We start from the raw sequence: 56,460 nt of genomic DNA, 5'->3' as shown, positions 1-56,460 counted from the left end.
CCTTCCCACAAAGGTCGAAGCGTCGGGACCGAAGTCCCTGCCACAAAACCGAAAGCGGCGGGGCTGAAGGCCCTCCCACGGTGGAGGGGGTGCAGCGCGAGCGCTGCCGTGGGAGGGCCTTCAGGCCCGACGCCTCCGGTTCCGCGACCGCGCCGCCGCGGCCGCGCTCACTGCGCCGGCCCGGCGCGCACCACCCGTGCGCCCTTGGCCGCGAACGCGCGCGCCTGCGCGGCGTCGCCGTCGTGCTCGATCACCAGCGCCGCCACCGCGTCGGCGGCGAGCACGGTGTACGGCGCGGCGGTGCCGAACTTGTCGTCGGTAACCAGCACCGCCACCGCGCGCGCGGCGTGGGCGGCGGCCTGCTTGAACTGCGCGTCCTCGTAGTCGCGCGCGCTGATGCCGGCCTCGTGGTCGGCGCCGCACACGCCGAGGAAGTACCAATCGCTGCGGATCGCCTCGACCTCGCGCAACGCACCGGCACCGAGCGCGGCGCCGATGCGCGGCTCGATCCGGCCGCCGATCGCGATCAGTTGCAGGTCCTCGCGCGGCGCCAGCAGCGCGGCGATCGCCGGGGCGTTGGTGGCCACGGTCAGGCCGTAGTCGGCCGGCAGCGCCTGGGCGATGGCGATGTTTGTCGAACCGGCATCGAGGAACAGCACCTGGCCGCGCTCGATCAGCCCGATCGCGGCGCGCGCCAGCGCCGCCTTGCGCCCCGGCGCCTGGGCCTGGCGCTGGACCAGGGTGCCGCGGTCCGGCGCCAGCGGCAGCGCGCCGCCGTAGACCCGCCGGCACTGCCCCGCCGCGGCCATCTCGCGCAGGTCGCGGCGGATGGTGTCGTGCGACACCTCCAGCTCGCGCGCCAGGTCGACCGCGATCACCCGGCCCTGGGCCAGCAGGCGCTCCAGGATCAGGCGGTGGCGTTGCTGCGGCAGCAGTTCCTCGACGGACATCGGGGCTCCGGATCGTTCACGATTGAAGCTAATCGTGCACAAACGTGCAAATACGTGCAAGCCCGGGTCGCACGGAATCCGTCATCGGGCCGATCCGGCACAGTCGCCGCCGACGCCCGCGAGGGCCGACGACGCCGGCCGCCCCCGCCCGCACGACCGCCCCTGTCGCAGCCGGCGGGCCGCCCACCCACGCCCGGCCCGCGTGGCGAATCCGCGCACTTTCGCGCCGCCATCGGTTCGGTCCCGCCGCCGCCGCGAGCCCGCGAGCCCGCCACGACGGCCTCGCCGCGCCGCCGGACGCATCCGAGCCGTAGCTCCACCCGCATCGGAGTAAACTGGTCGGTCATCCGACCGGCCCTGCCGGCGCTGCTAGAGCCTCGACATGAGCGCCGACACCCCCACCGACGCGCCCTCCTCCCCCAAGTTCACCGACCTCGCCCTGTCCGAGCCGCTGCTGCGCGCGCTCGCCGACGTCGGCTACGAATCGCCCTCGCCGATCCAGGCCGCCACCATCCCGCCGCTGCTGGAAGGCCGCGACGTGCTCGGCCAGGCCCAGACCGGCACCGGCAAGACCGCCGCGTTCGCGCTGCCGATCCTGGCCAGCATCGATCCGGCCCAGGCCAAGCCGCAGGCGCTGGTGCTGGCGCCGACGCGCGAACTGGCGATCCAGGTCGCCGAAGCGTTCCAGAAGTACGCCACCCACCTGCCCGGCTTCCACGTGCTGCCGATCTACGGCGGCCAGAGCTACTACCCGCAGCTGCAGGCGCTCAAGCGCGGCGTGCAGGTCGTGGTCGGCACGCCCGGCCGCGTCATCGACCATCTCGAACGCGGCTCGCTGGACCTGTCGCAGCTGCGCTGCCTGGTGCTCGACGAAGCCGACGAAATGCTGCGCATGGGCTTCATCGACGACGTCGAGAACGTCCTCAAGAAGACCCCGGAATCGCGCCAGGTGGCGCTGTTCTCGGCGACCATGCCGGCGCAGATCAAGCGCATCGCCCAGACCTACCTGAAGAACCCGGTCGAGATCGCGATCAAGTCGACCACCACCACCTCGGCCAACATCCGCCAGCGTTACTGGTCGGTCAGCGGCGTGCACAAGCTCGACGCGCTGACCCGGATCCTGGAAGCCGAGACCTTCGACGCGATGATCGTGTTCTCGCGCACCAAGCTCGGCACCGAGGAACTGGCCGAGAAGCTGCTGGCGCGCGGCATTTCGGCCGCGGCGATCAACGGCGACGTGCAGCAGGCGCAGCGCGAGAAGACCATCGCGAACCTCAAGGACGGCAAGATCGACGTGCTGGTCGCCACCGACGTGGCCGCGCGCGGCCTCGACGTGGACCGCATCAGCCACGTGCTGAACTACGACATTCCCTACGACACCGAGAGCTACGTCCACCGCATCGGCCGCACCGGCCGCGCCGGGCGCAAGGGCGAAGCGATCTTGTTCGTGACCCCGCGCGAGCGCGGCATGCTGCGCGCGATCGAGCGCGCCACCCGCCAGCCGATCGAGCCGATGGAGCTGCCGAGCGTGGAGACGGTCAACGAGCAGCGCGTCTCGCGCTTCCTCGGCCGCATCACCGAGGCGCTGGAAGGCGACGAGCTGGGCATGTTCCGCGACCTGGTCGAGCGCTACGAGCGCGAGAAGAACGTGCCGGCGGTGGAGATCGCCGCGGCGCTGGCCAAGCTGGTGCAGGGCGACAACCCGCTGCTGCTGACCCCGCCGCCGGCGGCGCCCAAGTACGCACGCGAGGAGCGCGACGGCCCGCGCGAGCATCGCGGCCAAGCCACGCGCAAGTTCATCGAGCGCGACAACGCCTCCAACTCGGGCGCGCACCGGCGCGAGTTCCGCGACGACAACCGTCGCGACGAAGCCCGCCGCGACCCGCGACCGCCGCGCGAAGAGCGTCCCGCGCACCGCCACGAGGACCGCCAGTACACCCCGCCGGGCGCCGCGCGCCCGCCGGCCAACCGCGCCGAGGCGTTCTTCGACGACGACGCGCCCGCGCCGCGTCCGCCGCGCGCCGAGCGCGCTGAGCGCCCCGAGCGCGCGCCGCGCGAGAGCGAGGTCGGCATGGAGACCTTCCGCATCGAGGTCGGCCACAGCCACGGCGTGCAGCCGGGCAACATCGTCGGCGCCATCGCCAACGAGGCCGATCTGGAAAGCCGCTACATCGGCCGCATCGACATCCGCGACGACTACACCCTGGTCGACCTGCCCGAAGGCATGCCGCGCGAGTTGATGGAACACCTGAAGAAGGTGCGCGTGGCCGGGCAGCCGCTGCGCATCCAGCGCGCCGGGCCGGGCGACGCCGAAGGCGGCCGCAGCGGTCGCGGCGCCGGCCGTCCGGGCGGCCCGGGTCCGCGCGGGCCGAAGCCGCACGGCGGCGGTCCGCGCAAGCCGCCGTTCAAGCCGCGCGGGCCGCGCTGAGGCAGGACGCGCAGCGGGCGCGGCGCAAGCCAGCGCCCGCGGCGCATCCATCGGAAACGCCATCCCCGCGAACGCGGGGATCCGAAGACCTCGGGCGTTCTCGCACGAAAAGCCCTGGATCCCCGCGTTCGCGGGGATGGCGGTGGGAAGCGGCGCGGGCAAACCGCGCTAGCGCCCGACGCAAAAAACCAGAATTCATAAGCCGCGACGCCCCACAACCGCGCGCGCTTTGGCATAGTCGCAAGCGTAAGCCGACGCCACGCCGCTCATGTCCCGCATCCTGGTCTTCCAACACGTCGCCGCCGAACCGCTCGGCACGCTCGATCCGCTGATCCGCCGCCGCGGCCACCGCATCCGTTTCGTCAACTTCGACCGCGACCCCGGCGCCGCGCCCAATCTGGAGCGCTATCGCGGGCTGATCGTGCTCGGCGGCCCGATGAACGTCGAGGACCGCGCCGCGCGCCCGCACCTGACCACCGAGCTGCGCGCGATCGAGGCCATGCTCGAACAGGGCAAGCCGGTGCTCGGCATCTGCCTCGGCGCGCAATTGCTCGCGCACGTGCTCGGCGCGCCGGTGCGCAAGCATCACGTGCCCGAGATCGGTTGGTACCCGCTGCACAGCACCGACGCCGGCCGCACCGACCCGGTGCTGGCGCCGCTGGCCGGCAGCGCGCCGGTGTTCCAGTGGCATCGCTACAGCTTCGAAATCCCGCACGGCGCCCACCACCTGGCCCGCACCCAGACTTGCGAACAACAGGCCTTCCGCTGGGGCGACAACGCCTACGGCTTCCAGTTCCACCTGGAGATGGACGTGCCGCTGATCGAGCGCTGGCTGGCCAATCCGGCCTATCGCGCGGAGCTGGCCGAACTCGGCCACGACACCAGCGAAACGGCGATCCGCGCGCTGACCGCGCAGCACATCGCCGGCATGCAGCAACGCGCCGACGCGGTGTTCAACAATTTCCTCGACCTGATCGGCCGGCCGCAAAGGCGCTATACCCTGCCCTCGCGCGAATGGGTGTGAGGGCCGCGGCGGCGACGGAACTTTCGACGCCAGCGGACGCTTCGCGGTCGCGACTTGCGTCGCTCCTACAAGGGCTCCCGGCAGGTTCCGCAGGGCCACTGTAGGAGCGGCGCAAGCCGCGACCGCGAACCCGCAACCACTTCGAACCCGGCAACACGCCGGCGAACGGCCCCAACCGCTCCTACAACGCCAGCCCGCTCTCGAACCAGCGTTCGCGTCCGTCCAGCGGATCGACGAAGCGCAGCGACTGCGCCAGCAGTTTGAGCGGCTGCGAAAAGTCCTCGTCGTCCGCCTCGCTGCGCGCCTGCAACAGATAAAAACGGTCGCCGAGGATCGGCGCGCCGAGCGCGGCCATGTGCACGCGCAGTTGATGCTTGCGGCCGGTGACGGGATGCAGGGCGTAGGTCCAGGCCCGCGGCCCGCGGGAAACCACCTCGACCGTGGTTTCGCTGTTGGCCTCGCCCGCCGCCTCGCGCATCAGGAAGAACGGCTCGCCCGGCTCGATCCGCGAGCGCCGCAGCAGCGGGAACGCCAGCGCCGGCAACGGCGGCGCCAGCGCAAGGTAACGCTTGTCGATGCGGCGTTCGCGGAACGGCGCCTGGTAAGCGCCGCGGCTGGCGCGCTCGCGCGAGAACAGCACCAGCCCGGCGGTGGCCGCGTCGAGCCGGTGCAGCGGCGCCAGATCCGGCTCGCGGTAGCGGCGCTGCAGCCGCGCCAGCAGGGTTTCGGCGACGAAGCGGCCGGCCGGCGCGACCGGCAGGAAATGCGGCTTGTCGACCACCAACAGACGCTCGTCGGCATGGACGATGCGTTCTTCGAACGGAATCCGCGGTTCGCGCTCGACTTCGCGGAAATACAGGATTTCCAGGCCGACCTTGTAAGGCTCCGCCGCGTCCAGCGCCCGCCCGTCGCGCGCATCGAGCACGCGGCCGCGGGCGAAACGCTCGCGCCAGCGTTCTCGGCCGATCGCCGGGAAGCGCGCGCACACGCCGTCGAGCAGGTTCGTCCACGGGCCCGGCGGCAGTTGCAGGCGGCTGGGCGCAAGCGCGTGCGGCGCGGATGCGTCCGGCGCGGACGCCTGCGGCAAGCCTAGGTCGAATGGCGCATCCGGCGGCGGAATCGGCATGCGACCATCATCGCTTACTTCGCCCGCAGGCGCCGGGGCGGAACCGCTCCCGCCAGCGACGAAGACGACGACGATGCAGATGCCGATCGCCAACGCCCCAACCGCGGACCTCCCCGCCGAACAGCGCCTGGACGTGATCGACGCCCTGCGCGGCTTCGCCCTGGCCGGCGTGCTGCTGTCGAACCTGCGCGACTTCAGCCTCTACACCCTGATCGAGGAGAGCACGCAAGCCCGCGGCGAACGCTGGCTGCAGATGCTCCTGGCCGCGCTGCTCGACGCCAAGGCGATGACCGTGTTCGCGTTGTTGTTCGGGGTCGGCTTCGCCCTGCAATTGGAACGCGCCGACCGCGGCAGCGCCGCCGACCGCGCCCAGGCGCGCCGCCGCTACGCCTGGCGGCTGTGCCTGCTGCTCGGCTTCGGCCTGCTGCACGCGGCGTTCTGGTACGGCGACATCCTGCGCTACTACGCCGTGCTCGGCCTGTTGCTGCTGCCGCTGGCGCGCTGGCGGCCGGCGACGCTGGCGATGCTCGGCGTGCTGGTGGCGGTGTTCGCCACCGCGCTGCTGCAGCCGTTCATGCGGCCGTGGAGCGCGCAGTTCGCGCCCGCCGCGCAAGCCGCCGCGGCCGCACGCGCCGCGTTCGAATCGCCGCAGTGGGCGAGCATGCTGGCCGGCAACCGCGACTACGACCTGTGGCTGCACGCCACCGCCTGGAGCCTGCCGTTCTTCACCCTCGGCCGGCTGCTGCTGGGCATGGCGATCGGCCGCGCCGGCTGGCTGCAACGGCCGCAGCAGCACCTGCGCGCGTGGCGCCGCCTGCTCGCCTGGAGCCTGCCGACCGGCCTGATCCTGGCGGTGTATTTCCTGTTCCGCGATTTCGGCGGCCTCGGCCCGGAGCTGCCGGGCATCCGCGGCGACGCCGCGCGCGCGCTGAGCCGGCTGCTGCGCAATCTCGCCTACCTCTCGCTCGGCCTGGGCTACGTGGCCGGCTTCGTGCTGCTGTTCCAGCACCCGCGCGCGCGCCGCTGGCTGGGCTGGCTGGCGCCGGTCGGACGCATGGCGCTGAGCAACTACCTGGCCCAGACCGCGTTCGGCCTGGCGCTGTTCTACGGCATCGGCGCGGGACTGGGACCGCGCTACGGGCTGGCCGGCGTGCTGGTCGCGTTCGCCGCCGTGTTCGCCGCGCAGGCCGCGCTCAGCCACTGGTGGCTGCGGCGCTTCCGCTACGGCCCGCTGGAATGGGTCTGGCGCTGCCTGACCTACCGCCGCGCCTTGCCGCTGCGGCGCGCGGCAGCGGCCGCCGCCGCGCCGGAGCCGGCGCGCGGGTAGAATGCGCGCTGTTTTCCCGCAGGCCCCGCCCATGGCGCTCAACGCCACCATCGTCAAGATCGAACTGCAAATCAGCGACATGGACCGGCACTACTACGCCGCCCACGCCCTGACCCTGGCCCAGCATCCGTCCGAAACCCAGCAGCGGCTGATGGTGCGCACGCTGGCGTTCGCCCTGAACGCGCACGAACGCCTGGAATTCGGCCCCGGCCTCAGCGCCGAAGGCGAGGAACCGGAGATCGCGCTGCGCGACTACACCGGCGACATCGAGCTGTGGATCGACGTCGGCCAGCCCGACGAATCGCGCATCCGCAAGGCCTGCGGGCGCTCGCGCCAGGTGGTGGTGGTCAACTACGGCGGCAACGCCGCCGACATCTGGTGGGACAAGAACGCCAACGCGCTGCAGCGGCTGAAGAACCTCAGCGTGATCGACATCGACAGCACCTCGGTCGAGGCCATGGCGGCGATGGTCGAGCGCAGCTTCCGCCTGGATTGCCAGATCCAGGACGGCGAAGTGACGCTGACCACCGACAAGGCCAGCCTGAGCCTGGTCCCGCGCCGGCGCCTGGATGCGGGCGTGCGGGTGGCCTGAAGTGGCCGAGCGTTTCGACGCGCTGGTCGTCGGCGCCGGCGCCGCCGGGCTGATGTGCGCGCTGACCGCCGGCCGCCGCGGCCGCCGCGTGCTGGTGATCGAGCACGCCAACAAGATCGGCAAGAAGATCCTGATGTCCGGCGGCGGGCGCTGCAATTTCACCAACACCGGCACCGCGCCGGCGAATTACCTGTCGGCCAACCCGCACTTCTGCAAGTCGGCGCTGGCGCGCTACACGCCGTGGGACTTCATCGCGATGGTCGAGCGCCACCGCATCGCCTACCACGAGAAAGAACTCGGCCAGCTGTTCTGCGACGTGTCGTCCAAGCTGATCGTGAAGATGCTGGTCGACGAATGCCTGGCCGCGGGCGTGCGCATCGAGACCGACTGTTCGATCGAGCGTATCGCCCACGAAGACGGCGGCGACTTCCGCGCGCACACCGCGCGCGGCGCGTTCGCCGCGCCGGCGCTGGCGGTCGCCAGCGGCGGCCTGTCGATCCCGAGCATGGGCGCGAGCGGCTTCGGCTACGAAATCGCGCGGCGCTTCGGCCACGACGTGCTGCCGACCCGCGCGGGCCTGGTGCCGCTGACCCTCAGCGGCAAGCACCAGGAGCGCCTGGCCGATCTCAGCGGCCTGTCGCTGCCGGTCACCGCCAGTTGCAACGGCCGCGACTTCAGCAACCAGATGCTGATCACCCACCGCGGCGTCAGCGGCCCGTCGATCCTGCAGATTTCCTCGTACTGGCAACCCGGCGACGACCTGCGCCTGGACCTGCTGCCCGGCCGCGACGCGCTGGAGTGGCTGCAGCGGCAGCAGCGCGAGCGCGCGGCGGCCGAACTCAAGACCGTGCTCGGCGACACCCTGCCCAAGCGCTTCGCCCAGCGCCTGTGCGAGCACTGGCTGGCCAACAAGCCGCTCAAGCAATACAACTTGCCCGAGCTGAAGCAACTGGCGGCGACCCTGTCGGCGTGGCCGCTGGTGGCGAGCGGCACCGAGGGCTACCGCACCGCCGAGGTGACCCTGGGCGGGGTCGATACCGACGGCGTGTCGTCGAGCACGATGCAGTCCAAGCGCGTGCCGGGGCTGTACTTCATCGGCGAAGTGCTGGACGTGACCGGATGGCTGGGCGGCTACAACTTCCAGTGGGCCTGGGCGTCGGGCAATGCGGCCGGGTTGGCGATATAGGCGGCGATATAGGCGGCGATTTAGGCAGCGATATAGGCGGCGATTTAGGCGCTGGCCGGAACGCGTCGGGCCTGAAGGCCTTCCCACAAAAGAAGACCCGCCGATAAAAGAAGGCCCTCCCACAAAAGCGGCGAGCATCGAAACCCGCAGCGCTTCTTGTGGGAGGGCCTTCAGGCCCGACGCTCTTCGCTCCGCCCTTGCGCGCCCGCCGGCGACAATCGCCGCTCAGTCGTTCTCGACCGCCTCGCCGAACAGGTCGTGCTCGTCGCTGCCCATGATCTCGACATCGACGAACTGGCCCACGCGCAAGCCTGCGCTTTCGCCGTTCTGGATCTGCACCAGCCCGTCGATCTCCGGCGCGTCGGCCATCGAGCGCGCGATCGCCAATTCGCCGTCGATCGCATCGACCAGGCAACGCTGCACGCTTCCGACCTTGGCTTCGAGCTTGGCCGCGGAAATCTCCGCCTGCCGCTCCATGAACCGCGCCAGCCGCTCCTGCTTGAGTTCTTCCGGCACCGGGTCGGGCAGGTCGTTGGCCTTGGCGCCGTCGACCGGCGAATAGGCGAACGCGCCGACGCGGTCGAGCTGGGCTTCGTCGAGGAAGTCCAGCAGTTCCTCGAACTCGGCGTCGGTCTCGCCGGGGAAACCGACGATGAAGGTGCTGCGGATCGCGATGTCCGGCGCGATCGAGCGCCAGCGCTGGATCCGCTCCAGGGTCTTGTCGACCGCGCCCGGGCGCTTCATCAGCTTGAGCACGCGCGGACTGGCGTGCTGGAACGGGATGTCCAGGTACGGCAGCAGCTTGGGCATGCCGTTGGCGCCGTTCTCCGCCATCAGCGCAATGATTTCGTCGACGTGCGGATACGGATACACATAGTGCAGACGCGTCCAGATGCCGAGTTCGCTGAGCCCCTCGCACAGCGCCTTCATCCGGGTCTGGTAGCTCTTGCCGCGCCACTGGCGCTCGGCGTACTTCACGTCCACGCCGTAGGCCGAGGTGTCCTGCGAGATCACCAGCAGTTCCTTGACCCCGCCCATGGCCAGTTTTTCGGCCTCGCGCAGCACGTCGTCGACCGGGCGCGAGACCAAGTCGCCGCGCATCGACGGGATGATGCAGAAGCTGCAGCGGTGATTGCAGCCTTCGGAAATCTTCAGGTACGCGTAGTGCTTCGGGGTGAGCTTGACCCCGATGTCGTTGTCGGCGACGCGGCGCGGGACCAGATCGACGAACGGATCGTGCCTGGGCGGCAGCGCCGAATGCACCGCGCTCATCACGCTGCCGTAGTCCTGCGGGCCGCTGATCGACAACACGTCCGGGTGCGCTTCGCGGATCAGTTCCGAACGCTTGCCCAGGCAGCCGGTGACGATGACCTTGCCGTTCTCGGCGATCGCCTCGCCGATCGCGTCCAGCGATTCGGTCACGGCCGAGTCGATGAAGCCGCAGGTGTTGACCACCACCACGTCGGCGTCGTCGTAGCTCTGGACGATGTCGTAGCCCTCGACCCGCAGTTGGGTGAGGATGCGTTCGGAGTCGACCAGGGCCTTGGGACAGCCCAGGCTGACGAAACCGACTTTGGGATTGGCGGGGGCGCTGGCGGACATGCTGGCGGCGGAACCTGATGAATGGACCTGAACGAACGCGGCGGGCCCGCGCGGGCGGGCTGGGCGTGCGGCGGTGCGGGAGACGGCGGGAAAACCCGTAGGGGCGCGGATTATAGCCTGCGGGGCTAAACTGCCTGCGAATCGGTTTCATCCGCACGGTTTCACCTGGACGGTTTCGTCCGTACGGTTCCATTCGCACAAGGAGCATCCCCCCATGGCTCATTGGATCGACCTGGACACCCCCGCCGGCCCGGTGCGGGCCTGGCGCGCCGACCCCAGCGGCGTGCCGCTCGGCGGCGTGGTGGTCCTGCAGGAAATCTTCGGCGTCAACGAGCACATCCGCGCGGTGACCGAGCGGTTCGCCGACGCCGGCTACGTCGCCCTGGCCCCGGCCCTGTTCGATCCGGTCGAGCGCGAGGTCGAGCTGGACTACGACAAGGACGCCACCGCCCGCGGCGTCGAACTGCGCAACGCGGTCGGCTTCGACCGCGCCAGCGACATCGTCGGCGCCGCCGCCCACCTGCTGCAAAGCGAAGGCCTGCGCACCGGCGCGGTCGGCTTCTGCTGGGGCGGTTCGCTGGCGTTCCTGGGCAACACCCGCCACGGCCTGCCGGCGGTGAGCTATTACGGCGCGCGCACCCTGCCCTTCCTCGGCGAGCCGCTGCGCGCGCCGATGCTGTTCCACTTCGGCACCCGCGACGCCAGCATTCCGCCGGAGGCGATCGAACGCCACCGCGAGGCGCTGCCGAACGCGCCGATCCATCTCTACGACGCCGACCACGCCTTCAACCGCGACGTCGGCGACCACTACGACGCCGGCAGCGCCGCGCTGGCCTGGACACGCACCCTGGACTTCCTCGCGGACGCGCTGAAATGAATCCCTGGCACCTGCATCCGCAACTGGCCGACGACACCCATCCGGTCGCCCAGTTCGAACTGTGCGAACTGCGGCTGATGGACGACGCCAACCATCCCTGGCTGATCCTGGTGCCGCGGGTCGACGGCGCGACCGAACTGGTCGATCTCGACGAGGCCCAGCAGCAGACGCTGACCCGCGAGATCGCCAAGGTCAGCCGCGCCCTGCAGGCCGGGTTCGCGCCGCACAAGCTCAACGTCGCCGCGCTCGGCAACCTGGTGCCGCAGCTGCACGTGCACGTGATCGCGCGCTACCGCGAGGACATCGCCTGGCCGCGGCCGGTGTGGGGCATGGCCAGCGCCCAACCGTATTCGCCCGAGGCGCTGGTGCAGCGCCTGCACCTGCTGCAGCGCGCGCTGGCGCAGTGAACGATCCTGCCGCGAACCCGGCCGGCGCCGACCGGCGCCCGCGCGAGGGCGCCGCCGCGGTGGAGTTCGAAGCGCTGGCCGACGACGCCTGGCTGCTGCGCCTGGGCGAACGCATCGACGACGCGCTCAACGCGCGCGTGCACGCCTTGGCCGCGCGGGTGCGCGCGCCGGCGCCGCCCTGGCTGCGCGACCTGGTGCCGGCCTATGCCAGCCTGGCGGTGTTCTTCGATCCCGCCCAGACCGACGCCGCGACGGTGCGCGACTGGCTGCTGCAGCGCTGCGGCGACAGCGACGACATCGCGGCCGCCGGGGCCACGCGCGTGGTCGAGATCCCGGTCGCCTACGGCGGCGAGTTCGGCCCGGACCTCGATGAAGCGGCCTCGCAATTGGGCCTGACCGCCGCCCAGTTGGTCGAGCGCCACAGCGGCGGCGACTATCGCGTGGCGATGATCGGCTTCGCGCCCGGATTCCCCTACCTGTCCGGCCTGGACCCGGCGCTGGCGCTGCCGCGCCTGGCCAGCCCGCGCACCCAGGTCGCGGCCGGCAGCGTCGCCATCGGCGGCGCCCAGACCGGCATCTATCCGCGCCCGGGTCCCGGCGGTTGGCGCCTGCTCGGGCGCACGCCGCTGCGCCTGTTCGATGCGCGGCGCGAGGCGCCGAGCCTGCTCCAGCCCGGCGACCGCGTGCGCCTGCGCGCGATCGGCGCCGACGAATTCCACGCGCTGAGCGATCCCGCGCGGGCGACGCCCGCATGAGCCCGGCGCGTTGCGCATCCAGCGTCCGCGCACGGTTCGGCCTGGCGGCCGCCGGCGGCCCGGCGAGCGCGCGGCCATGACCGCCGCTCTCACGGGCGAGGAATGGATCGAGGTGATCGCGCCCGGCGCGCTCAGCTGCGTGCAGGACCTCGGCCGCGCCGGCTGGCGCCACCTCGGCGTCGGCCAGGGCGGCGCGCTGGACCCGCGCTGCGCGCGCCTGGCCAATGCCCTGGTCGGCAATCCCGCCGAGGCCGCGGTGCTGGAACTGACCCTGCACGGCCCGACCCTGCGCCTGCGCGCGCCGACCCGGCTGGCCTTGCTCGGCGCGCCGTGCGAACTGCGCTTCGACGGCCACCCGCTGCCCGCGGCGCGGCCGCTGGAGCTGCCCGCCGGCACCGTATCGATCGGCGGCATGCGCGCCGGCGTGCGCGCTTGGCTGGCGGTGGCCGGCGGCTTCGCGGTCGACCCCGTGCTGGGCAGCAGCGCCACCGACCTGCGCGGCAGCTTCGGCGGCCTGCACGGGCGCGCGCTGCGCGCCGGCGACCGCTTGCCGCTGGGGCCCGTGCGGCCGCCGCGGCGCGTCGATGCGCCGCGCGTGCCGGGCTGGTGGATCGATCCCGACGCCGGTCTCGACCCGCACGCGCCGATTCGCTACGTCGCCACCGCCGCGCCGGCGCTGGCCGCCGCCGCGCAGCGCTTCGGCGACAGCGGCTGGCGGGTCGACCCGGCCAGCAACCGGCAAGGCCTGCGCCTGGGCGGCGAGGCGCTGGACACGCCCGCCGCGGCCGGCGCCGGCGTGTCCGAACCGGTCGCGCCGGGCACCATCCAACTGCCTGCCGACGGCCAACCGATCGTGCTGCTGGCCGACGCCCAGACCGTCGGCGGCTATCCGCGCCTGGGCCGGATCATCGCCGCCGACCTGCCGCGGCTGGCGCAGGCGCGACCCAACGCCAAGTTGTATTTCCGCGCCTGCGACGAAGACGAGGCGCGCGAAGCGCGGCGGCGCATGGACGCCGACACCGCGCGGCTGCGCTGGGCCATCGCCGACCGCCTCGCCGGCCGCTGAAACCGGGTCGCGCACCCGCGCGGCGTCGCCGTACGCCTGGGAATTCGCTGAAAAATCCGGCCACGTCGGCGGATCGATGCGTCGTCGACGCGTATCTGCGCGCGCCAGAAAGCGCGGAAAACTACACGCGCTTCGGGCCAAAACCGTGTGCGTTAAAGCCCCAAACCACACATCTCTAGTGCCAACCCGCAATTGCACGCCCCCCTACATGACGATATGCAATGTCGATGGCACGTTCTTTCGGGGCCTGCGTTATCGACAAGTCCACACGTTTGGCGTAATCATTTCGAAAATTGGACAAGGTTTGGCGGTTCAGGCCAACGAAATCCCATCGTCTCGTCGAAGCTAAACCGGACATGACTCAAGAGAGCCCACCGCCCGATTCGACGGCCGCACCCGCCGGGCCGGACGCGTTCGAGTTTCCGCAGGCGACCCTGGATTCGGTCACCCAACTCATCGCCGCCGCGCAGGGCGGACAGCCCGGCGCCTGGGACCGGGTCTACGCGCTGCTCTACAACGACCTGCACGAGGCCGCCTCGCTGCAGATCCGCCGGCGCTGGCGCCGCGGCAGCAAGCGTTCGCCGACCTCGCTGATCAACCGCACCTGGCTGCGCCTGAACCAGGACAAGCTCACCCTCAACAACCGCCAGCACCTGCTCGCGGTGCTGTCGCAGGCGATGCGCTACGCGCTGCTGGACGAGGTGCGCCGGCTCAAGCGGCTCAAGTACGAAGAAAGCTATCTCGCCGACAAGGCCGATCCGCACTACGAGCCCTCCTACGATCCCGACCTCGACCAGTTGCTGTCGATCGACCGCGCCCTGGAAGCGCTCAGCGCGGTCGAGCCGCGGCTGACCCAGTTGGTGGAAATGCGTTACTTCGCCGGCATGAGCGACATCGAGATCGGCGAGGTGCTGGGCCTGACCGACCGCACCATCCGCCGCGACTGGCGCAAGGCGCGCGCGTTCCTGGCCGCGCACCTGCGCGTGGGTCCCGACCTGGACGGCGAGGACGACGCCGCCTGAGCGCGTCCCTCCGTCCTGCCCGCCGCCCCCGGCCCCGCGCATGAACGCCATTTCGGCCCGCGCCCTGCAGCGGTTCGACGAGTTCGTCGAACTGCCCGCCGAGGAGCGCGAACGCCGGTTGGCCGAACTGGCCGCGACCGAGCCCGACCTGCACGCCGCCTTGTGCGCGTTGCTGCGGGCCGACGCCGAGGCCGGCGTGCTCGACCGCTCGCCGGTGCAAATCCTCGCCGAACACCGCGACCGCGCCGCCGCGCCGGCATCGTCGCCTACGCCGGCGCCCGACCTGCGCGTCGGCGCGCGCCTGGGGCCGTGGCGGATCGACCGCGAGATCGGCCGCGGCGGCATGGGCACGGTCTACGAAGCGCACCGCGACGACGGCCAGTACCAGCAGCGGGTCGCGCTCAAGTGCGTGCGCGCCGAACTGGATTCGCCGCAACTGATCGCGGCGATGCGCGAAGAGCGCAACCTGCTCGCGCGCCTGGACCACGCCGGCATCGCCGCACTGGTCGACGGCGGCGTCGACGAGAACGGCCGGCCCTGGTTCGCCCTGCGCTATGTCGAGGGCGAACCGATCGACGCCTGGTGCGATCGCCACCGCCTCGATGTCGCCGCGCGCGTGGATCTGCTGCTGCAGGTCTGCGACGCGGTCGTCTACGCCCACGCCCAGGGCGTGCTGCACCGCGACCTCAAGCCGTCCAACGTGCTGGTCGCCGGCGACGGGCGCGCGCAGTTGCTCGACTTCGGCATCTCCGCGCAGATCGGGCCGTTGCGCGAAGCCTTGCCTCCGGCGATGTCCGCGCTGACCCCGCAGTACGCCGCGCCGGAAGCGCGCGGGCACGGCGCGCAGGGCCCCGCCACCGATCTGTACGCCTTGGGCGTGCTGGGCTATCGCCTGCTCAGCGGCCAGTGGCCGACTCCGCTGCACGGCCTGCGCGATCTGCTGCCCACAGCCGATTCGGGCGAACCGATGCCGATGGAGCAGTCGCTCGAAGGCGCGCCCGACGCGGCCGCGCATGCGCGCGGCGCCGCCGACGCCGCGACGCTGGCCCGGCGGCTGCGCGGCGACTTGTCCGCGATCCTGCTCAAGGCGGTCGCCACGCGACCGCAGGACCGCTACGCCAGCGTCGCCGAGTTCGCCGACGAACTGCGGCGCTGGCGCCAAGGGCGGCCGGTACGGGTGCGCCCGGGCAGCGGCTTGTCGCGCGCGCGCAAGTGGCTGCGGCGCAATCCGACGGCGACCGGCCTGAGCGCGGCGCTGATCCTGGCCCTGGCCGCGGGCCTGGGCGCGGCGTGGTGGCAGCATCGCCAGGCCCTGCGCGAAGCCGCGGCCGGCGAGCAGGTCGGCCGCCTGTTCGCCTCGACCCTGGGCACGGCGACGCTGTCGGGCCTGGGCAGCACCCGGTTCTCTTCGCGCGCGCTGCTGGAACGCACCGAACGCGAGCTGCGCGCGTTGCCGCTGGCAGACCAGCCGGCCTTGCGCGCGCACGCGCTGGCGACCCTGGCGCGCGGCTATATCCAGATCGGCGACTATCTGCGGGCCGCCAAGCTGGCCTCGGAAGCCTCGCGCATTTCCGACCGCGCCGGCGACCGCGACGAAGATGGCTTCATCGCCGCCACGCGCTTGTCCGCGCTCAATTACCAGGGACGCCACAACGAAGCGCTCGCGCTGGCGCGGGCGCGCCTGGATGCGCTGGCCGCCTCCGACGCCCCCAATGCGCGCAACGCAGGCGTCGCCATCGGCCTGGAGCGGGCGTAGACGCTGTGGGACATGGGCCGCACCGCAGAAGCATTGAACAGCGTCGACGCGCTGCTGCGCCAGACGCGAGCGAACGAACCCGGCAGCCGGGCGCTCCAGGTCCAGGCGCTGATCCTGCGCTCGAACTTTCTGCGCCAACTCGGCCGACTGGCCGGCGCCGAGGACGACGCGCAACGCGCGCGCGCGCTGGCCACACCGATCGACCCGGTGCTGGCGGACAACGCGCTCGAGCGTCTGGTCGACGTCCAGCGGGTGCGGCAAAGCCCGGCCTACCCCGACAACGCGCAGCGCTTGTACGACGAGCGCAAGCAAAACCTCGGCCCGAGTCATCCGCAAACCGCGTTGGCCGAGGTCTACCTCGCGCTCAGCCGCTTCCCGCGGGTGTCTCGCGGCTCCGCGCTCGCCATATTGGGTCGGCTCGAGGTCGGCTACGGCCGCGATCATCCGGTCTACGCCTTGGCGCTGTCGCGCCTGGCCTGGACAGCGGCGCGCGATCCCGAGGAAGAACTGCTTTTGCAACGCGAAGCGGTCGCCATCCTGGAGCGCACCCGTCCGCGCAGCGAAATGTTGTTCAACGCGCGTAGCAATCTGGCCAAGGTCCTGCTCGGACGCGGCGACGACGAGCGCCCGCCGCCGGACTTCGACCGCGGCGTCTCGTTGTTCCGGCGCAACGTCGCCGAGCGCGAGCGCGCCGGATTGCCGGGACAGAACGACCGCTACTGGCTGGCGTTCAACCTGGTCCGGCGCGGCGACGAAGCGAGCCGGCCGTTGGCGCGGCAGACGCTCGCCGACGCGCTGCGCAACGCACCGAACTTCTATCGTCCGGGCGATATCGAATGGCTGAACTTGCGCGGCCTCGACGCCATGCTGCGCTATCGGGAGGGACAGTACTCCAGCGCCGACCAACGCTTCGCGCAACTGTTGCGCGAGCTGGATCTCGCGCCCAACACGTCCGGCTGGATGCTGGGCCTGGCCAACGACTTGCGGGCGATGGCGCTGCTGTATCGCGGCATCCACGCCTTGCGCAACTGCCGCGGCTCCCAGGCGAATGCATTCGCGAACGCGGCCGCCCGCTTGGCCGACAAGCCGCACGCTGCGATTTCGCCCGTATCGGTCAACGAGGCCCGCGTGCTCCAGCGTGCCGTTCGCCTCGGCCGGCTGCCGCCGCGGCCGCCGCTATGGTTTCCGGCCGACCCAAGGGCCGTTCCCGCCGCTGTCGGCGTACCCGCTTGCCCGGCGCCCACGGATGCCGCAACCGTCAGCGCCGCGCACCGATGAGCGCCGTGCTCGCCCAAGCGCTGCACCTGTTCGAAGAATACGTCGATCTGCCCGCGCCGGAACGCGAGCGCAGGCTCGCGGCTCTGGCGGCTCGCGACCCTTCGTTGCACGCGGCCTTAAGCGCGCTGCTCGCTTGCGACGAAGCCGACGCCGGCGTGCTCGACCGCTCGCCGGCGCAGATCGTCGCCGAACGCCAACCGCGGGCCGACGAGTCCGCCGAGGACGACGAAAACGAGCCGGACCGCCGCATCGGCGGCCTGCTCGGCGCGTGGCGGATCGAGCGCATCCTCGGCCGCGGCGGCATGGGCACGGTCTACGAAGCGCGCCGCGACGACGGCCAGTTCCAGCAGCGCGTGGCGATCAAGTGCATCCGCACCGGGCTGGAATCGCCCGAGCTGGCCGCGGCGTTCCGCGAGGAACGCAATCTGCTCGCGCGCCTGGACCATTCCGGCATCGCCGGCGTCGTCGACGGCGGCATCGACGCCGACGGCCGGCCGTGGTTCGCCCTGCGCCGGGTCGAGGGCGAACCGATCGACGCCTGGTGCGAGCGCCGCCGGCTCGGCCTGGACGCGCGCGCCGACCTGCTGCTGCAAGCCTGCGACGCGCTCGCCTATGCGCACGCGCAGGGCGTGCTGCACCGCGACATCAAGCCGTCCAACCTGCTGGTGACCGCCGACGGCCGCGTGCAGTTGCTCGACTTCGGCATCTCCACCCGTTTCAACGGCCCCGCCGACGGCGATGCCGGCGCGCACCTGGCGATCACCCCCGACTACGCCGCGCCGGAAGCGCGCCAGCACGGCACCCAGGGCCCGGCCACCGACCTGTACATGCTCGGCGTGCTGAGCTACCGACTGCTGTGCGGGCACTGGCCGAGCCGTCTGCACAGCCTGCGCGAACTGGTGCCGATCGCCGCCGCCGGCGAGCCCGAACCGATGGACCGGCTGATCGGCGACGACGACGACGCGCTCGCGCGCCAACGCGGCTTCGACACGCCCGACGCGCTGCGCCGCGCGCTCGCCGGCGACCTCGCCGCGGTCGCGCTCAAGGCGGTGGCGGCGCGGCCGCAGGACCGCTACCCGAGCATCGCCGAGTTCGCCCGCGATTTGCGCGCCTGGCGCCAGCATCGTCCGGTCGGCGTGCGCCGCGGCGGCTGGCGCGAACGCGCGCGCAAATGGCGCCGGCGCAACCCCGCCGCCGGCGCCATGTTCGCCGCGCTGGCCGTGGTGGTGCTGGCCGGCGCCGGCGCGATCGTCTGGCAGCACCAGCGCGTCCAGCGCGAGGTGCGCGCCAGCCAGGGCGTCGCCCGCCTGTTCGCCGCGACCCTGGGCAGCGCGACCCAATCGGGCCTGGGCAGCGCGCCGTTCTCTTCGCGCGCGCTGCTGGAGCGCACCGAACGCGAACTGCGCGCGATGCCGCTGGACGAGCAGCCCGGCCTGCGCGCGCGCAGCCTGGCGACGCTGGCGCGCAGCTACGCCGTGCTCGGCGACTACCGCCGCGCCGAGACGCTGGCCGAAGAGGCGCAACGCGCGCTCGGCGCGGAAGACGACCGCGACGGCTTCGTCGCCGTCACCCGGCTGTCCCTGCTCAACACCCAGGCGCGCTACGCCGAAGCGATGCGGCTGGCGCGCGAACGCCTGGACGAACTGGACGGGCGCGACGACGAACTCGCGCGCACGTCGCAGGTGACCGTTGGCGCCGAACTGGCGCGCGCGCAGTGGTACCTGGCCCGGCCGCGCGACGCGCTGGCCACCGCCGACGGCCTGGTCGCGCAGGCCCGCGCGCTCGGCCGCGGCCACGAGGAACTGCTGGCGTAGGCGTTGATCCTGCGCGCCGGCCTGAGCTACCGGTTGCATCGCGCCGCGCCGGCCGAGGCCGCTGCGCGCGAAGCCATCGCCCTGGCCCGGCCGATCAATCCGGTACTCGCCGACGACGCGCTGGAAACGCTGATGCGCGCGGTCCAGTTGCAGCCCAACCTGAGCGCCCGCGAACTGGCCCGCGAACTGGTCCGGCGCCGCACCGCCACGCTCGGCCCCGCGCATCCCAAGACCGCCTACGCGCAGGTGCGGCTGAGCATCTTTCCCGATTCGGGCCTGTCGCGGCAGGACGTCGCCGCCGCGCTCGCCGCCATCCGCCGCGCCTACGGCGAAGACAATCCGCAATACGCTTCCGCGGTCTCCAGCGGTTACTGGGCGGTCGCCGACAGCCGCGGCGAAAAGATCGCCCTGCTGCGTCAGGCCATCGGCGTGCTCGATCGCCGCCTGCCGGTCGGCAGCGAATGGCGCATGGCCGCCCGGTACAACCTCGCCCTGCTGCTGTTGTACGACGATCCGGCGCCGACGCCGGACGAAGTCGCACAGGGTCTGAACGCGCTGCGCGAGACCATCGCCGCCCAGCACAGGGGCGGCCTGCCGGCCAACAGCGACGAACTGCTGCTGGCGAATTACCTGATCGACCGCGGCAGCCCGGCGCAGCTACCCGAGGCCGCGCAGGTGCTGGCCAGCCTGCGCGCGGAAACCATCGCCTTGTTCGGCGCCGACAACTACCGCCTGCAGGACATCGACTACTTCCAGGCCAAATGGCTGTTCCGCCAGGGCCGGCACGCCGAGGCCGACGCCGCGTTCGCGCGCCTGCTCGCCGCCGACCGCGCCTTCCTCGACAGCGGAGGCACCGGCCAGGGCGCGCTGGTCGACTTCCAGACCCGCAGCCTCTACCTCACCCGGTCGCTGCTTTACCGCGGCTTGTACGCGCTGCGGACCTGCCGGCGCCGGCAGGCCGAAGACTTCATGCAGCAAGCGGCGCGGCTGAGCTCGACCGCGCCGCTGATCGACGCCGAAGAGCGCGCGGCGGTGCGCGCCTACCTCGAGGGCGCGCGCCGCGGCGAGGTCGCGCAGGCCGGCCGCGACCTGCTCGCCCCCGGCGAACGCGAAGCCCTCGGCCAGGCCGCGCGCCGCTGCGGCCGCGTGGCGTCGCCGTGACCGCGCGGGCGCGGCCCCGACGCCCGCGCCGCACATGTCGAAAGTCACTGTGCAAGCGCCGCGCAAGCGCCGAGGATGGTCGGCCGTACCGCCCCGCGAACCGGCCATCCCGCCGCGTCCGCCCTGGCCATCCGGAGACCCCCGCAATGCGTCGTAGCCTGCGCCTGCTGTCCCTGTCCGCCTGTGTCGCCGCCGCGCTCGCCGCCGGCTGCAAGTCCGAGACCGCCCCGCCCGCCGACGGCGCCGCCGCCGCGCCGGCCGCGGCCAAGCCCGCCGCCGCGGCCGAATGGAACGCCGCCGTCGACGCCTTCCTGCAGGGCTATTTCGAACGCAACCCGGTCGCCGCCGCCAACGCCGGCAAGCACGAGTTCGACGGCAAGCTGCCCGACTACTCGCCGCAGGCGCTGCAGGCCAACATCCAATGGCTGCGCCAGCAGCGCGACGCGGTCGCCGCCTTCGGCGACGACCGCCTCGACGCCGGCCAGCGCTTCCAGCGCGACTACGTGCTGTCGACCATCGACGGCCAATTGTTCTGGCTGGAAGACTCCGGCTTCGCCGCCAAGAACCCTTCCTTCTACCTCGGCGACCTGTCGCCGAGCATGTACCTGACCCGCCCCTACGCGCCGCTGCAGCAACGCATGGCCGCGTTCGTGGCCTACCAGGAAGCGCTGCCCAAGGCCGCCGAACAGATCCGCGGCAACCTCAAGGGCCCGCTGCCGGCGACCTATATCGACCTGGGCACGATGGGCTTCGGCGGCATGGCGCAGTTCTTCAAGAACGACGTGCCGCAGGCCTTCGCCGAAGTGCAGGACGAAGCGCTGCAGAAGCGCTTCGCCGCGTCCAACGCCAAGGCGATCGAGGCGATGCAGGGGCTGGCCGACTACCTGACCCAGCAGAAGCCGCAGGCGACCCAGGACTTCGCCCTGGGCGCGGACAAGTTCGCGCGCATGCTCAAGGCCACCGAGGGCGTCGACCTTCCGCTCGACCAGCTCAAGGCCGCCGGCGAAGCCGACCTGGCGCGCAACCTGGCCGCGCTCAAGAGCGCTTGCGAGGCCTTCGCCAAGGGCCAGACCCTGCAGGCCTGCGTCGACAAGGCCGGCGCCGACAAACCGGTCGGCGGCGCGGTCGAAGGCGCGCGCGCGCAACTCGCGGGGCTGCGCCAGTTCGTGGTCGACAAGGATCTGGTCTCGATCCCCGGCACCGAGCAGGCCAAGGTCGAGGAAGCGCCGCCGTTCAACCGCAGCAACTTCGCCTACATCGAGATTCCCGGGCCGTACGAGAAGAACCTGCCCTCGGTCTACTACATCGCCCCGCCCGATCCGAACTGGCCCAAGGCCGAGCGCGACGCGTACGTGCCGGGCAAGGCCGACCTGCTGTTCACCTCCGCGCACGAAGTCTGGCCGGGGCATTTCCTGCACTTCCTGCACGCCAACCGCTCGCAGTGGAAGTTCGCCCAGTTGTTCGTCGGCTACGCCTACACCGAGGGCTGGGCGCACTACACCGAAGAGATGATGTTCGACGCCGGCCTCGACGGCGCCACCCCGGAGATCCACATCGGCCAGCTGACCAACGCGCTGCTGCGCGACGTGCGCTACGTGTCGGCGATCGGCCTGCACACCGGCGGCATGACCGTGGCCCAGTCCGAGCAGCTGTTCAAGGACAAGGCGTTCCAGGACCCCGGCAACGCGCGCCAGCAAGCCGCGCGCGGCACCTACGACCCGGGTTATCTGAACTACACCCTGGGCAAGCTGATGATCCTGCAGCTGCGCGAGGACTGGACCGCCAGCCGCGGCGGCCGCGGCGCGTGGAAGGCGTTCCACGACCAGTTCCTGAGCTACGGCGGGCCGCCGGTGCCGCTGGTGCGCGGGCAGATGATGGGCGGCAAGGCCGAGACCAAGCTGTGGACGGCGCCCACGGTCGGTGCGCCCATGGCCGCGCCGGCCGCGGCGCCGGCCGGTGCGCCGGAGGCTGCCGCGCCGGCTGGGGGCGCGGCCAAGTAAATGTCGCGGTCTGCGGGTGCGGGCTGCGCAGGGATCGATTTGGCGAGATCTTTCGCTTGGAACACGGGGCCGTTCGCGGCCCCGATTTTTTGTCTGCGGGTTTGATGCTGGCTGCGCTGGCTGGTGCTGCGTCGCTTCAGCTGGGTTGCATCTGCTGCGGCGCTTTAGCTGCGAATCCTTCCGTAATTCCGGTGAACGCCGAAATCCATTCTGGCTTTGCTGTTGCTTACTGCTTTTGTTGCTGCAGCGAGCGACGACAAGCCACGATCAAGAGCTTCCGTCCGCAAGCGGCCGGGTCACTTTCTTTGTCTGAAGCCACAAAGAAAGTAACCAAAGAAAAGGCCTTGTTTTTTCGGATCAAGAGCCACTATGGCTCGAAAGGGGCGCGGGGCCGCGCCATAAGGGGCATCCTGCCCCATGGCGCGCGTGCGCATCCATGCGCACGCCCTCCGGGGCTGCGAAGCATTGGCCTCGGGTGACGTTGCGTCACGGCAAAGGGCAAGAGCACAACAGCGGCAGCAATAGCAGCAGCGACGGCGACGGCGACGGCGACGGCGACGGCAAGATCAAAATGGATTCCGGCTTTCGCCGGAATGACGATGGCTGAGGGCACAACGCCCGTCGCCGTCATTCCGGCGAAAGCCGGAATCCATTTTGCTGTTGCTGTAGCTTTGGCTCGGACGCAACCGCGCCAGAGGCCCTTGCTCCGCAGACCCGGAGGGCGCGCGCATGGATGCGCGCGTGCGCCGTAGGGGCATGGATGCCCCTTACGGCGCATCCCCGCGCCGGGTGCTGGACCTAGTGGCTTGTGACCTTAAACAAGCGTTTTTCTTTGGCTACTTTCTTTTGTCGCGCTGACAAAAGAAAGTAGCTCGGCCGCTTGCGGACGAAAGCTTTTGATGGTGGTTTGTCGTCACGCGACACATCGGTAGCGGCGAAAGCAGCAACAACGTCAACATGGGTTCCGGCTTTCGCCGGAATGACGGACGTGGGGTCGCGTATCCGACTGTAGGAGCGGCGCGAGCAGCCGAACCGACGCCCTCCGAAACAAACGCCAACGCCGACACAACACCCAACCGCCACACCTCCCCCAGCCACCCCACAACCGCGCCCCACCCGCGCCCACCGCCCCATTCACCCATCCCCCCATAGTCCCGCCGCCCCAACCCGACTAGACTCGTCCCCGTCCCGGGCCCAGGCGCCCCCGCATCGCAGCGAGACCGCAACAGCATGAAATCCCACGTCGTCGGCGCCCTGATCCTGATCGTCATCGGCACCTTGTTCCTGCTCAACAACCTGGGCTTCACCAACCTCAGCGTGACCAAGCTGCTGGTGACCTGGTGGCCTGCGATCCTGATCGCGGTCGGCCTGGGCCTGCTGTTCAAGCGCAACTGAGCGCCGCCGGCTTCCTATTGCATCGCACCATGTCCGGACGCATCGACTTCAACTGCGATCTCGGCGAAGGCTGCGGCGACGACGCCGCGATCCTGCCCTACGTCACCTCGGCCAACATCGCCTGCGGCGGCCATGCCGGCGACGAGGCCAGCATGCGCGAGACCCTGCGCCTGTGCCGCGCCCACGGCGTCGCCGCCGGCGCGCATCCGGGCTATGAGGACCGCGAGCATTTCGGCCGCCGCGCGCTGGCGCTGGCGCACGACGAGGTCGTCGCGCTGGTGACGCGCCAGCTCGCGCGCCTGGCCGCGATCGCGGACGAGGAAGGCGTCGCGCTGACCCACCTCAAGCCGCACGGCGCGCTCTACAACCTCGCCGCCGACGACCGCGGCGTGGCCGAGGCCATCGCCGGCGCGGTCGCGCAGTGCGATCCGCGCCTGATCGTGTTCGGCCTGGCCCAGTCCGAACTCACCGACGCCGCCCAGCGCCTGGGCCTGCGCGTCGCCCACGAAGTGTTCGCCGAGCGCGGCTACGCGGCCAACGGCCGGCTGCTGCCGCGCGGCCAGCCCGGCGCGGTGATCGAATCGCTCGACCAGGCCATCGCCCAGGTGCGCGAACTGGCGCTGCACGGGCGCGTGCGCGCCGCCGGCGGCGACACCGTGGCGCTGCGCGCCGACACCCTGTGCCTGCACGGCGACCGCAGCGACGCCGCGCAGTTCGCGCGCGCGGTGCGCGCCGCGCTCGAGGCCGACGGGGTGAGGGTCGCCGCGCTGTGACGGCGGCGGCGCGCGAGGCGAAGGATCGCCGCCCGGTTCCCGCCGAGCCCCGCTTCGATCCACGCTCCGCCCCGCCCTTCCTTTCGCCCCGCGAGGACGCTGCCGCATGAACTATTGGCCCCTGATCGGCGTCGCCGCGCTCGCGCTCGGCTTCGTGCTGCGGCTCAACCCGGCCCTGGTGGTGGTCGCCGCCGGCTTCATCACCGGGCTGGCGGCGAAAATCTCGCCGCTGGAGGTGCTCGACGTGCTCGGCAAGGCCTACACCGAGAAGCGCTTCCTGCTGCTGTTCCTGCTGACCCTGCCGGTGATCGGCCTGCTCGAACGCCACGGCCTGAAAGAACACGCTCAACGCTGGGTCGCGCGCCTGCGCGGGGCGACCATGGCGCGGCTGCTGATCGCCTACCTGCTGATGCGCCAGTTGGCCTCGGCGGTGGGCCTGACCAGCCTCGGCGGCCATCCGCAGACGGTGCGCCCGCTGCTGGCGCCGATGGCCGAGGGCGCCGCCCAATCCAACCACGGCGATCTCGACGAGGACACCCGCCAGCGCATCCGCGCGATGGCCGCCGGCACCGACAACGTCGGCCTGTTCTTCGGCGAGGACATCTTCATCGCGTTCGGCGCGGTGCTGCTGATCCAGAGCTTCTTCGCCGAGCACGGGTTCAAGCTCGATCCGCTGCACATCGCGCTGTGGGGCATCCCGACCGCGATCTGCGCGTTCCTGATCCACTGCGTCCGGGTGCTGCGCTTCGAGCGCGCGACGATCCGGCGACTGGCGCAGCAGCGCGCGGCCGAGCTTGCGGCGGTCGCCGACCCGGCGCGCGACGCATGATCGGCCTGCAGTTCGTCTATTGGCTGATGGGCCTGTACTTCGGCGCGCTGGCCTGGCGCGGCGCGCGCGATGCGGCCAATCCGCGGCGCTGGACCACCGCGCTGTTCTGGGGCCTGATCGCGGCGCTGATGTTCCTCGCCGAGCACCTGCCGAACAAGGTCGTCGGCGCCTGCGTGGTCGCGCTGGCGCTGCTGGCCGGCTTCGGCGGCCTCGGCCGCGGCGGCTACGCCGAGACCGGCGAAGCGGAAAAGCAGCGCGAATCGCAACGCCTGGGCAACCGCCTGTTCTGGCCGGCGCTGCTGATTCCGGCGGTCACCCTGGCCGCGGCGCTCGGCCTCAAGCACGTGCGCATCGGCGACACGCCGCTGCTGGAGCCGGCCAACGTCACCCTGGTCGGTCTGAGCCTGGCCTGCCTGGTCGCCCTCGCCGCCGCGTGCCGGCTGACCCGGCAGACGCCGTGGAGCGGCGTGGAGCAATCGCGCCGGCTGGTCGACGCGATCGGCTGGGCCGCGCTGCTGCCGCTGCTGCTGGCCACGCTCGGCAGCGTGTTCGAGGCCGGCGGCGTCGGCCAGGCGGTCGCCGGCGTGGTGCGCATGGCGATCCCGGTCGACAACGCCTTCGCCGTGGTCGCGGCGTATGCGCTGGGCATGGCGCTGTTCACCGTGATCATGGGCAACGCCTTCGCCGCGTTCCCGGTGATGACCGGCGGCATCGCCCTGCCGCTGCTGGTCGGCCACCACCACGCCGACCCCGCGCCGCTGGCCGCGATCGGCATGCTCTCGGGCTACTGCGGCACCTTGTTCACGCCGATGGCGGCGAACTTCAACCTGGTGCCGGCGGCGCTGCTGGAACTCAAGGACCCCTACGGCGTGATCCGCGCGCAGTGGCCCACCGGCGCGATCCTGCTGGCCTGCAATGTGCTGCTGATGTACTGGATCGCGCTGCGATGAACGCCGACTTCGACCAAGCCCCGGTGCTGCTGACCGGCTTCGCGCCGTTCGGCGGCGAGGCCAGCAACCCCAGTTGGGAAGCGGTGCAGCGCCTGCACGGCGAGCGCATCGGCGGCCGTCTCGTGGTCGCCCATTGCCTGCCGGTGGCCTACGCCGGCTGCCTGCCGCAGCTGCGCGAACGCCTGGACGCGCTGCGCCCGGCGCTGGTGCTGTGCATCGGCCAGGCCGGCGGACGCGCGCAGCTGTCGATCGAACGCATCGCGATCAACGTCGACGACGCGCGCATCCCCGACAACCAGGGCCGCCAACCCATCGACGAGCCGGTGATCGCCGGCGGCCCGGCCGCGTACTTCAGCTCGCTGCCGATCAAGGCCCTGCGCGCGGCCCTGCACGAGGCCGGCATTCCCGCCGAGATCTCGCAAAGCGCCGGCACCTACCTGTGCAACCACGTCTTCTACGGGCTGCTGCACGAACTGCACCTGCGCGGCGACGCGCGGGTTCGGGGCGGCTTCATCCACATCCCGTATTCTCCCGCGCAAGCCGCGCGCCACGCCGGCGCGCCGAGCCTGGACAGCGAGCACGTGGTCCGCGCGCTGCGCGTCATGGTCGAGACCGCGCTGACGACGCGCATCGACCGCCGGCTTGCCGGCGGCGCCGAGCACTGACCGCCGGCTCGCCGGCGGCGCCGAGACAACGATCGCCACCGCGCCTGCGCCACCGGACTTCGACCGATGGCTTGCCGGTATCGCCACCCCATGACCGCGGCCGCCGCCGGCCGCACCGCCGGAGACCGCCATGCATCGCCCCCTGACCGCCGCCCTGCTCGCCTTCGCCCTTGCCGCGGGCGCCGCCGCGCCCGCCCGCGCCGGCCTGTTCGACAAGAATCCCGACCAGGTCGCGCAGGACGCGGTGACCAAGGACCTGCGCGCGGTGACGCTGTGGGTCGACGCCAGCTGGGGCTTCCGCAACCAGGGCGCCGCCAATGCCCTGAGCCGCGCGCACCAGGCCTTCGTCAGCCGCGGCTACGACGTGGTCAGCGTGGAGCCGTATATCGAGAACGGCGACTTGCAGGGGTTCTTCGTCACTTACCAGAAGCCGCGCGGCTGATTCGCAGCGGCGGCGCGACATCGGGCTTGCGGCGCGAGCGCGGTGTCGCGGTCGCGGCTTGCGCCGCTCCTACAGGAAGCGGCCGGAGCGACCCGAGGCTCGGGCGCAAGCCGCGAGCGCGACCCTGCCGCCTCGACGCCCGCCCAACGCGACCGCGTCTTCGCCGCCTGCGCGGGTCGCCGTCGCCTTTGCGGCGGGCATAAAAAAACGCGCCGGCGCATCGCGCCGGCGCGTTCTTATCGTTGCGTGCTACGTCGCGCTCAGCGCGCGACCACCACGCGGGTACCGGCGATCTGGTCGTGCAGGCAACGACGGTCCTGGCGGAAGATCATCAGGACGTCGACCAGCGAGATCAGGCCGCCCAGGCACGGAATCAGGCCGATGCCGTTCTGGAACAGGTAGCGCTTGCCCATCAGCGTGACCAGGTCGGGCTTGTTGCCGTCCTGGTCGACGATCTTGATCTTCATGACCTTCTTGCCCCAGGTCTGGCCGTTCTGGCTCAGGGGCAGGTACTGCACGGCGAAGAACAGCAGCAGGGCGCCGACGCCCCAGGCGATCTGCAGGCCGTAGGGCTGCTGGCCGGTCTGCGCGGCTTGCATCACCGCGTCCATGTAGCCGCCGATGAACATCAGCGGCACCAACAGCACCATCAAGATCACACCGTCGATGATCGCGGCGACCAGGCGGATGCCGCGGTCGGCCAGCTCCTGCTCGCCGCCGTTCGGGGCGATCAGCGGCGACTGCGGGCTCTGGTAAGGGTTTTGCGGGTCCATTCGTCTACTCCTTGGTGGGATGGGTCCGGGCGATTCCCCGTCGCGCCGGCCCAGGTTGAGGCACGGGAAAGATAACAGGGACGGCGCCGATTCAACGCATCCGAATGCGTTCTTTTTCTTGGCCGCGGCCACGCTCGCGGCGCGTCCGCGGCCTCGCCGCGCCGATCCGCGCGGGCCCGCGCGCGCCGGCGGGCCGCGACGGCGCACGCGCGAACGGGGCCGACGGGTACGCGGAAACGACCGAGGGCGCGCAATGCGCGCCCTCGCAAGCCGGCGGCGGCCACGCGCGCCGGCGGAACCGTGGCGCCGCCGCAGCGGCGCCGGCCGCGGCTCAGGTGCGCGGCAGGGTCACGCCGGTCTGGCCCTGGTACTTGCCGCCGCGGTCGCGGTAGGACGTGTCGCAGACCTCGTCGGACTGGAAGAACAGCATCTGCGCCACGCCCTCGTTGGCGTAGATGCGCGCCGGCAGCGGCGTGGTGTTGCTGAATTCCAGGGTCACGTGGCCTTCCCACTCCGGCTCCAGCGGGGTCACGTTGACGATGATGCCGCAGCGCGCGTAGGTGCTCTTGCCCAGGCACACCACCAGCACGTCGCGCGGGATGCGGAAGTACTCGACCGTGCGCGCCAGCGCGAACGAGTTCGGCGGGATGATGCACACGTCCGATTCCACGTCGACGAAGCTGCCGCTGTCGAAATGCTTGGGATCGACGATGGTCGAGTTGATGTTGGTGAACACCTTGAACTCGCGCGAGCAGCGCACGTCGTAGCCGTAGCTGGAGGTGCCGTAGCTGACGATGCGCTGGCCGTCGGCGGACTGCTTGACCTGGCCGGGTTCGAACGGCTCGATCATGCCGCCGGGCTGCTCGGACATGCGGCGGATCCAGCGGTCGGACTTGATGCTCATGCGGTGTTCCTTCGGGGGCGCGGCCGGGCCGCGCGATGAACTCGGGAGGACGCGGGCGCCGGCGGCGCCCGATCCGGGATTGTACGGGCTGCCGCGGCGGCTCTGGCGCGAGCGGCGCGGCGCCGCGCGGTTACAGCAGCGAGGCGGAAATCGACGGCGCCACCCGCGGGCGCCGCGCCAGTTCCACCGCCAGCCGGCGCGCGGTGCCGCGGTAGGCGCGCGCGGCGGCCGAATCGGGCTGGGCCGCGACCACCGGCACGCCGGCGTCGCCCTGCTCGCGGATCGCGATCTCCAGCGGCAGGCTGCCGAGCAGCGGCACGCCGTACTGCGCGGCCATGCGCGCGCCGCCGCCTTCGCCGAACAGGTGCTCGGCGTGGCCGCAGTTCGAGCACACGTGCACGGCCATGTTCTCGACCAGGCCCAGCACCGGCACTTCGACCTTCTCGAACATGCGCAGCGCCTTGCGCGCGTCCAGCGTGGCCACGTCCTGCGGCGTGGTCACGATCACCGCGCCGGCGACCGGGATCTTCTGCGCCAGGGTCAGCTGGATGTCGCCGGTACCCGGCGGCAGGTCGACGATCAGATAGTCCAGCTCGCTCCACTGGGTGTCGTTGAGCAAGGTGGTCAGCGCCGAGGTCGCCATCGGCCCGCGCCAGATCATCGGCGTGTCCTGCTCGACCAGCGGGCCGATCGACATCGCCTCGATGCCGTGCGCGCGCAGCGGCTGGATGTGCTTGCCGTCGGGGCTGTCGGGCTTGCCGTGGGCGCCGAGCATGGTCGGCACGCTGGGGCCGTAGATGTCGGCGTCGAGCACGCCGACGCGGGCGCCGTCCAGGACCAGGGCCAGGGCCAGATTGACCGCGGTGGTCGACTTGCCGACCCCGCCCTTGCCCGAACCGACCGCGATCAGGTTGCGCACGTTCGGCAGCGGCGACAGCTTGGGCTGGACCGCGTGCGAGACGATCCGCGCGATCAGCTCCAGGCTGGCCAGGGCCAGTCCCTGCGGCGCCAGCGCGGCGGCGATCGACGCCTCCAGCCCGGGACGCAGGCCGTCGAGGGCGAAGCCGGCCTGGATCGACACCGCGACCCGGCCCTCGGCCGCGCCGGCGCGCACGCGCGCGCCGCTGTCGGCCAGGCTCAGCCCGGTGTCGGGCAACGGCAGGGCCGCGATCGTCGCGGCCAACGGGGATTGCAGGTGCTCGCTCATGCCGGCGATCCGGCCGGGCGCGGAAGGTGTGTGCGCATGGGGACTCGTTACAGGGATGCCGCGTCGCGGCCGGCGTACATGTTAAGGCCTGGGCGCGCGCGCCGCCGCCGCGGCGCGGGGCGACGGCGGTCTGCGCACCGCTCCGCGAACGATGAACAAAGCAACTTGAAATTGCATTTATCCATCTGAGATCTCGCCAAGACGTGACGGACACACGTATTAGTTGCCCATCGAGGATGCAACGCGATCGTGCCTTCCCGCCGCTTAGCTGAACAATCAATTCATATAGTTCAATCAGTTGAAAAACTGAATTGGGCAAAGGCAACGAGCCCGCCGTGCCAGAAAGCGAACGTTAGCCGCGTGTTAAGTTCAGTTTCGTAAAGGAACCGTTAAAGCCCGGGAAGGCAACCAAAACACGTAGATCGACGCGGCAGCGCCCGCGTTCGCGCATTACTTTCCAGCTAGGGGAAACACCATGGCAGTACCCAATTCGTTCGGCCTGCACCGCAGCAGGCTGACGGCGGCGCTCGTGTCCGCGATCGCCTTCTCCGCCGCCGGCGCCGCCGGCGCCCAGCAGGCCGCGCCGGCCGAAGGCGCCGCCGCCGCGCCGACCGACATCGACGCGGTCACCGTGACCGGCTCGCGCATCAAGCGCATCGGCTTCGTCACGCCCTCGCCCGTGGTCGGCATCAGCGCCGAGGAGATCCGCGCCACCGGCGCGGTCACCATCTCCGACCTGATGACCACCCTGCCGCAGCTGTCGGCGACCTACACCATGGGCAACTCGACCCGCGCCATCGGCACCGCCGGCCTGGGCCTGCTGGACCTGCGCGGCATGGGTTCCTCGCGCACCCTGGTGCTGGTCAACGGCCGCCGCCACGTCGGCGGCGTGTCCGGCTCGACCTCGGTCGACATCAACACCATCCCGGTGGAACTGATCGAGCGCGTGGAAGTGATCACCGGCGGCGCCTCGGCCGTCTACGGCGCCGACGCGGTCGCCGGCGTGGTCAACTTCATCATGAAGAAGAAGTTCGACGGCTACGAGCTGCGCGGCCAGACCGGCGACGCCAGCGAAGGCGACTTCAGCCGTTCGTTCTTCAGCTTCACCGGCGGCAACGAGTTCGCCGGCGGCCGCGGCAGCGTGGTGTACTCGGCCGAGTACAGCAAGCAGGACAACTTCGGCCGCGGCGACCGCGCGATCGGCCGCCGCAACCTGATCAGCATGCCGAACCCGGCCTACGACCGCAGCCGTCCGTCCACCCAGGACAACCCGCAGCGCGTGTTCATGGGCCCGGGCGGCAACTCCAGCATCTCCTACGGCGGCACCTTCGACGCCGGCGGCAAGCGCTACCAGTTCGACGACAACGGCACGTTCCGCCCGACCCGTTACGACGGCCCGCGCGACGGCGCCAACACCTGCGTCAACTGCGACTTCGTCGACCTCAACAACGTCGCCGACCTGCAGCCCGCGTTCGACCGTTACAGCGTCAACGCGCTGGTCAACTTCGATATCAACGAGAACCACAAGTTCTTCTTCGAAGGCAAGTACACCCGCACCGAGTCGCAGTTCAACGCCCAGCCGGCGTTCGACCAGCCGCTGCGCATCCGCCGCGACAACGCCTACCTCTCGCCGCAGCTGGCCGCGCTGATGGACGCCAACGGCCTGCGCGATCCCAACGACGCCGCGCAGGCGTTGCAGATCTCGCGCTTCAACGTCGACGCCGGCCGTCGCGGCGAAGACGTCGAGCGCACCACCCAGCGCTACGTCGCCGGCCTGGAAGGCTTCCTCAACGAGAACTGGAGCTACGAGGTCTCGGCCAACTACGGCCAGACCGAGATCGACCGCCTCAACCTCAACAACCGCATCAACGAGCGCTGGCAGGCCGGCATGGACGCGGTGCGCGACGCCAGCGGCAACATCGTCTGCCGCGTCTCGCTCGATCCCAACGCGATCAACCCCAACACCAGGCAGCGCTACCACGAGATCGCGCGCCAGGGCTGCGTGCCGTTCCAGGTGTTCGGCAACGGCGCGGTCGATCCGCGCGCGGCCGACTGGTTCAACTACGACGCCCGCAACCGCACCAAGCTGACCCAGAAGGTGTTCAGCGCCTCGGTCGCCAACAGCGCGCTGTTCGAGCTGCCGGCCGGCGGCGTCGGCTTCGCCGGCGGCGTGGAGTGGCGCAAGGAGAGCAGCCAGGAGATCACCGATCCGCTGGCCGCGCAGGGCCTGACCTTCCTCAACGCGATCCCGAGCCGCAAGGGCGAATACACGGTCAAGGAAGTCTTCGCCGAAACCACCATCCCGCTGCTGGCCGACCTGCCGGGCATCCAGCGCCTGAGCATGGACGTCGCCGGCCGCTACTCCGACTACAGCACCGTCGGCGAGACCAAGACCTGGAACGTCGGCCTGGACTGGGCGGTCAACGACTCCTTCCGCGTCCGCGCCAGCCTGGCCCAGGCGGTGCGCGCGCCGAACATCGGCGAGCTGTTCAACCCGGCGACGCAGAACTTCGCGACCATCTGGGACCCCTGCGACGTGCGCCCGGGCCGCCGCAACTCGGTCAACACCGCCGCCGATCCGGCGCTGCGCGCGCGCAACTGCGCCGCGCTCGGCCTGCCGGCCGACTTCAACGACAACTACGGCGGCCGCTTCCCCGGCACCAGCGGCGGCAATCCGGACCTGAAGGTGGAGACGGCGCGTTCGTTCTCCTACGGCTTCGTCTGGCAGCCCGAGTTCTTCGAAGGTTTCGGCCTGTCGGTGGACTACTGGCGGGTCAACCTCAAGGACGCGATCGACGCGGTCAGCGCCGAAGCCCTGGCGACGCGCTGCGTGGATTCGCCCGGCGGCATCGGCAACAAGTTCTGCGGCATGATCCAGCGCGCGCCGGCCGGCGGTTTCGTCGACAGCCAGGGCCGCGCGTTCCCGGCCGGCTCGATCTCCAACTGGATCGCGCTGACCGAAAACGTGGCGCGCTCGCGCCGCGCCGGCGTCGACGTGGAAGCCGACTACCGCTTCGAGGCGTTCGGCGGCCAGGCCGCGCTGCGCTTCGTCGGCACCCGCCTGATCACCTCGCGCGAATGGTCGTTCCAGGACTTCCCGAACGACTACCGGGAATACCTGAACTACGTCGGCGACCCGCGCTGGCGCGCTTCGCTCAACGCCAGCTACAAGCGCGGCGACTGGCGCGCGAGCTGGGACATGCGCTACATCCACACCAACCTGCGCGTCGAGCCGTGGAGCTACCAGTCCAATCCGGGCCAGGTGAGCCCGATCCGCAACGGCTCGTACACCTACCACAACCTGCAGGTCGGCTATAAGGTCCCGGGCACCGGCCTGGACCTGTACGTCGGCGCCGACAACGTGTTCGACAAGGACCCGCCGCTGGGCTACTTCGGCGAGACCGAGGACAACTCGAACTACGACAACATCGGCCGCTACCTCTACGTCGGCGCCAGCTACAAGTTCTGACCCGCGTCGGGATCGTTCCACCGTTGCAGCGAAAGCCCGGCGCACGCCGGGCTTTTCGTTTTCGCCGCTCGCGCCCGCCCGCGCCGCGGCGGCTGGCCTGAACGCGCCCCGCGCGCCGCTTCCATACCTTTGCGGATGCGGTATAAAGAACCCGTCCCGCCGCGCCGGCCCACGGCGCGCGGCCATCACGCTCACGTCTCTGGGAGGGGATACATGCGTAAACAACTGCTCGCCCTGCTGCTGCTCGCGCTGCCGGCGGCGGCGTTCGCCCAGGCCACGCCGGTCGGGTCCTGGACCACCATCGACGACAAGACCCAGAAGCCCAAGTCGGTCGTCGAGATCTACGAGGCCAAGGACGGCAGCCTCGCCGGCCGGGTCAACGAAGTGCTGCAGTCCGAGCACGGCCCCAACCCGGTCTGCGACAAGTGCGACGGCGAGCGCAAGGGCAAGCCGGTCAAGGGCATGGTCATCCTGTGGGGCATCCGCAAGAGCGGCGACACCTGGGAAGGCGGCAAGATCCTCGACCCGGCCAGCGGCAAGGTCTATTCGGTCAAGGTCACCCCGCAGGACGGCGGCAAGAAGCTGGAAGTGCGCGGCTTCATGGGCTTCTCGCTGATCGGCCGCAGCCAGACCTGGATGCGCCACGAACCCTGACCGGCCGGCCCGCATGCGTGTAGCGGAAACCCGGCCTCGGCCGGGTTTCTTCGTTTTGGCCTCTTGTGGGAGGGCCTTCAGGCCCGATGCTTTTGTTTCAGGTCGCGGCAACTGATCGAAAGGCATCGGGCCTGAAGGCCCTCCCACAAGAGCAAGGCCCCACCTCACCCCCCGCCCCACCCGCCCGGCCTCCACGGCCGCCCATGCCATAATCCACGACCACCTACGGCCCCCGTCTATGTCCCGCGAAATCGTCGTCTCCAACGCACTGCCCTACGCCAATGGCGAGCTCCACCTCGGTCATTTGGTCGGCTACATGCAGGCCGACATCTGGGTGCGGGCGCAGCGCATGGCCGGGAACACGGTGCACTACGTCTGCGCCGACGACACCCACGGCACGCCGATCATGCTCGCCGCGGAAAAGGCCGGCAAAACGCCCGAGGCGTACATCGCCGAAATCCAGGTCCGCCACGAGCGCGACTTCGCCGACTTCGGCGTGGCCTTCGACCATTACGACTCGACCCATTCGGCCGCCAACCGCCAGCTCACCGAGGCGATCTACGCGCGCCTGGACAACAACGGCCACATCGCCAAGCGCTCGGTCGCGCAGTTGTTCGACCCGGTCAAGCGGATGTTCCTGCCCGACCGCTACGTCAAGGGCATCTGTCCGAACTGCAAGACCCCGGACCAGTACGGCGACAACTGCGAGAACTGCGGCGCCACCTACGCGCCGACCGACTTGCTGGAGCCTCATTCGGTGGTCAGCGGGGCGACGCCGGAACTGCGCGACTCCGAGCATTTCTTCTTCGAGGTCGGCCACTTCGAGGCGTTCCTGCGCGAGTGGCTCGCCGCCGACACCGCCACGCCCGGCATCCGCGCCAAGCTGCACGAATGGCTCGACGCCGACGGCGGCCTGCGCGCCTGGGACATCTCGCGCGACGCGCCCTATTTCGGCTTCGAAATCCCCGGCCATCCCGGCAAGTACCTATACGTGTGGCTCGACGCGCCGATCGGCTACCTCAGCAGCTTCCAGACCCTGTGCGAGCGCAAGGGCCTGGACTTCTGGTCGTACCTCGCGCGCGACAGCCAGGCCGAGCTGCACCACTTCATCGGCAAGGACATCGTCACCTTCCACGGCCTGTTCTGGCCGGCGGTGCTGCACGGCGCCGGCTTCCGCGCGCCGACCCGGCTGCACGTCAACGGCTATCTGATGGTCAATTCGCAGCGCATGTCGAAGTCGCGCGGCACCTTCATCCAGGCCCGCACCTACCTCGACCAGGGCCTGGACCCGGAAGCGCTGCGCTACTACTTCGCCACCAAGACCAGCGGCGGCGTCGAGGACATCGACCTCAACCTCGCCGACTTCGTCGCGCGGGTGAACTCCGACGTGGTCGGCAAGTTCGTCAACGTCGCCAGCCGCTGCGCCGGCTTCATCGAAAAACGCTTCGGCGGCCGCCTGGCCGACGCGCTGCCGGAGCCGGCGATGTACGCGCGCTTCGTCGAGCAGCTCGCGCCGATCGCCGCCGCCTACGACGCCAACGAAGCCGCGACCGCGCTGCGCCTGACCATGGCCCTGGCCGACGAAGCCAACAAGTACATCGACGAGCGCAAGCCGTGGGTGCTGGCCAAGCAGGACGGCGCCGAAGCCGAACTGCAGGCGGTGTGCACCCAGGGCCTGAACCTGTTCCGCGTGCTCGCCGCCGCGCTCAAGCCGGTGTTGCCGCGCGTGGCCGCACAGGGCGAAGCCTTCCTGGCCGCTCCGGTGGCGACCTGGGACGACCTTGCCCAGCCGCTGCTCGCCCACGCCATCGCCGCCTACGTCCCGTTGTTCACCCGTATCGACGCGAAACTCATCGAAGCCATGATCGAAGCCAGCAAGGAATCCCTCCCCCCCACCGCCGCCGAGGCCAAGCCCGCCAAGCCGGCGGCGAAGGCCGAAGCGCCCAAGGCCGAGGCCAAGCCCGATGCCGCCGACGCGGCGCCGGCGACCGTCAACCTCGACGACTTCGCCAAGCTCGACCTGCGCGTGGGCAAGGTGCTGGCCTGCGAATTCGTCGACGGCTCCGACAAGCTGCTGCGCTTCGAACTCGACGCCGGCGAGCTGGGCAAGCGCCAGATCTTCTCCGGCATCCGCGGCTCCTACGCCGAGCCCGAAAAGCTGGTCGGCCGCAGCGTGGTGTTCATCGCCAACCTCGCCCCGCGCAAGATGCGCTTCGGCGTCAGCGAGGGCATGATCCTGTCGGCCGGCTTCGACGGCGGCGGCCTGTTCCTGCTCGACGCCGATGGCGGCGCGCAGCCGGGCATGCCGGTGCGTTGAAGCGAGAAAATAGCGGGGAAGAGTGAGAAGTGAGCGAAAGCGGCATTGCCTGCGCTCGAGCACTTACTCACTCCTCACTTCTCTACGCTCACTTCCATGCTCCCCGACCTGACCGAACGCCTAGACCGCCTGCTGCCGCAGACCCAATGCGGCCAGTGCGGCTACGCCGGCTGCCGGCCGTATGCCGAGGCGATGGCGCACGGCGACGCCGACGTCGATCGCTGCCCGCCGGGCGGCGACGACGGCGCGCGCGCGCTGGCGAAACTGCTGGACGTGGCAGCCAAGCCGTTCGACCGCGAACGCGGCCGCCACCTAGCGACGCCGCCGCTGGCGCTGATCGTCGAAGCCGACTGCATCGGCTGCACCAAGTGCATCCAGGCCTGCCCGGTCGACGCCATCGTCGGCGCCGCCAAGCACATGCACACCGTGATCGAACCGCTGTGCACCGGCTGCGAGCTGTGCGTGCCGGCGTGCCCGGTGGATTGCATCGTGCTGGTCGCGCCCGCGGCCTGAAGCCCGCGCGATCCACGCGATCCACCTGTAGGAGCGACGCGAGTCGCGACCGCGAAAACGCAACTACGCCGAAACTTTCATCGTAGTTGCGTTTTCGCGGTCGCGACTCGCGTCGCTCCTACAGGGTGCGCAGGGACCTTCGCGGGTCAGTGCCTGGGCTCGGCCTTCTTACTCTCGCGCGCATCGTCCGGGGTCAGCTTCACCGGCGGCGCCGGCGGCAGCGCCGCGGGCGGCATCGGCGCCAGATCCGCGGTCCCCGTCGCGCACGCCGAGCAGATCCGCTCGATCTTGTAGCCCTTCGCGCGCAGGCGCTCGACCAACCCGTCGTTGCCGAGCAGATGCAGGCTGCCGACCACCACCAGGGTGTCGCCCTTCTTCTGCTCGTCGAGCAGCTTCTGGATCTGCGGCACCCAGGCCTCGTTGCGCTCGACGTTGACGATGCGGTAGGTCTGCGGGGTCTTCTGCTGCATCTCCACCCGCGCCTTCTCGTCGAGCTTGGCCACATCGGCCTCGCGCCAGGCGGTGTGCATCTCTTCGAGCATGCCCGGCACTTCGGTCGGCCGGTCGAGGAATTCGCGCAACGCCTTGATCTGCTCGTCGGCGGGGCTGGCGTCCATCACGTCGAGCTGGTGGTCCATGCTCTCCAGGCCCGAGGCGCCCTTGCCGGCCTCGGCGGCCTGGCGCATCAGGTACTGGTCCAGGCCCAGCTGCGAGCTGAAGCCCAGCGACTGCGACACGCCCAGCACCAGCGACAGGTTGACGAACCACGGCTCCAAGCTGTCGACCTGGCTCAGCGAACGGCCGTTCTTGGCCAGCACGCGGTTGAGCTTTTCGCGCAGGTCCGCCGGCAGGGTCTGGCTGAGGGTGCGGCCGTCCTGGTAGCGCGCGCGCTCCAGGAAACGCTGGCCGACCGACGGATCGAACATCTCGTCCGGCGCGACCTCGAACACCAGTTTCTCCGAGCCGGCGAACGCGCGCTGGATGTCGTCGGACAGCGGATAGTCGTCGGCGCGCAGCAGATGGAACGAGCCCAGCAGGAACACCGCGTTGTCGGCGTCGGAGACCCGCCACAGCAGCGGCACCGGCGGCGGCTTGGCCGCGGCCTGGGCCGCCTGGGCGACCGCGCCGGTCGCGGTGGCCGAAGTCAGCGGCGCGCTCAGCGCGACCGCGGCGCACAGGGGCAGGACGAACAGCTTGAGCAACCGCATGGGCGACGCAGACCTCGAAGATGGGCGGGCGGCCGCGCAGGACGAAACGGCAGCGGCGCGAGAGAACGGGCGCCCAGTGTAAGGCGTCGGCCTCGGGCTTCGTATTACGAACCCGTAAACGCCGGCATTCGCATGCGGCGCGGCGACGCGGGGCCTCTGCGGCAACGCGACTTGCGGATGGGGCGGGTTTCGCTTCGGCGCCGCCGAAGTGCGTCGCCTGCCGAGGCCCGGCGCTGAAGTCTCTGGATCCCCGCCTGCGCGGGGAGGACGAACGGGAACATGCGCAGCGAACCGCGAGCGCCGGAGTCCGTTGTGGCAGGGCCTTCAGGCCCGACGCCTTCCTCTCAGAAAGAAAGGCGCAACCAGTAAACCCGCCCCTCGCCATTGCACACCGCGCACCCGGCGCGCGGCCCTCAAGACGCGTGCGCCGCTGCACCCGCAGGCTTGTACGCCTTCTCCCCCGCCGTCACCTCCAGATCCAGCCGGTTGCCCTGCGGCGGCAGCGGACAGGTCGCGAACGGGGTGAACGCGCACGGCGGGTTGTAGGCCTTGTTGAAATCGACCGTGACCTTGCCCTGCGGGTTCGGCCGCGGCACGTCGAGGAAGCGCCCGGCGCTGTAGCTGCCGTGGCCGCTGGTGCGGTCGGCGAACACCAGCATCAGCTCCTCGCCGCCCTGATCCAGCGCCTCCAGGCGGAAGCTGCGGCCGTCGCGCTCGAACTCGACCGCGCCGGGGTTCGGGGTCGGCTCGATCACGCCGATGATGTTGGCGACCTCGATGGTCTGCCCGGCCGGATGGGCGACGAACTTGGCGCTGAGCTTCCAGTCCTGCGTCGCCGGCCAGTACTCGATCGCGCTGAAGCCGACCCGGCTGGGCGCGTCGGCATGGCGCACGCGCAGGTACCAGCGGCCGCCGCGCTTGATCGCGGTCAGCACGCCCTTGCCTTCGTCGAAGCCGATCCGGGTCGGGCCGGCCGGGGAGTCGTCGGCCAGCAGCACCGCCGCGCCCTTCAGCGGCTGCTCGTTGAGGGTCAGCGTCAGGCCGCGCTCGGGCACGAAGCGCAGCCGGCCCTTGTCCAGGTTCAGCAGCCCGATGTGGCCGGGGCCGACGCCGACGCGGATGCCGTTGTCGGCGTCGCTGCCGAAGTAATGCGCGCCCGGCTCGATCGGATGCAGCCCGACCAGGCTGGTCCAGCCGTCGGGCTTGAGCAGTTCGCGATGGCGTTGCTCGCGCCAGATCTGCTGGTCGCGCTGGAAGTCCTGGATGGCGTGGACCGCGCGCTCGGCCTCGCGTTCGGCCCGCGCCTGCTGTTCCGGCGAACCGCAGCCGGCCAGCGCCAGCGCGGCGGCCGCGCACAACCACCAGCGCGACGCGCCGGAATGGGACGGCAACGCGCCAGCGGCGGGCACGGCGCACGAACGGACAGCAGCGGTCATCAGCGCCCTCGCAGGAACCAGCGGTCGATTTCCGACAGGGTGAAGCGGGCCCAGGTCGGGCGCCCATGATTGCACTGACCGGAGCGTTCGGTCGCCTCCATCTCGCGCAGCAAGGCGTTCATTTCCGGCAAAGTGAGACGGCGATTCGCGCGCACCGCGCCGTGGCAGGCCATGGTCGCCAGCAACTCGTCGCGGGCAGCGCCGACCCGGCGCGATTCGCCGTGTTCGCGCAGGTCCGCCAGCACGTCGCGCAGCAGCGCCTCGACATCGCCGTGGGCGAGCAGCGCCGGCACCGCGCGCAGGGCCAGCGACTGCGGGCCGGCGCGGGTGACCTCGAAGCCCAGCGCGATCAGCGTCGCCTCCTCGCGCTCGGCGACTTCGGCCTCGCGCTCGGACACCGCCAGCGTCGCCGGCACCAGCAGCGGCTGGGTGCGCAAGCCTTCATGGTCGTGGGCGAACTTGAGCTTTTCGTAGCCGATGCGTTCGTGGGCGGCGTGCATGTCGACCACGATCAGGCCCTCGGCGGTCTCGGCCAGCACGTAGATGCCGTGCAGCTGGGCGATCGCGTAGCCCAGCGGCGGCAGGGTCTCGTCGTCGCTGTGCGGCAGCGCGGGCGCGGCGTAGGCGCTGCCGCCGCCCGAGTAACTCGCCGGCGCGGGGTAACCGCCGGCAGGCGCGCCGCCACTGCCACTGCCGCCGCCACCGTTGCCGCCGTACAGCGCCGCATAACCGGCCTGGGTCTCCTGCACGCGCAAGGCCAGCGGCGCGGTCGGCCGGTACTGGTACATGCCCGCCTGCGACGGCGGCGCGGCCGCGCCCGGATCGGGCGGATGGCCGCCGCCGAACTCGCCGGTCTGCGCCGACGGCAGTGCGCCGGCGCGGGTTTGCGCCAACGCGTCGTTGAGCGTGCGATAGACGAAGTCGTGGATCAGCCGCGCGTCGCGGAAGCGCACCTCGTGCTTGGCCGGGTGCACGTTGACGTCGACCCGGCGCGGGTCCAGCTCCAGGAACAGCACGTACGCCGGCTGGCGGCCATGGAACAGCACGTCCGAGTACGCCTGCTTGACCGCGTGGGCGATGCTGCGGTCGCGCACCGCGCGGCCGTTGACGTAGAGGTATTGCTGGTCGGCGCTGGCGCGGTTGTACGACGGCTGGGCGATCCAGCCGTGCAGGCGCAGCCCGGCGCCGCTGTGGTCCACGCGCAGCGCGTTGCGGGCGAATTCCTCGCCGAGCGCCTCGCCGATGCGCACGTCCGACAGGCCCAAGTCGATCTGGTCGCCCTCGCCTTTCCAGCGCCGGGTCGGCTTGCCGTTGTGCGAGACCCGCAACTCCACGTCGGGACGCGCCAACGCCAGCTGCCGCAGCCATTCCTCGATATGGCCCAGCTCGGTGCGCTCGGCCTTGAGGAACTTGCGCCGTGCCGGAACGTTGAAGAACAGGTCGCGCACCTCGACCGTGGTGCCCTGCGGATGCGGCTTGGGCGCGACCTCGCCGAGCCGGCCGCCGTCGATCTCCAGCACCGCGCCGCGGTCCTCGCCGATCCGGCGCGAGGACAGCGAAAAGCGGCTGACCGAGGCGATCGACGGCAGCGCCTCGCCACGGAAACCCAGCGTGGTCACGCCTTCCAGGTCGTCGAGCGAAGCGATCTTGCTGGTGGCGTGGCGCGACACCGCCAGCGGCAGTTCGTCGGCGGCGATGCCCTTGCCGTCGTCGCGGATGCGGATCAGCCGCACCCCGCCTTCTTCGAGGTCGATATCGACCCGGCGCGCGCCGGCGTCGAGCGCGTTCTCGACCAGTTCCTTGACCACGGACGCGGGCCGTTCGACCACTTCGCCGGCGGCGATCTGGTTGATGAGGGTGTCGGGGAGCTGGCGGATGGTCACGGCGGCATTCCGGTGCGCGCAGGCACCGCGGGGGAGTGGAAACCGATGATAGCCGCCGGGTCCGGCCGGCGCGATCCGCGGCTTGCGCTGTGCGGCGTTGCGCCGGCGTCGCGCTCAGCGGCGGCGGACCGCCGCGCGCAGATCCTCGGGCCGCAACGGCAACTGCGCGAAGGTGTAGGCCAGGGCCTGCGCCAGCGTGTCGAAGCTCAGGCGCCGGTGGCTGAGATAGAGATCGACGGCGTCCTCGTGGCGATCCTGCCAGTCGTCGAAACCGAGCAGGATCGTGCCGTGCAGGATCGTGCCATGCAGAATCGTGCCGTCCAGGATCGTGCCGTCCAGGATCGCGCCGTCCAGGATCGTGCCGTCCAGGATCGCGCCATGCAGGTTCGCGCCGTCGATGTCGCCGCGCCGCGCGGGCTTGAGGAAGTATTCGCGCTGCGCGGGTTCGCCTTCGTGCGAATAGCGCTGGTTGATCCACAGGCTGCCGCGGTCGGACAGGCGGCGGCGGATCGCGGCGATCAAGTCGGCGTCGTCGGCCGCGTCGGCGGGCCCGGTGTCGTCGGCGCTCATCGACGCTCGCTCACGCTGCGGTGTTGGCGGCTGCGCACGGCATGCGCCGGCGTCGCCCTGCCGCGATCAGGGGCTGCCGCCCCCGCCGAATCCGCCGCCCTGCGCCTGCTGCGCTTCGGCGCGCGCCGCGTACAGCGAGCCCGGCGGCGGCTGGCGGGTGAAGTAGTTGTTGATCCCGCCGAGCACCGCCCGCGCCAGCGCGCGCTGGTGCGCGGGATCGGTCAGGCGGCGCTCTTCTTCCGGGTTGGAGATGAAGTTGGTCTCCACCAGCATCGCCGGCATGTCCGAGGTGCGCAGAACCGCGAAGTTGGCCTTTTCCACGTGCGGCTTGTGGTTCTTGCCGACGTCGCGCAGGCCGTCGAGCACGTGCGCGGCGGCGTCCTCGGAGGCCTTCATGTGGCCGCTCTGGGTCAGGTCGAGCAGCACCGAGGCCAAGGTGTTGTCGGTCTGCTGCAGGCGCACGCCGCCGATCAGGTCGGAGGCGTTTTCCTTGTCCGCCAGCCAGCGCGCGCGCTGCGAGGTCGCGCCCTTGAGCGAGAGCACGTACACCGACGAGCCGCTCGCGCTGCGGTTCTCGGCCGCATCGGCATGGATCGAGACGAACATGTCGGCCTTGGCCTGGCGCGCCAGTTGGGCGCGCCGCGGCAACGGGATGAACACGTCGGTGTCGCGGGTCATGTAGGCCTTCAGGCCCGGGGTGGCGTTGATCTGGCGCGCCAGTTCGCGGCCGATCGCCAGGGTCACGTCCTTCTCGCGCTTGCCGCCCTGGCCGATCGCGCCGGGATCCTGGCCGCCGTGGCCGGGATCGATGGCGATGACCAGCGGGCGCATGCCGCGGCCGCGCATGACGTCCTTAAGGGTCTTGACCGCACCGGCCGGCGGCGCGGGTTCGTTCGCTGGCGCGCCCGGCGCGGCGGTGGTCGGATTGGGATTGGCCGCCGCATTGGCCGCGGCCGAACCCGGCATCGGCGTCGGCACGCCGGTGGCGATGCGGGTGGGCACGCCGGTGGCGATGCGGGTCGGGACGCCGGTCGCGACCGTGGTCGGCACCGGCGCCTGCGCGGCCTGTTCGAACACCGCCTGGGCGGCGGCCCGCTGCGCGCCGGTCGGCGGCAGCGCTGCCGCGACGGCGGGCGCTTGCATGGTCGTAGCCGGCATGTTCGTAGCCGGCATGTTCGTAGCAGGCATGTTCGTAGCCGGCGCGTTCGCCGCCGGCAGGCTCGCGGCCGGCACGGACGCGGGCTGCACGTTGGCGACCTGCGCGCCCGCGGGCTGACCGGCATGCGCCGCCGGCGCACCCGCCGCGCCGCGCGCGGCGAGTTCGGAAATCAGCTTGCTGGTGGCGGCGTTGGACGCGACCGCAGGATCGGCGGGTTCGCTGCCGGGCGCGGCCTGCGCCGGCGCGGCTGCGGCAACCGTGGCGGGAACGACAGCAGCCGCTGCGGCGGGCGCTTCGGCCTTCGGCGCGGCGGCGACCGCCGGCTCGCTGCCGTCGCCGGGCCATTCCAGCACCAGGCGCGGACCGCCGGCGCCCTGCTCGATGCGCGGCTTGAGCACCGCGACCGGCTGGGCGAGGTCGAACACGATGCGCGCGGTACCCGGCTGGGGCTCGCCGACGCGCACGGACTTGATCAGGCCGGCACCGGCCGGCAGCTTGACGCCCTTGCCCAGGCGCGAGGCCGGCAGGTCGACGACGAGACGGTCGGGGCCCTTGAGGCTGATGACCTTGTACTGGCCGGCGCCGTCGAGGGCGATCTCGGCACGGGTACCGGTGGCGCCGTTGCGCAGTTCCAAGCCCTTGATTTCGCTCGCATGAGCGAGATTCCAGGCCAGCGCTGCCAAGAGCGCCAGGCCCATCAGGACTTTCTGAACGGTGGCCCCCTTGACTCGCATGGGCGTAAGTCAAGCACCGAGATAGTGGAATTGCAAGTATTTTTTCCTTGCAAATCCGGGACCTGGCGTTACTTCCTAGGGAATCGTTCAGGAGTCGGCCGCAAACGCCTCTAGGCCGAGCCTGTGAACGCCACTGTCGCACCCATTGCTGCGACCCCGTCCAGCCAGGCCCGCGCCGCCGGACTGGCGGCCTGCAGGCGGGCGCTGCGCCCGGCGCCGTCGACGGCGAGGTCGATCCGCAGGTCGGCCGCCGGCAACCAGCCGCGACCGCGTTCGGGCCACTCGATCAGCCACAGCGAGGCCTCGCCGCCGTCCAGGCCGAGGAACTCCAGCTCGCCGGCGTCGCCGATGCGGTACAGGTCGAGATGCCAGGCTTCGCCGCCGTCGTTCAACCCGTAGCGCTCGACCAGGGTGTAGGTGGGGCTGCGGATCGCGCCCTGCACGCCGAGCGCGCGCAACAGCGCGCGCGCCAGGGTCGACTTGCCCGCGCCGAGGTCGCCGTGCAGGTGCACGTGCAGCGGCGGCGCGTTCGCCGGCAGGCGCGCGCGCGCGGCCGCGAGCGCGGCGCCGAGCGCGTCGGTGGCGTCGGCATCGGCCAGATGCAGGCGCAATTCGGAAAGGACATCGTGACTCATCGCGAAATCATCGCTCATCCGCGCGCGGATTGGCGCAGCGGCGCAGCCACGGCATCAGGTCGCTCGGCAGCAGGCCGCGTTCGCCGTCGTCGCGCGCGGCGCGGTCGCCGGCCGTCGAATGCAACAGCGCGCCGCAACTGGCCGCATCGAACGCGTCCAGCCCTTGCGCGCGCAGCGCCGCGATCGCGCCGCTGAGCACGTCGCCCATGCCGCCGACCGCCATGCCGGGATTGCCCGCCCCGATCACGCGCACGCCCTGCCCCGGCGCGTGCACCAGCGTGCCCGCGCCCTTGAGCACGACCGCGCAGCGGTAGCGCTCGGCCAAGGCGCGCACCGCGGCGTCGCGGTCGGCCTGCACCCGCGCGGTGTCGCTGCCGAGCAGGCGCGCGGCCTCGCCCGGATGCGGGGTGAGGATGCAGTCGGCCGGCAGCGCGCGCGGCTGCGCGGCCAGCAGGTTCAACGCATCGGCGTCGAGCAGCAGCGGCTTGTCGCTGGTCAGCGCGGCGGCGAACAGCAGCGCGCCCCACTCCTGGGTGCCCAAGCCCGGGCCGATCGCGATCACGTCGGCGGCGGCGAGCGCGGCGCGCAGGTCGTCGCTGGATTCGACCGCGCGCGGCATCGCCTCGGGCAGGCGCGCCAGCAACGGTGCGACGTGGTCGGCGCGGGTGGCGGCATCGACCAAGCCCGCGCCGCTGCGCAGCGCCGCCTGCGCGCACAGGACCAGCGCGCCGCCGTAGCCGTGGTCGCCGCCGATGCACAGCACCCGGCCGTTGCGGCCCTTGTGGCTGTCGCGCCGGCGCGGACGCAGCCAGCGGCCCAGATCCGGCGCGCGCAGCCACTCGGCGACCGGATAGGCCGCATGTTCGGACATGTCCACGCCCAGCGACGCCAGCACCGGTTCGCCGACGTGGTCCAGCGCGGCGCCGGTGCGCAGCCCGCGCTTGCGGGCGATGAATTCGAGCGTGCAGTCGGCGACCACCGCGCGGCCCGCGACCGCGCCGCGATCGGCATCGACGCCGCTGGGAACGTCGAGCGCGAACACCGGCGCGCCGTGGCCGTTGATCGCCTCGATCAACGCGCCCGCCGCGGCATCGGGCGCGCGGCTCAGGCCGATGCCGAACAAGGCGTCGACGATCGCCTCGGCCGGCGGCAGCGCGCCGTCGAATTCGAGCGTCGCGCCGCCGGCGTCGCGGTAGCCGTCCGCGGCGCGGCGCGCCGGTTCGCTGCGCGGCGCGTGGTCGCGCAGCCGCACCACCGCGACCTTGCGGCCGTTGCGCAGCGCGTGGGTCGCCATGACGTAGCCGTCGCCGCCGTTGTTGCCGGGCCCGCACACCACCAGCAGCGAATAGGCCTGGCTCCAGCGGTCCAGCCACTCGCGCCAGGCCGCTTCGCCGGCGCGGCGCATCAGTTCGAACGCGTCGCCCGAGGCCGCGGCGGCGCCGCGCTCGGCCGCGCGCAACGCCGCGGCGTCGTAGAGCGGGCACGGCGCGGTCGCGGCGCGGGCGCCGGCGCGGCGGCCTTCGGTTTCGGCGGACCGGGACATGCCTGGATTCTATACTTGCCGCATCGTGAGCCAGATCGACGCCAGCCCCAGTTCGCCGCTGCCCGGCCCCGCCGGCCGCCCCGCGCCCGATTACGCGGCGCTGGCGCGGCGCATCCGCGCGCTGGCGCGCGAGTTCGGTTTCCAGCGCTGCGGCATCAGCGGGGTCGAGCTGGGCGAGGACGAGGCCTACCTGCTGGACTGGCTCGAACGCGGCCTGCACGGCTCGATGGACTGGATGGCGCGCCACGGCGAACTGCGCGCGCGCCCGGCGCAACTGCTGCCGGGCACGGTGCGGGTGATCTCGGTCGGGCTGGATTACGGCCGCCGCGACGACGAGGAAGCCTGGGCCACGCTCGCCGACGGCGAGCGCGCCTACGTCGCCCGCTACGCGCTCGGCCGCGACTACCACAAGCTCATGCGCCAGCGCCTGCAGCGCCTGGCCGAGCGCCTGGCCGAACTGGTCGGGCCGTTCGGCCACCGCGTGTTCGTCGATTCCGCGCCGGTGCTGGAACGCGCGCTGGCGCGCAACGCCGGGCTCGGCTGGATCGGCAAGCACACCTGCCTGATCGACAAGGACGGCGGCTCGTGGTTCTTCCTCGGCGAGATCTACGTCGACCTGCCGCTGCCGGTCGACGCCCCGGCCAGCGCGCACTGCGGCACCTGCGTGCGCTGCATCGACGTCTGCCCGACCCAGGCCATCGTCGCGCCGCACCGGCTCGACGCGCGCCGCTGCATCGCCTACCTGACCATCGAGCACGACGGCGCAATCCCGCTGGAACTGCGCGAGCCGATCGGCAACCGCATCTTCGGCTGCGACGACTGCCAGTTGGTCTGCCCCTGGAACAAGTTCGCCAAGCGCAGCGACGAGCCGGATTTCCGCGCCCGCAACGACCTCGACCGGGCGACGCTGGCGCAGCTGTTCGCGTGGGAAGAAGACGAGTTCCTGCGCCGCACCGAAGGCTCGGCGATCCGCCGCAGCGGGCACGAGCGCTGGCTGCGCAACATCGCGGTGGCGTTGGGCAATGCGCCGACGACGCCGGAGGCGATCACGGCCTTGCGTTCGCGCCTGCAACATCCCAGCGAACTGGTGCGCGAGCACGTCCAATGGGCGCTCGCGAAGCACGAAGCCTCGCTGTAGGAGCGGCGCGAGCCGCGACTGCGACAACGCAGCTACGACGAAGGTTGCGGCGCAGTTGCGTTGTCGCAGTCGCGGCTCGCGCCGCTCCTACAGGGTCTTCGGCCGCAAACGAAGAACGGCGCCGTAGCGCCGTTCTTTTGTTTCAAGACCCGAGAGCTCAGCCGCGCAGCCGCGCCAGCAACTCGCGCGTCACCGGATCCTCCGCCTGCGCCTCGCCGGCCAGCGCCGGCAGCAGCTTGCTGGCGACCTGCTTGCCGAGTTCGACGCCGAACTGGTCGAAGGCGTTGATGCCCCAGAACACCGACTGCAGGTACACGCTGTGCTCGTACATCGCCAGCAGCGCGCCGAGCGAGGCCGGGGTCAGCGCGTCGAGCAGGATCGTCGTGCTCGGGCGGCCGCCGGCGTAGGCGCGGTGCGGGTCGTCGCTGCGCTGGCCGTTGGCGAACGCCTCGGTCTGCGCGAGCAGGTTCGCGTGCAGGGCGCGATGGTTCTGCGGGTACGGCGCGTCGCTGCGGACCACGCCGATGAAGTCGGCCGGAACGATCGAGGTGCCTTGGTGCAGCGCCTGGAAGAAGCTGTGCTGGGTGTCGGTGCCGGCGCCGCCCCACCACACCGGCACGGTGTCTTCGCCGACCGGCGAGCCGTCGAGCTTGACCGACTTGCCCAGGCTCTCCATCACCAACTGCTGCAGGTAGTTCGACAGCAGCTTCAGGCGCTCGTCGTAGGCCAGCACCGCCTGGGTCGCGTAGCCCAGGCCGTTGCGGTTCCAGATCGAGGTCAGCGCGTGCCACGCGGCGAGGTTGCTCTCCAGCGGCGTCTGCAGCACGTGCGCGTCCATCTGCGCGGCGCCGGACAGGAACTGCTCGAACCCGTCCATGCCGATCGCCAGCGCGATCGGCAGGCCCACCGCCGACCACAGCGAATAGCGGCCGCCGACCCAGTCCCACATCGGCAGGATGCGCTCGGGCGGGATGTCGAAGGCCTGCGCGGGGCGTTCGAGGTTCGCGCTGATCGCGTACAGGCGCCCGCCGTCCAGGCCCGCGCTGTCGCCGAGCCAGTCGCGCAGGATGCCGCCGTTGAGCAGCGTCTCCTGGGTGCCGAAGGTCTTGGAGATCAGCAGCGCCGCGGTGCGCTGGGGATCGAGCCCGGCCAGCGTGCGCTGGGCCGCGTGGCCGTCGACGTTGGACAGGAAGTGGACGCGGAAACGGCCTGGCTTCGGCCCGCTCAGCGCGTCGACCGCCAGCCGCGGGCCGAGATCGGAGCCGCCGATGCCGACGCTGACGATGTCGGTGACCTCGCTCGCCTCCAGCGCTTCGATGGTCGCGCGCATCCGCGCGCGCGCCTTGAGCGCTTCGCGGTGGGCCTCATGCGCGACCGGCGCGTGGGAGAAATCGCCGCGCAGCGCGGTGTGCAGCGCCGGCCGGCCTTCGGTGACGTTGACGGTCTCGCCGTCGAACAGCGCCCGCACGCGCTGCGCGCTGCCGGCCGCCTCGGCGGCGCGGAACAGCCAGCGCACGGCATCGCGGTCGTAATGCTGGCGGGCGAAGTTGGCGTAGACCGGCCCGACCTTGAGCGCGAAGTCGCCGGCGCGGGCCGGGTCGGCGGAAACCAGTCGGGACAGCGGCGTGGCAGCGACGCGCCCGACCTCGGCGCGCAGCTCGTTCAGTCGGGAGGCGTCGCTCATTGCGCGTCGGGTCTCAGGCGGCCTGGGCCGGCATCGAATGGTTGGTGTGGGTCAGCTGGTTGTCGCGGTCCACGTAGACCAGGGTCGGCTTGTACTTGGCCGCCTCGGCCTCGTCGCAGATGCCGTAGGCGCAGATGATCACCAGATCGCCGGGCTGGGCCTTGTGCGCGGCCGCGCCGTTGACCGAGATCACCCCGCTGCCCTCTTCGCCGCGGATGGCGTAGGTGGAGAAGCGGTGGCCGCTGTTGATGTTGTAGATGTGCACCATCTCGTACTCGCGGATGCCCGAGATGTCGAGCAGGCGGCCGTCGATCGCGCAGGAGCCTTCGTAGTGCAGCTCGGCGTGGGTGACGGTGGCGCGGTGGATCTTGGCCTTGAGTAGATTCAGTTGCATGTCGGTCACTCGTGGGCCCGCGGACGCGCGGGCGCGAAGGGTCTGAAGTCTAGCAGCGCATGGCGCGCTGCAACATGGTCCGGGCGCAAACCGTACGGAACGCAGCTTTCCCGCGCGTTGCGGCCGCCCGCGCCCGCGGCGCGGGCGCCGTCGCCCTGTTCAGGCAACGAATTCGAGGTTGTCGATCAGCCGGGTGCGGCCGAGCCGGGCGGCGACCAGGGCCACGCGTTCGCCGTCGCCGGCATCGCCGGCCTCGGGCAGGCTCAGGTCCGGCCGGCGCAGCACAGCGTAGTCGACCTCGAAGCCCGCATCCGTGAGCCGGCGCGCGGCTTCGGCCTCGACGGCCTCGCGCCCCTGCCCGGCCTGGACCGCCTCGCGGATCCATTGCAGGGTGCGGTGGATCTGCGGCGCGCGCGCGCGCTCGTCCTCGGACAGGTACTGGTTGCGCGAGCTCAGCGCCAGGCCGTCGGCGTCGCGCCGGGTCGGCGCGGCGACCAGTTCGATCGGGAACGCCAGGTCGCGGACCAGGTAGCGGATCACCGCCAGCTGTTGGTAGTCCTTGCGGCCGAACACGGCCACGTCCGGGCGGACCTGGTTGAACAGCCGCGCCACCACCGTGGCGACGCCGTCGAAGTGGCCCGGGCGATGGGCGCCCTCCAGGGTTTCGGTCACGTCCGGCACGGCGATGCGCACGGTGCGCTGCGCGCCGTAGGGATACATGGTCTCCACCGACGGCCGCCACAGCAGGTCGCAACCGGCCGCGCGCAGGCCGTCGGCGTCGGCCTCGGGGGTGCGCGGATAGCGGCCGAAGTCCTCGTTCGGGCCGAACTGGGTCGGGTTGACGAACACGCTCGCCACCACCCGGTCGGCGCGCTCGCGCGCGAGCCGGATCAGCGAATGGTGGCCTTCGTGCAGGTTGCCCATGGTCGGGACGAAGGCGACGCGGTGGCCGGACGCGCGCCAGGCCTGCAGGGTGGAACGCAGCGCGCCCAGTTGATCGACGGTCAGCATGCGGTAACTCGCAAAGAAGGGACGGCGTAAAAAACGGCGTGAAAAAACGACGTGGAAGCGACGGCGCGATCCATGCGCGAGACGGGCCGGACTGGCTGCCGGACGAACGCGAAGGCACGTCCGGCGCAGTGCCCAGGCCTATGTCGGGCCGCGCCGCGGCGATTTCCAGCCCCGCAGCGGCGGCGCGCGCTCAGTCGTAGGAATGCGAGGCGTCGGGGAAACGGCCGCTGCGCACCGCCTCGCCGTAGGCGGCGAAGGCGCCGGCGACCGAGCCGCCTTCGGCCAGGAAGTCCTTGACGAACTTCGGCCGGCGGTGGCCGGAGTTGACCCCGAGCAGGTCGTGCAGCACCAGCACCTGGCCGTCGCAATGCGGGCCGGCGCCGATGCCGATGGTCGGAATCGCGATCTCGGCGGTGATCGCCTGGGCCAGCCCGGTCGGCACGCATTCCAGCACCAGCAGCGCCGCGCCGGCCTCGGCGACCGCGCGCGCGTCGGCGCGCAGCTTGGCCGCGGTCGCGTCGTCGCGGCCCTGCAGCTTGTAGCCGCCCAGGCGCAGCACCGATTGCGGGGTCAGGCCGAGGTGGGCGCAGACCGGAATCTCGCGTTCGACCAGGAAACGGATGATGTCGAGCTTGTGCCCGGCGCCTTCGATCTTGACCATCGCCGCGCCCGCACGCAGCAGCGCGGTGGACGCGTCGAGCGCGCGCTCGGCGGTGGCGTCGGAGGCGAACGGCAGGTCGGCGATCAGCAGCGCCTTGGACAGGCCGCGGGCGACGCAGGCGGTGTGGTAGGCCATGTCGGCCGCGCTCACCGGCAAGGTGCTGTTGTGGCCCTGCACGACCATGCCGAGCGAATCGCCGACCAGCACCAGGTCGGTGCCGACGGCGTCCATGGTGCGGGCGAAACTGGCGTCGTAGGCGGTCAGCATGACCAGCTTGCGGCCGTCGCGCTTGGCGTCGGCGAGCATGGGCACGGTCCAGGCCTTGCGCTTCTCGGAAGGCGTGGCATCGGTCGGAGCCGAGGTGTACATGGGCGGAAGTCCGGTGGCGACGGACGTGGTGGGGAGGTCGCCTAACTTAACAGGTTGCCGCCGGCCCGCATCCCTCGCCGGCGGAACGCTGTCGGGCCGCCATGCGCGGGCAAGCCGGCGGACAGGCGCGGCGATGTCGGCGTTCCCACGCGGTTGCGGCCGCACCCTGCAGGAGCGGCGCGAGCCGCGACCGCGCCGATGCGACTACGGCGAACCCCACATGAAACCCGCCGCCCCGCGACCGCTTCCGCCACAGCCGTCGGTCGCTCCGGCGCAGGCCGCTTGTGTCGTCGCCGCGTGGGCGCGGTCGCGGCTCGCGCCGCTCCGACAAAGGGCGGCCGAACGCGCGACGCGAGCGGACTCAGCCGCCCTCGCCTTCGTCCAGGACCTCGATCCCGCCCAGTTCGATCCGCGCCAAGGCCTCGTGCGCCGGGCCCACGCCCGGGATCGACGCCTGCGGCGCGATCTCCACCAGCGGCGCCAGCGCGAAGGCGCGCTCGTGCAGGTGCGGATGCGGCACCTGCAGCCCGGTTTCGGCGATGACGGCCTCGCCGTACAGCAGCAGGTCCAGGTCCAGGGTGCGCGGCCCCCAGCGGTCGCTGCCGTCGGCGCGGCGCGCGCGCCCGGCCTCGCGCTCGATCCCGAGCATCGCCGCGAGCAGTTCGCGCGCCGGCAGCGCGGTGTCCAGCCACGCCACCGCGTTGAGGAAGTCCGGCTGGTCGGTGCGGCCCCAGGCCGCGGTGCGATACAGGCGCGAAGCGCGGCGCAGGCGCGAATGCGGCAGCGCGGCGAGCGCGTCCACGGCCGCGCGCAGCACCGCGGCGCTGTCGCCGAGATTGCTGCCCAGGCCGATGTAGGCGGAAACGGTTGGCGTCATGGCGATGCGGCGCGCGAACGGACGGCGAATGGGCCGACGCCGCCGGGCGCGAGGCGGACGGCGGGCGGCGATGCGAAACGGGTGCGGCTGACTGGAACTGCGCAGGCCGAAATCGCGCAGGCCGAAATCGGGTCGGCGCGAGCGGCGCAGGCCGCGTCGAAGCCGGGCGGCGACGCAGCGCGCCGCCGCGGACTTACTCCGCGGCGCCGCCCGCCGGCGCGCCGCGACGGCGCCGGCGGCGCTTGCGCGGCGCGTGGCCGTCGCCGCCCTCCTCGTCGCCGCCGCCTTCCTCGCCCGCGCGCTCGTGCTGCGCTTCGTGCTGGGCCAGCGATTCGTTCGGGTGCTGCTGCGCCTCGCGCCAGAACTCGACATCGGCCGAATGCTCGTCCGAGGCGGCCGTGCGCAGGCTCAAGAAGTCGAACGCCGCGCGGAAGCGCGGGTGCGACAGCAGCCGGAACACGCGCTTGCGCTGGCGCTGCTGGAACCGCGACTGCAACAGCCAGATCTCCTGCATCGGCAGCGAGAACCGGCGCGGCAGCGCGATCGTGGCGAGCTGGTGCAAGGTGACCCGGTCGGCCGCGCGGCGCTGCGCTTCGGCGGTATGCACGCCCTGCGCCTGCAGGCCCATCAGGTCGCGGCAATACGCCGGCCACAGCAACAGCGCGAACAGGAACGCCGGCGATACCGGCTCGTCCGCGGCGACGCGCGCGTCGGTGCCCTTGAGCCCTTCCAGCACCATCCGCCGCAGCGCGCCGCTGCGGTTGGACTTCAGCGCCGCGGCGCTTTCCGGCAGCAGCGCCGGCAGCAGGCCGTAGCGCTCCAGGCCGAGGAAGCTCTCGACCGCGTGGCCGGACAGGAACAGCTTCAGGCATTCCTCGAACAGCCGCGCCGGCGCGGCCTCGGCCAGCAGCGGCGCCAGTTTCGGAATCGGCGCGGCGGTGTCGCGCTCGATCTCGAAGCCGAGCTTGGCCGCCAGGCGCACCGCGCGCAGCATCCGCACCGGGTCTTCGCGGTAGCGCGTTTCCGGATCGCCGATCAGGCGCATCAGCCGGTTCTGCACGTCCTCGAAGCCGCCGACGTAGTCGCGCACCGAGAAGTCCTCGACCGCGTAATACAAGGCGTTGGCGGTGAAGTCGCGGCGCACCGCGTCGTCCTCGATGCTGCCGTAGACGTTGTCGCGCAGCAGCCGGCCGCCGTCGTCGGTCTCGCGGTCGCCGCTGCCGTCGTCGATGTTGGCGCGGAACGTCGCCACTTCGATGATCTCGCGGCCGTAGACCACGTGGGCCAGGCGGAAGCGCCGGCCGATCAGGCGGCAGTTGCGGAACAGCCCCTTGACCTGCTCGGGCGTGGCGTCGGTGGCCACGTCGAAGTCCTTGGGATGGCCGCCGACCAGGATGTCGCGGACCGCGCCGCCGACCAGGTAGGCGCCGAAGCCGCTGTCGCGCAATCGGTACAGCACCCGCAACGCATTGGGGCTGATGTCCTTGCGCGAGACGTTGTGCTGGTCGCGCGGGATCACCCGCAGCGAGGTTTGGATATGGGATGAGATGTTGTCGGCTTGCATCGAACGCGGACGCGCCGCCTTTTGAAAGAATTCGTGGGTCAGGCCGTTGCCGGAGGCTGCGGCGGCGCATATACTAGCAGGCCGCACGGGATTGAGAGACTGTGCGGTCCACCAGGAAGCCTCCGGACGCCGGAGACCCCGGTCGGAAGTTCCAACGCTCCCTTCGTCTAGAGGCCTAGGACGTGGCCCTCTCAAGGCTAAAACACGGGTTCGAATCCCGTAGGGAGCGCCATCCAGGCGACCATGTCGCAGAAAAAGCCCGCCTCGCGCGGGCTTTTTCGTTGCTGGGCCTGGCCGGCCGGGGCCGGCCGCCCGGAAACGGCCGCCCGAACCGCGCCGCCCGCCACGGCCCGCTCGCGCGAGCGCCGCGGCGTTGCGATCCGCGCCGCCGCCCCCAGCACGCGCTGCGTCGCGGATGCGGGCCGACGCGCTGCGCACAACCGCGCCATCGAGCAGTTCCGTCCCTGGCGTTACCCGCTTCCCAGCTTGCGTAAGAGAACACGCGCAGCCTTGGGCCGGCGCGGCGCGAGTGGCTACACTATCGACCGCCCGGCCTGCACCGCACCGGATCACCTACAGGACCCAGCCATGCCCTTCGTCGTCACCGAGAACTGCATCAAGTGCAAGTACACCGACTGCGTGGAGGTGTGCCCGGTGGACTGTTTCCATGAAGGCCCGAATTTCCTGGTGATCGATCCGGACGAATGCATCGACTGCACCCTGTGCGAGCCGGAGTGCCCGATCAACGCGATCTACCCCGAGGACGACGTGCCCGCCGGCCAGGAGGCCTTCGTCGCGCTCAACGCCGAGCTGGCCCAGGCCTGGCCGGTGATCACCACGCGCAAGGACAGCCTGCCCGACGCCAAGGAGTGGGAAGGCAAGACCGGCAAGATCGACCTGCTGGAACGCTGAAGGCCTGGGACCGAGAAGTGAGCGCAGAGGAGCGAGGAGTGAGCGAGAGCCTGCTTTCGCTCACTCCTCGCTCCTCTGCGCTCGCTCCTCGCCCTCCTCCGGCGCGGATGCGTTCATCCGCGCGTGCCTAGACTGGCCGCGGTCCCTTATCGCCGCGCCGCCATGTCCAAGCTCCTGCCGTTCGGCCTGTTGCTCGCGTTGTGCCTGACCCCGGCGGCGACCGGCGCGCAGCACCGCGGCTTCGATCTGTCGCAACTGGATCTCTCGCAACTCGACCTGTCGCGGCTGGATCCGGCCGCGATCATGGCCAGCGCCAACGACACCCTGATGCGCGCGCCCGACGCCCGCATCGACGGGCTGTTCCAGGCCCTGCGCAGCGCATCGCGCGACCGCGACGACGCCGCCACGCTGTGCGCGCTGTTCGATCCGCGCGCCGACCGCAGCGCGCAGGCGTTGATGGCGGCGGCGCAGCGGCTCAGTCCGGACAGCCACCAACGCTTCGGCAACGCCCTGATCGAGATCGCCGCCAGCGGCCTGCAGAGCCCGCGCCAGGCCTACGACGCGGGCGCCGCCAAGCAATCGCTGAAGTCGGCCGCGGCGCAGGCGATGATGCTGCACGACGGCTTCGGCGCCGGGCTCAACGCCGACGGCGCCGACGAGACCTCGCGCCAAGCGCGCTGCCAGTCCTTCGCCTGGCTGCTCGAAGCGCTCGGCGAGCAGCCGCTGGCGCAGCGCGCGGGGGCGATGCGGATGCTGTTGAACGAAGGCATGAACCGGCTGGCGGTGCGCTGAGGCCAAGGGTCCGGCGATCCGACCCAAAAGCATCGGGCCTGAAGGCCCTCCCACAAAAGCCCGGCGCCCGGGCCTGCTCTTGTGGGAGGGGCCTGCTCTTGTGGGAGGGCCTTCAGGCCCGACGCTCTCGGCTCAGGTCGCCACCCACCCCAACAACGAAAACGGGCGCCCCAGGGCGCCCGTTTCCGCATCCGGCCGAAGCCGGAAACAACCGATCAACGCCCGCCCAGCGCCGCCTTCAGGTCGGCGATCAGCTTGGTCGGGCCGGCGCCGGACGCCGGCAGGCCGCGCGGGTCGACCGCCGACACGTAGGCGCCCGCCTCGACCGCGCTGACCCGGACCAGGAAGTTGGCGCCCTGGTAGCTGACGTCGTAGGCGCCCAGCAGTTGGGCGCGGCTGGCGATGGTCAGGCCCTCGGTCTTGCCGAGGATCTCGCCGACCTTGTTGAAGGCGTCGTCGCGGTTGCCGCTGAGGGTGAAGCCCAGCGCCGAGGACGCCGGCGCGCCCGGCTGGGCCTGGATCGGACGGTTGGCCGAGGCCGTCGCCGAGCCGCCCGGGATCGCCATGGCGCCGTCGGTGCGCGGCTGGTCGAGGTCCGGCGGCACTTCCAGCGGACGGTTTTCCGGCG

General features: G+C 71.3%; 51 protein-coding genes and 1 tRNA gene (1 of these 52 running past the window's edge). 32 read left to right on the top strand and 20 right to left on the bottom strand.

Annotated elements, in window-relative coordinates:
- Window positions 1-167: 167 nt before the first annotated feature.
- Complete coding sequence (locus JHW41_RS09955) at window positions 168-950, bottom strand: DeoR/GlpR family DNA-binding transcription regulator (RefSeq protein WP_250449793.1); 783 nt, start codon at window positions 948-950, stop codon at window positions 168-170.
- Window positions 951-1,332: 382 nt separating this feature from the next.
- On the opposite strand from JHW41_RS09955, the gene JHW41_RS09950 reads away from it, so the two are divergent.
- The gene (locus JHW41_RS09950) at window positions 1,333-3,378 is read left to right on the top strand and encodes a DEAD/DEAH box helicase (RefSeq protein WP_250449792.1); all 2,046 of its coding nucleotides are present in this window, start codon (window positions 1,333-1,335) and stop codon (window positions 3,376-3,378) included.
- A gap of 268 nt (window positions 3,379-3,646) precedes the next feature.
- Window positions 3,647-4,402, top strand: a complete 756-nt coding sequence (locus JHW41_RS09945) for a type 1 glutamine amidotransferase (protein WP_250449791.1) — start codon at window positions 3,647-3,649, stop codon at window positions 4,400-4,402.
- A gap of 181 nt (window positions 4,403-4,583) precedes the next feature.
- Here JHW41_RS09945 and JHW41_RS09940 read toward each other — a convergent pair whose 3' ends face one another.
- On the bottom strand, window positions 4,584-5,528 hold the full coding sequence (locus JHW41_RS09940; RefSeq protein ID WP_250449790.1) for a pseudouridine synthase: 945 nt from the start codon (window positions 5,526-5,528) through the stop codon (window positions 4,584-4,586).
- Window positions 5,529-5,601: 73 nt separating this feature from the next.
- Between JHW41_RS09940 and JHW41_RS09935 the strand changes: the two genes are divergently transcribed.
- The 3 genes from JHW41_RS09935 to JHW41_RS09925 are packed head-to-tail and all read left to right on the top strand — an operon-like array spanning window position 5,602 to window position 8,633.
- Window positions 5,602-6,855 carry a DUF418 domain-containing protein gene (locus tag JHW41_RS09935; RefSeq protein WP_250449789.1) on the top strand — a complete coding sequence of 418 codons (1,254 nt, stop codon included), beginning with the start codon at window positions 5,602-5,604 and terminating at the stop codon, window positions 6,853-6,855.
- 31 nt (window positions 6,856-6,886) lie between these two features.
- Window positions 6,887-7,447: a YaeQ family protein gene (locus JHW41_RS09930; RefSeq protein ID WP_250449788.1), complete on the top strand. Its 561-nt coding sequence runs from the start codon at window positions 6,887-6,889 to the stop codon at window positions 7,445-7,447.
- Window positions 7,425-8,633, top strand: a complete 1,209-nt coding sequence (locus tag JHW41_RS09925; RefSeq protein WP_428995493.1) for an NAD(P)/FAD-dependent oxidoreductase — start codon at window positions 7,425-7,427, stop codon at window positions 8,631-8,633. The genes JHW41_RS09930 and JHW41_RS09925 overlap by 23 nt, the downstream gene beginning before the upstream one ends.
- Before the next feature lie 225 nt (window positions 8,634-8,858).
- Here JHW41_RS09925 and rimO read toward each other — a convergent pair whose 3' ends face one another.
- Window positions 8,859-10,235, bottom strand: a complete 1,377-nt coding sequence (gene rimO / locus JHW41_RS09920) for a 30S ribosomal protein S12 methylthiotransferase RimO (RefSeq protein WP_250449787.1) — start codon at window positions 10,233-10,235, stop codon at window positions 8,859-8,861.
- Between the two features lie 214 nt (window positions 10,236-10,449).
- On the opposite strand from rimO, the gene JHW41_RS09915 reads away from it, so the two are divergent.
- From JHW41_RS09915 to JHW41_RS09840, 17 genes are all read left to right on the top strand, one after another.
- Window positions 10,450-11,112, top strand: a complete 663-nt coding sequence (locus JHW41_RS09915; RefSeq protein WP_250449786.1) for a dienelactone hydrolase family protein — start codon at window positions 10,450-10,452, stop codon at window positions 11,110-11,112.
- On the top strand, window positions 11,109-11,519 hold the full coding sequence (locus JHW41_RS09910) for an HIT domain-containing protein (protein ID WP_250449785.1): 411 nt from the start codon (window positions 11,109-11,111) through the stop codon (window positions 11,517-11,519). Before JHW41_RS09915 ends, JHW41_RS09910 begins: the two co-directional genes overlap by 4 nt.
- Window positions 11,516-12,274, top strand: coding sequence for a 5-oxoprolinase subunit PxpB (pxpB, locus tag JHW41_RS09905; protein ID WP_250449784.1), 759 nt, complete (start codon window positions 11,516-11,518; stop codon window positions 12,272-12,274). The genes JHW41_RS09910 and pxpB overlap by 4 nt, the downstream gene beginning before the upstream one ends.
- A gap of 76 nt (window positions 12,275-12,350) precedes the next feature.
- Window positions 12,351-13,340, top strand: coding sequence for a biotin-dependent carboxyltransferase family protein (locus tag JHW41_RS09900; protein ID WP_250449783.1), 990 nt, complete (start codon window positions 12,351-12,353; stop codon window positions 13,338-13,340).
- A 356-nt stretch (window positions 13,341-13,696) separates the two neighbouring features.
- Window positions 13,697-14,362 carry an ECF-type sigma factor gene (locus JHW41_RS09895; protein ID WP_057948074.1) on the top strand — a complete coding sequence of 222 codons (666 nt, stop codon included), beginning with the start codon at window positions 13,697-13,699 and terminating at the stop codon, window positions 14,360-14,362.
- Between the two features lie 40 nt (window positions 14,363-14,402).
- Complete coding sequence (locus tag JHW41_RS09890) at window positions 14,403-16,118, top strand: serine/threonine-protein kinase (protein ID WP_250449782.1); 1,716 nt, start codon at window positions 14,403-14,405, stop codon at window positions 16,116-16,118.
- Window positions 16,119-16,409: 291 nt separating this feature from the next.
- A complete protein-coding gene (locus JHW41_RS09885) occupies window positions 16,410-17,396 on the top strand; it encodes a hypothetical protein (RefSeq protein WP_250449781.1) in 987 nt (328 codons plus the stop codon).
- Window positions 17,393-19,210, top strand: coding sequence for a serine/threonine protein kinase (locus JHW41_RS09880; RefSeq protein ID WP_250449780.1), 1,818 nt, complete (start codon window positions 17,393-17,395; stop codon window positions 19,208-19,210). Before JHW41_RS09885 ends, JHW41_RS09880 begins: the two co-directional genes overlap by 4 nt.
- Before the next feature lie 3 nt (window positions 19,211-19,213).
- The gene (locus tag JHW41_RS09875; protein ID WP_250449779.1) at window positions 19,214-20,371 is read left to right on the top strand and encodes a hypothetical protein; all 1,158 of its coding nucleotides are present in this window, start codon (window positions 19,214-19,216) and stop codon (window positions 20,369-20,371) included.
- Window positions 20,372-20,517: 146 nt separating this feature from the next.
- Complete coding sequence (locus JHW41_RS09870) at window positions 20,518-22,371, top strand: DUF885 domain-containing protein (RefSeq protein ID WP_284499539.1); 1,854 nt, start codon at window positions 20,518-20,520, stop codon at window positions 22,369-22,371.
- Between the two features lie 475 nt (window positions 22,372-22,846).
- Window positions 22,847-22,978: a hypothetical protein gene (locus JHW41_RS25955; protein ID WP_284499538.1), complete on the top strand. Its 132-nt coding sequence runs from the start codon at window positions 22,847-22,849 to the stop codon at window positions 22,976-22,978.
- Window positions 22,979-23,601: 623 nt separating this feature from the next.
- Entirely contained in the window at window positions 23,602-23,766 is a 165-nt protein-coding gene (locus JHW41_RS09865; RefSeq protein ID WP_091793749.1) for a LiaI-LiaF-like domain-containing protein, read from the top strand.
- A 29-nt stretch (window positions 23,767-23,795) separates the two neighbouring features.
- On the top strand, window positions 23,796-24,539 hold the full coding sequence (locus tag JHW41_RS09860; protein WP_250449778.1) for a 5-oxoprolinase subunit PxpA: 744 nt from the start codon (window positions 23,796-23,798) through the stop codon (window positions 24,537-24,539).
- 106 nt (window positions 24,540-24,645) lie between these two features.
- Entirely contained in the window at window positions 24,646-25,368 is a 723-nt protein-coding gene (locus JHW41_RS09855) for a DUF969 domain-containing protein (protein ID WP_250449777.1), read from the top strand.
- A complete protein-coding gene (locus JHW41_RS09850) occupies window positions 25,365-26,318 on the top strand; it encodes a DUF979 domain-containing protein (RefSeq protein WP_250449776.1) in 954 nt (317 codons plus the stop codon). The genes JHW41_RS09855 and JHW41_RS09850 overlap by 4 nt, the downstream gene beginning before the upstream one ends.
- Window positions 26,315-26,983 (top strand): pyroglutamyl-peptidase I, encoded by a 669-nt coding sequence (gene pcp, locus JHW41_RS09845; protein ID WP_250449775.1) that lies wholly within the window; start codon window positions 26,315-26,317, stop codon window positions 26,981-26,983. The genes JHW41_RS09850 and pcp overlap by 4 nt, the downstream gene beginning before the upstream one ends.
- 130 nt (window positions 26,984-27,113) lie before the next feature.
- Entirely contained in the window at window positions 27,114-27,425 is a 312-nt protein-coding gene (locus JHW41_RS09840; RefSeq protein ID WP_250449774.1) for a hypothetical protein, read from the top strand.
- A gap of 260 nt (window positions 27,426-27,685) precedes the next feature.
- Here the strand turns inward: JHW41_RS09840 and JHW41_RS09835 are convergent, their stop codons facing one another.
- The 3 genes from JHW41_RS09835 to apbC all read right to left on the bottom strand — a co-directional run bounded on the left by JHW41_RS09835 (window position 27,686) and on the right by apbC (window position 30,309).
- A complete protein-coding gene (locus tag JHW41_RS09835) occupies window positions 27,686-28,198 on the bottom strand; it encodes an RDD family protein (protein WP_057948084.1) in 513 nt (170 codons plus the stop codon).
- Between the two features lie 331 nt (window positions 28,199-28,529).
- Complete coding sequence (dcd, locus tag JHW41_RS09830; protein WP_057948085.1) at window positions 28,530-29,102, bottom strand: dCTP deaminase; 573 nt, start codon at window positions 29,100-29,102, stop codon at window positions 28,530-28,532.
- Window positions 29,103-29,232: 130 nt separating this feature from the next.
- Window positions 29,233-30,309, bottom strand: a complete 1,077-nt coding sequence (apbC, locus tag JHW41_RS09825; protein WP_250449773.1) for an iron-sulfur cluster carrier protein ApbC — start codon at window positions 30,307-30,309, stop codon at window positions 29,233-29,235.
- 475 nt (window positions 30,310-30,784) lie between these two features.
- Here apbC and JHW41_RS09820 point away from each other — a divergent pair, with 475 nt between their 5' ends.
- From JHW41_RS09820 to rnfB, 5 genes are all read left to right on the top strand, one after another.
- Window positions 30,785-33,778, top strand: a complete 2,994-nt coding sequence (locus JHW41_RS09820; protein ID WP_250449772.1) for a TonB-dependent receptor domain-containing protein — start codon at window positions 30,785-30,787, stop codon at window positions 33,776-33,778.
- Window positions 33,779-33,991: 213 nt separating this feature from the next.
- On the top strand, window positions 33,992-34,432 hold the full coding sequence (locus JHW41_RS09815; protein ID WP_078999932.1) for a DUF2147 domain-containing protein: 441 nt from the start codon (window positions 33,992-33,994) through the stop codon (window positions 34,430-34,432).
- An 86-nt stretch (window positions 34,433-34,518) separates the two neighbouring features.
- Entirely contained in the window at window positions 34,519-34,644 is a 126-nt protein-coding gene (locus JHW41_RS26780) for a hypothetical protein (RefSeq protein ID WP_428995492.1), read from the top strand.
- Between the two features lie 26 nt (window positions 34,645-34,670).
- A complete protein-coding gene (gene metG / locus JHW41_RS09810; protein WP_078996760.1) occupies window positions 34,671-36,749 on the top strand; it encodes a methionine--tRNA ligase in 2,079 nt (692 codons plus the stop codon).
- A 96-nt stretch (window positions 36,750-36,845) separates the two neighbouring features.
- Window positions 36,846-37,262 carry an Rnf electron transport complex subunit RnfB gene (gene rnfB, locus JHW41_RS09805; protein WP_250449771.1) on the top strand — a complete coding sequence of 139 codons (417 nt, stop codon included), beginning with the start codon at window positions 36,846-36,848 and terminating at the stop codon, window positions 37,260-37,262.
- Between the two features lie 146 nt (window positions 37,263-37,408).
- On the opposite strand, the gene JHW41_RS09800 is transcribed toward rnfB, so the two are convergent.
- The 7 genes from JHW41_RS09800 to JHW41_RS09770 form a co-directional block, all read right to left on the bottom strand.
- The gene (locus tag JHW41_RS09800; RefSeq protein ID WP_250449770.1) at window positions 37,409-38,470 is read right to left on the bottom strand and encodes a TraB/GumN family protein; all 1,062 of its coding nucleotides are present in this window, start codon (window positions 38,468-38,470) and stop codon (window positions 37,409-37,411) included.
- A gap of 413 nt (window positions 38,471-38,883) precedes the next feature.
- Window positions 38,884-39,861: a DUF1684 domain-containing protein gene (locus JHW41_RS09795; RefSeq protein WP_425606378.1), complete on the bottom strand. Its 978-nt coding sequence runs from the start codon at window positions 39,859-39,861 to the stop codon at window positions 38,884-38,886.
- Between the two features lie 44 nt (window positions 39,862-39,905).
- Complete coding sequence (mutL, locus tag JHW41_RS09790; RefSeq protein ID WP_250449768.1) at window positions 39,906-41,789, bottom strand: DNA mismatch repair endonuclease MutL; 1,884 nt, start codon at window positions 41,787-41,789, stop codon at window positions 39,906-39,908.
- A gap of 114 nt (window positions 41,790-41,903) precedes the next feature.
- Window positions 41,904-42,359 carry a pentapeptide repeat-containing protein gene (locus JHW41_RS09785; protein WP_250449767.1) on the bottom strand — a complete coding sequence of 152 codons (456 nt, stop codon included), beginning with the start codon at window positions 42,357-42,359 and terminating at the stop codon, window positions 41,904-41,906.
- A 66-nt stretch (window positions 42,360-42,425) separates the two neighbouring features.
- On the bottom strand, window positions 42,426-44,216 hold the full coding sequence (locus tag JHW41_RS09780) for an N-acetylmuramoyl-L-alanine amidase (protein ID WP_250449766.1): 1,791 nt from the start codon (window positions 44,214-44,216) through the stop codon (window positions 42,426-42,428).
- A gap of 146 nt (window positions 44,217-44,362) precedes the next feature.
- Entirely contained in the window at window positions 44,363-44,887 is a 525-nt protein-coding gene (gene tsaE / locus JHW41_RS09775) for a tRNA (adenosine(37)-N6)-threonylcarbamoyltransferase complex ATPase subunit type 1 TsaE (protein WP_250449765.1), read from the bottom strand.
- A gap of 7 nt (window positions 44,888-44,894) precedes the next feature.
- Window positions 44,895-46,430, bottom strand: a complete 1,536-nt coding sequence (locus JHW41_RS09770) for an NAD(P)H-hydrate dehydratase (protein WP_250449764.1) — start codon at window positions 46,428-46,430, stop codon at window positions 44,895-44,897.
- On the opposite strand from JHW41_RS09770, the gene queG reads away from it, so the two are divergent.
- Window positions 46,429-47,568 (top strand): tRNA epoxyqueuosine(34) reductase QueG, encoded by a 1,140-nt coding sequence (gene queG / locus JHW41_RS09765; protein WP_250449763.1) that lies wholly within the window; start codon window positions 46,429-46,431, stop codon window positions 47,566-47,568. The two genes, JHW41_RS09770 and queG, sit on opposite strands and share 2 nt — an antisense overlap.
- Before the next feature lie 157 nt (window positions 47,569-47,725).
- On the opposite strand, the gene pgi is transcribed toward queG, so the two are convergent.
- The 6 genes from pgi to pcnB all read right to left on the bottom strand — a co-directional run bounded on the left by pgi (window position 47,726) and on the right by pcnB (window position 54,128).
- Window positions 47,726-49,252, bottom strand: coding sequence for a glucose-6-phosphate isomerase (gene pgi / locus JHW41_RS09760; RefSeq protein ID WP_250449762.1), 1,527 nt, complete (start codon window positions 49,250-49,252; stop codon window positions 47,726-47,728).
- 13 nt (window positions 49,253-49,265) lie between these two features.
- Entirely contained in the window at window positions 49,266-49,646 is a 381-nt protein-coding gene (gene panD / locus JHW41_RS09755; protein WP_057948096.1) for an aspartate 1-decarboxylase, read from the bottom strand.
- A gap of 159 nt (window positions 49,647-49,805) precedes the next feature.
- Window positions 49,806-50,657: a pantoate--beta-alanine ligase gene (gene panC, locus JHW41_RS09750; protein WP_250449761.1), complete on the bottom strand. Its 852-nt coding sequence runs from the start codon at window positions 50,655-50,657 to the stop codon at window positions 49,806-49,808.
- A 190-nt stretch (window positions 50,658-50,847) separates the two neighbouring features.
- Complete coding sequence (gene panB / locus JHW41_RS09745; RefSeq protein WP_057948098.1) at window positions 50,848-51,687, bottom strand: 3-methyl-2-oxobutanoate hydroxymethyltransferase; 840 nt, start codon at window positions 51,685-51,687, stop codon at window positions 50,848-50,850.
- A gap of 361 nt (window positions 51,688-52,048) precedes the next feature.
- The gene (gene folK, locus JHW41_RS09740) at window positions 52,049-52,564 is read right to left on the bottom strand and encodes a 2-amino-4-hydroxy-6-hydroxymethyldihydropteridine diphosphokinase (RefSeq protein WP_057948099.1); all 516 of its coding nucleotides are present in this window, start codon (window positions 52,562-52,564) and stop codon (window positions 52,049-52,051) included.
- Window positions 52,565-52,757: 193 nt separating this feature from the next.
- Window positions 52,758-54,128: a polynucleotide adenylyltransferase PcnB gene (gene pcnB / locus JHW41_RS09735; RefSeq protein ID WP_428995491.1), complete on the bottom strand. Its 1,371-nt coding sequence runs from the start codon at window positions 54,126-54,128 to the stop codon at window positions 52,758-52,760.
- A 156-nt stretch (window positions 54,129-54,284) separates the two neighbouring features.
- Between pcnB and JHW41_RS09730 the strand changes: the two genes are divergently transcribed.
- From JHW41_RS09730 to JHW41_RS26775, 4 genes are all read left to right on the top strand, one after another.
- Window positions 54,285-54,360, top strand: a tRNA-Glu gene (locus JHW41_RS09730).
- 356 nt (window positions 54,361-54,716) lie between these two features.
- Complete coding sequence (fdxA, locus tag JHW41_RS09725) at window positions 54,717-55,040, top strand: ferredoxin FdxA (protein WP_057948102.1); 324 nt, start codon at window positions 54,717-54,719, stop codon at window positions 55,038-55,040.
- 162 nt (window positions 55,041-55,202) lie between these two features.
- Window positions 55,203-55,832, top strand: coding sequence for a hypothetical protein (locus tag JHW41_RS09720; RefSeq protein ID WP_250449760.1), 630 nt, complete (start codon window positions 55,203-55,205; stop codon window positions 55,830-55,832).
- A 16-nt stretch (window positions 55,833-55,848) separates the two neighbouring features.
- Window positions 55,849-56,166: a hypothetical protein gene (locus JHW41_RS26775; protein WP_428995529.1), complete on the top strand. Its 318-nt coding sequence runs from the start codon at window positions 55,849-55,851 to the stop codon at window positions 56,164-56,166.
- Here the strand turns inward: JHW41_RS26775 and JHW41_RS09715 are convergent.
- A protein-coding gene (locus JHW41_RS09715; protein WP_250449759.1) for a hypothetical protein crosses the window boundary here: on the bottom strand, window positions 56,048-56,460 show its 3' portion. 112 nt of this gene lie beyond the right edge of the window; the window shows 413 of its 525 coding nt (coding positions 113-525); its start codon lies beyond the right edge, outside the window — the gene reads right to left on this strand; its stop codon occupies window positions 56,048-56,050. The two genes, JHW41_RS26775 and JHW41_RS09715, sit on opposite strands and share 119 nt — an antisense overlap.

Origin of the sequence: Lysobacter enzymogenes (genome assembly GCF_023617245.1) — a bacterium.
Taxonomy (GTDB): domain Bacteria; phylum Pseudomonadota; class Gammaproteobacteria; order Xanthomonadales; family Xanthomonadaceae; genus Lysobacter; species Lysobacter yananisis.
This window is presented reverse-complemented; position numbering and strand designations above follow the sequence as displayed.

Coding starts and splice junctions, on each gene's coding strand:
- JHW41_RS09955 (WP_250449793.1), bottom strand. CDS start 950: ATGTCCGTCGAGGAACTGCTGCCGCAGCAACGCCACCGCCTGATCCTG.
- JHW41_RS09950 (WP_250449792.1), top strand. CDS start 1,333: ATGAGCGCCGACACCCCCACCGACGCGCCCTCCTCCCCCAAGTTCACC.
- JHW41_RS09945 (WP_250449791.1), top strand. CDS start 3,647: ATGTCCCGCATCCTGGTCTTCCAACACGTCGCCGCCGAACCGCTCGGC.
- JHW41_RS09940 (WP_250449790.1), bottom strand. CDS start 5,528: ATGCCGATTCCGCCGCCGGATGCGCCATTCGACCTAGGCTTGCCGCAG.
- JHW41_RS09935 (WP_250449789.1), top strand. CDS start 5,602: ATGCAGATGCCGATCGCCAACGCCCCAACCGCGGACCTCCCCGCCGAA.
- JHW41_RS09930 (WP_250449788.1), top strand. CDS start 6,887: ATGGCGCTCAACGCCACCATCGTCAAGATCGAACTGCAAATCAGCGAC.
- JHW41_RS09925 (WP_428995493.1), top strand. CDS start 7,425: ATGCGGGCGTGCGGGTGGCCTGAAGTGGCCGAGCGTTTCGACGCGCTG.
- rimO (WP_250449787.1), bottom strand. CDS start 10,235: ATGTCCGCCAGCGCCCCCGCCAATCCCAAAGTCGGTTTCGTCAGCCTG.
- JHW41_RS09915 (WP_250449786.1), top strand. CDS start 10,450: ATGGCTCATTGGATCGACCTGGACACCCCCGCCGGCCCGGTGCGGGCC.
- JHW41_RS09910 (WP_250449785.1), top strand. CDS start 11,109: ATGAATCCCTGGCACCTGCATCCGCAACTGGCCGACGACACCCATCCG.
- JHW41_RS09900 (WP_250449783.1), top strand. CDS start 12,351: ATGACCGCCGCTCTCACGGGCGAGGAATGGATCGAGGTGATCGCGCCC.
- JHW41_RS09895 (WP_057948074.1), top strand. CDS start 13,697: ATGACTCAAGAGAGCCCACCGCCCGATTCGACGGCCGCACCCGCCGGG.
- JHW41_RS09890 (WP_250449782.1), top strand. CDS start 14,403: ATGAACGCCATTTCGGCCCGCGCCCTGCAGCGGTTCGACGAGTTCGTC.
- JHW41_RS09880 (WP_250449780.1), top strand. CDS start 17,393: ATGAGCGCCGTGCTCGCCCAAGCGCTGCACCTGTTCGAAGAATACGTC.
- JHW41_RS09870 (WP_284499539.1), top strand. CDS start 20,518: ATGCGTCGTAGCCTGCGCCTGCTGTCCCTGTCCGCCTGTGTCGCCGCC.
- JHW41_RS09865 (WP_091793749.1), top strand. CDS start 23,602: ATGAAATCCCACGTCGTCGGCGCCCTGATCCTGATCGTCATCGGCACC.
- JHW41_RS09860 (WP_250449778.1), top strand. CDS start 23,796: ATGTCCGGACGCATCGACTTCAACTGCGATCTCGGCGAAGGCTGCGGC.
- JHW41_RS09855 (WP_250449777.1), top strand. CDS start 24,646: ATGAACTATTGGCCCCTGATCGGCGTCGCCGCGCTCGCGCTCGGCTTC.
- JHW41_RS09850 (WP_250449776.1), top strand. CDS start 25,365: ATGATCGGCCTGCAGTTCGTCTATTGGCTGATGGGCCTGTACTTCGGC.
- pcp (WP_250449775.1), top strand. CDS start 26,315: ATGAACGCCGACTTCGACCAAGCCCCGGTGCTGCTGACCGGCTTCGCG.
- JHW41_RS09840 (WP_250449774.1), top strand. CDS start 27,114: ATGCATCGCCCCCTGACCGCCGCCCTGCTCGCCTTCGCCCTTGCCGCG.
- JHW41_RS09835 (WP_057948084.1), bottom strand. CDS start 28,198: ATGGACCCGCAAAACCCTTACCAGAGCCCGCAGTCGCCGCTGATCGCC.
- dcd (WP_057948085.1), bottom strand. CDS start 29,102: ATGAGCATCAAGTCCGACCGCTGGATCCGCCGCATGTCCGAGCAGCCC.
- apbC (WP_250449773.1), bottom strand. CDS start 30,309: ATGAGCGAGCACCTGCAATCCCCGTTGGCCGCGACGATCGCGGCCCTG.
- JHW41_RS09820 (WP_250449772.1), top strand. CDS start 30,785: ATGGCAGTACCCAATTCGTTCGGCCTGCACCGCAGCAGGCTGACGGCG.
- JHW41_RS09815 (WP_078999932.1), top strand. CDS start 33,992: ATGCGTAAACAACTGCTCGCCCTGCTGCTGCTCGCGCTGCCGGCGGCG.
- JHW41_RS26780 (WP_428995492.1), top strand. CDS start 34,519: ATGCTTTTGTTTCAGGTCGCGGCAACTGATCGAAAGGCATCGGGCCTG.
- metG (WP_078996760.1), top strand. CDS start 34,671: ATGTCCCGCGAAATCGTCGTCTCCAACGCACTGCCCTACGCCAATGGC.
- rnfB (WP_250449771.1), top strand. CDS start 36,846: ATGCTCCCCGACCTGACCGAACGCCTAGACCGCCTGCTGCCGCAGACC.
- JHW41_RS09800 (WP_250449770.1), bottom strand. CDS start 38,470: ATGCGGTTGCTCAAGCTGTTCGTCCTGCCCCTGTGCGCCGCGGTCGCG.
- JHW41_RS09785 (WP_250449767.1), bottom strand. CDS start 42,359: ATGAGCGCCGACGACACCGGGCCCGCCGACGCGGCCGACGACGCCGAC.
- JHW41_RS09780 (WP_250449766.1), bottom strand. CDS start 44,216: ATGGGCCTGGCGCTCTTGGCAGCGCTGGCCTGGAATCTCGCTCATGCG.
- tsaE (WP_250449765.1), bottom strand. CDS start 44,887: ATGAGTCACGATGTCCTTTCCGAATTGCGCCTGCATCTGGCCGATGCC.
- queG (WP_250449763.1), top strand. CDS start 46,429: ATGCCTGGATTCTATACTTGCCGCATCGTGAGCCAGATCGACGCCAGC.
- JHW41_RS09770 (WP_250449764.1), bottom strand. CDS start 46,430: ATGTCCCGGTCCGCCGAAACCGAAGGCCGCCGCGCCGGCGCCCGCGCC.
- pgi (WP_250449762.1), bottom strand. CDS start 49,252: ATGAGCGACGCCTCCCGACTGAACGAGCTGCGCGCCGAGGTCGGGCGC.
- panD (WP_057948096.1), bottom strand. CDS start 49,646: ATGCAACTGAATCTACTCAAGGCCAAGATCCACCGCGCCACCGTCACC.
- panC (WP_250449761.1), bottom strand. CDS start 50,657: ATGCTGACCGTCGATCAACTGGGCGCGCTGCGTTCCACCCTGCAGGCC.
- panB (WP_057948098.1), bottom strand. CDS start 51,687: ATGTACACCTCGGCTCCGACCGATGCCACGCCTTCCGAGAAGCGCAAG.
- folK (WP_057948099.1), bottom strand. CDS start 52,564: ATGACGCCAACCGTTTCCGCCTACATCGGCCTGGGCAGCAATCTCGGC.
- pcnB (WP_428995491.1), bottom strand. CDS start 54,128: ATGCAAGCCGACAACATCTCATCCCATATCCAAACCTCGCTGCGGGTG.
- fdxA (WP_057948102.1), top strand. CDS start 54,717: ATGCCCTTCGTCGTCACCGAGAACTGCATCAAGTGCAAGTACACCGAC.
- JHW41_RS09720 (WP_250449760.1), top strand. CDS start 55,203: ATGTCCAAGCTCCTGCCGTTCGGCCTGTTGCTCGCGTTGTGCCTGACC.